This is a genomic window from Streptomyces sp. NPDC001717, from assembly GCF_042892775.1.
Lineage (GTDB): Bacteria > Actinomycetota > Actinomycetes > Streptomycetales > Streptomycetaceae > Streptomyces.
Window position 1 is genome coordinate 1 of sequence record NZ_JBIAUK010000039.1, and the last position, 57,671, is coordinate 57,671.

Genomic DNA, 57,671 nt, shown 5'->3' on the forward strand with positions numbered 1-57,671 from the left:
GGGGGGGGGGGGGGGGCCCCGCCCCCGCGGGGGGGCGGGCCGACCGCGGTGGGGCGCCGCCCCGCGGGGGGTGGGGGGGGCCCCCGGGGGGGGCGGGGGGGGCGGGGGGCCGCGGGGGGGGGCGGGCGCCCCCCGGCGGGTCAACGGTGCGGCGTCACTTCGCCAGGAAGGCGAGGAGGGCGCTGTTGACCTCCTCTGCGTGGGTCCACAGCAGACCGTGCGGGGCGCCCTCGATCTCGACGTAGTCGGCCGACGGGAGCGCCTTGTGGAAGGGGCGCGCGGTGCCCTCGGCCGGCAGGATGCGGTCGGCGGTGCCGTGCAGGATCAGGGCCGGCACGTCGACGGCGGGGATGTCGGCGCGGAAGTCGGTGTACCAGGTCGCCGGCGCGGCGGACGCGGCGAAGGAGCCGCCGCGGGCGGCGGTGTTCCAGCTGTTGCGGACGGCCTCCTCGCTGATGCGGGTGCCCAGGTTCTCGTCGAGGTTGTAGAAATCGTTGAAGAAGGCCGTGTAGTAGGCGTAGCGGTCGGCCTTGACCGCGGAGACGACGCCGTCGAAGAACTCCTTCGGGGCGACGCCGTCCGGGTTGTCGTCGCTCTTGAGCAGGCAGGGCTCCAGGGAGGCCAGGAAGGCGACCTTGGCGACGCGCGCGGAGCCGTACGTGGACACGTAGCGGGCGACCTCGCCGGTGCCCATGGAGAAGCCGACGAGGACGGCGTCGTTCAGGTCGAGGGCCTCCATCACCGTGTTCAGGTCGGCGGCGAAGGTGTCGTAGTCGTAGCCCGTGGTCGGCTGCGAGGACTTCCCGAAACCGCGGCGGTCGTACGTGATCACGCGGTAGCCGGCGTCGAGCAGCGCGGCGCTCTGGCGCTCCCAGGAGTGGCCGTCGAGCGGGAAGCCGTGGATGAGGACGACGGGCTGCCCGGCTCCCTGGTCCTCGAAGTACAGCTCGACGGGGTTGGTGTTCTCCTGGCCCACGGTGATGTACGGCATGGGGATGCGTCCTCGATTCGGGATGGTTGGTCCGCGCGTCGGAGCGGCGCGGCATGCCCGTCACGCTAGGAGCGGTCCCGCACCCGCTGTTGCCGTCCCGCGCACCACGCCTTGCACGGGGGCGCAGAGCTCGCTCAGTCGCCGGTGGCCGTTGCGGCGTCGTCCTCGGCGAGGACGAACCGGGCCAGGTGGACCCTCGATCGCACCGAGAGCTTGCGGAAGATCGACGACAGATGGGTGTTGACCGTGTGCGGGGAGACGACGAGGGCCTGCGCGGCCGACCGGTTGGTGTGGCCCGCGGCGATCAGCCGGGCCACCTTGCGTTCGGAGGCGGTGAGCGCGTCCCAGCCCTGGTCGGGGCGGGGCCCGAGTCCTCCCGTGCGTCGCCCCGGGCGGCTGGTGGCCCGTTCCAGATCGGCTCGGACCCGGTCGGCCTCGGCGTCGGCCCCCGCCTGGGAGTAGATGTCGTGCGCCCTGGTCAGGGCAGGTGTCGCGGCGCAGTCGCCCGCGGTGAGGAGGGCGCGCCCGAGGTCGGCGGACGCGGCGGCGAGTGGCAGCGGCCGGGGGCCGGTGGCGAGGATGCGGACCGATCGCTCCAGGAGTTCGCGGTCGCCGGTCACCAGGCCGGCCGCATGGGCGGCCGTCCCCCGGGCGGTCGGCACGGTGGGGTTGCGGGTGGCGTGTGCGGCAGCCTGGGCCGCGAGGTCCTCGGCCAGGTTCCGGTCCCCGCCGCGCAGGGCGATCCGGACGGCCTGGACGACATGGGGGCGCAGGAGTCGCCACCGGAGGAACGGGTGGTCCCGCTGGACGGACCGGACCAGTTCCGCCGCTTCCGCGTGGTCGCCGTCGGCGTCCGCGACGACTGCCTCGAAGTACCGGTGGGTGGCGTGGTTGCCGGTGTTCGGCCGGTCGGCCACGGCCGCCCTCACGATGTCCAGGTGTTCCCGCGCGGCTTCGCGGTCGCCGCGCAGCAGCGCGAGCAGACCGCGGTTGACGCGGATGTTGACCAGGTTGCCGGGCACGTGGAGGTCCGCTTCGAGCCGCTCGGCGGTGACGAAGTCGGCATCCGCGTCGTCGAGCCGGCCGAGCCCCGTGTTCAGGGTTCCCTGGGCCCAGATCAGCATCGCGGGGCGCAGGGGAGGGTCGCCCGCCGTTCGGAGCAGTCGCCGTACGGTGTCGAAGTCGTCCATGTGGATCCGGGCGACGGCCTCCTCCGGCCGAAAGGCCGTGTCGAACACGCTGAGCACCGTGTGGTGTTCGACGGCGGCGGCGCAGTCGCCCGCGTTGAGGGCGATCTCGCCGAGGCCCCACAGCGCGAGGACGCGGGCCTCCCGGTCGCCGGCCCGCTCCGCCTCGACGAGGGCCCTTTCGCCGGTATCGCGAGCGGCCGCGAGGTCGCTCCCGCGGGAGCGGGCCAGGGCCAGGCGGGCGGTCAGCCGGGCGCGGATCGCCGGGTCGGTGACGGCTGCCAGCGCCGCCGTCGAGCGGCGGATCAGCTCGGGGACGTCGTCGAGGTGCCACAGCGTGTCACCGAGTACGGATTGCAGACGGGCGAAGACGTCCAGGGGTGGCTGCCGGGCGAGCAGCGCGTCGCCGGCGTCCCGTGCCTGCGTGTAGCGACCCGCGCGGGTCAGCGCGACGATGGCCCGCTCTCCCACGTCGTACGCCATGGGGGCACGGGGCGGTACGAGTTCCAGGGCGCGCACGGCCAGGTCGGCGGCGAGATCGGGCATCACCGCGATCACGTCCGCGGCGGCCGTGCTTAGTAGTTCGACCGCCTCCATGTCGCCGGGTTCGGCGCTCTTCAGCAGGTGCGGGACCGCGTCGACGGAGCTCCGGCCCGCCGCGACGAGCCGGCTCGCGGCCTCCCGGTGCAGCGCCCGGCGTACGGAGGGGGCGAGGTCGGCGTACACCGCCTGGCGGAGCAGGTCGTGGCGGAACAGGAGGCGTTCGCCGTCGTCGTGGAGGAGGGCGGCGTCGATCGCCTCGTCCACTTCGGCGCCGAGTCCGGAGGCGGGCCGGCCGCACAGGGCGGCGGCGTCGGCGAGGGAGAACGCGCGGCCGAGGACCGAGCCGATCCGCAGGAAGCGGAGGGTGTCCGGCCTCAGGTCGGCCAGCCGGTCGCGTACGCCGAGGACCAGCCGCTCCGGTGGCCGCGTCCCGTCCGCGCCCGACGCCGCGATGCCCGCGAGCATCTCGGTCGCGAGGAAGGGGTTGCCGCCGGCCCCGTCGAGGAGTTCCGCGACCTGCTCCGGCACGTGCCCTCCGAGGGCGTCGCGTGCCAGCTCGGTCAGGGCCGTGTCGGGCAGCGGCCGCAGGGGGAGGGTCGTCGTACGCGGCCCCTGCCCGTACAGTTCCGGGTCCTCCCTGCCCGTGAGCAGCCAGAGGACCGGGGAGCTGAGCAGCCGTGCGGGCATGACGCTCAGGGCGAACCGGCTCAACGGGTCGGCCCATTGGACGTCGTCGACCGCGATCAGTACGGGCGTGCCCGCCGAGCGCTCCTCGATCAGCTGGGCCAGCCGTTCGACGAGCCAGATGCGCTGGTCGTGGTGGCCGGCGAGGTCCGCGAAGTCCGTGCCGGCCAGCAGCGGCGGGTCACCGTGCAGGAGGCCCGACGCCAGTGATGCGAGCGGTGCCAGCTCGTGCAGTTCCTCGGCGCGTCCATGGCTGACGACGAACCCGTGGGCCCGCGCGATCGAGATGGTCTCCTGCAGCAGTACGGTCTTGCCGATGCCGGGCTCGCCCAGGAGCAGTACGATCGCTCCTCCCTCGCCGTCGCGCACCGCCTCGACCAGGGCGCGCAGCCGCTCCAGCTCGGCTTCGCGGCCCCGCAGCCCGGGCCGGCTCGACCCGGTCGCCGCGCCTCGTTCCTCGGGTCGGTCGGGGTTCATCCCTTGACCGATCCGGCGAGCAGGCCCCGGGCGAAGTGCCGCCGGAGGGAGAGGAAGACGAGCAGCGGGACGAGCGCGGCCACGAAGGCTCCCGCGGTGAGCCGCTGCCACTCGTTGCCGTACGTCCCGGCCAGGCTCGCCAGTCTGACCGTCATCGGCGCGGTCTCGGCCGTCCCGCCCGCCAGGGTCAGGGCCACGAGGAGGTCGTTCCACACCCAGATGAACTGGATGACGGCGAAGGAGACCAGGGCCGGGCGGGACAGGGGCAGCACGATCCGGAGCAGCACCGTCCCGTGCGAAGCGCCGTCGACGCGGGCGGCCTCGATCAGGTCCCGGGGCAGCCCGGCCAGGAAGTTGTGCAGGAGGAACACCGCGAACGGCAGTGCGAAGACGGTGTGGGCGAACCAGAGCTCGCCGAACCGGGCGGGACCGGTGGGGTTCCACGCCGGCAGGAAGAGCAGGCCCTGGGAGAACAGCTTCAGGAGGGGCACGAGCGCCATCTGGAGCGGCACGATCTGGAGCGCGAAGATGCCGACGACGAGCGCGTCGCGGCCCCTGAAGTCGATCCATGCCAGGGCGTACGCGGCGAAGAACGCCAGGACGAGCGGGAACAGCACCGAGGGAAGGGTGATGACGACGGAGTTGACGAAGTGGTCGGCGAGCCGCCCCGGCCCGTTCCCACCGCCGGACAGCACCTCGCCGTAGTTGTCGAGCGTGAGGTGCGGCGTACCGAACACGGTCCACCAGCCCGTCGTCTTGATCTCCTCCTCGGGGCGGAACGAGGAGAGCAGCAGACCGAGGGTCGGTGTCGTCCAGAGGACCGCGATCACCACGGCGATCGACGTGAGGGCGCGGGAGGCCAGACGCTCCCGGACGCCGTTCACCCCGCCCTCCGCCGCGCCCGCACCTGGTGGGCGACGAAGGGGGTGACGAGGAGGAAGAGGAGTACGGCGAGCGCCGCGCCGCGGCCCGTCTCGCCGTAGCGGAAGGCCTGGTCGTACATCTCGTGGGCGATGACGCCGGTGTCGAACTGTCCGCCGGTCGTGGTCTTGACGATGTCGAAGGCCTTGACGGTGCCGATCGCCTGGGCGAGGACCACGACGAGCAGCGTGGGCCTGATCGAGGGCAGGGTGATCCGCCGGAAGATCTGTCCGGGGGACGCGCCGTCGAGTCGGGCCGCCTCGGCCAACTCACCGGGAACGGCTCTGAGCGCGCCGGCCAGCAGGAAGGCCGCGAAGCCCGCCTGTGTCCACACCATCACCGCGATGAGGAACAGGATGTTCCAGGGAGATTCCACGAGCCACTGCCGCGGTTCGCCGCCGAACGCGACCACGAGTCGGTTCAGCAGCCCGATCTGCCCGGCTTCCGCGGGACGGTAGGCGTAGACGAACTTCCAGACGACGCCCGCGCCGACGAAGGAGATCGTCATGGGCATCAGGAGGAGGGACAGCGCGAACGCTCTGAACCGCGACCGTACGACGGCCGTCGCGTAGAGCAGACCGACCGAGGTCGCCAGGAGTGGCACGAGCACCACCCACGTCAGGGTGTTGCGCAGCGCCACCAGCGCCCGGGGGTCGGTGAACATCCACACGTAGTTGTCGAACCCGGCCCACGCCTCTCCCCCGCCGTCGGTGAACGACAGGACCAGGGTGCGCAGACCGGGCAGGAGAAGACCGACCGTGAGCAGCAGCAGCGCGGGGGCCAGCAGGATCAGGGCCGCGGCCCTCCTCCGTACCGGCCCCCGGTGCAGCGCGAGCAGGACCAGGGCGACCACCGCGGCGAAGGCGGCGACGCCCTGGAGCAGGTACAGCAGCTTGGGCTGCTGGGCGACGGCGTCGAACGACATCAGCGGCTCGGCCAGGACCGTTCGACCGAGTCGGCGAACTGTCGGGTGCTCGCGCCGCCGATCCAGTCGACGGCTCCCTTCCAGAACGTCCCGGCGCCGACCGACGCCGGCATCAGGTCGGAACCGTCGAACCGGAACTGCGTCCCGGGGTCCTGGAGCAGTTGGATCGAGAGCCTGTCGACCGGGGTCGCGGCGTTCGCCGGATCCACGCCCCTGTTCGCCGAGACGAACGGGCCCTTCCTCATGCGCGCGTTCGCGAAGTCCGCGGTGGCGAGATACTCCTGGAACGCCCGCACTTCGGGACGGTCGGCGAACGCCGCGGCGAACACTCCACCGCCCAGTACGGGGCTGCCGGCCGGTTCCGCCCCCGGCAGGAGGAAGACCCAGACGTCCTTGTCCGGTCCGACCTCGGTGCCCTTCGGCCACATGTCGGCGTAGAACGAGGCCTGACGGTGCATCGCGCAGTCGCCGGAGAGAATCGGTCTGCCGGCCTCCTGGAAGGAGATCGACGCCATCGACCTGGCCGGACCGAAACCGCCGTTGGCGTAGCGGTCGTTCTTGAGGACGGACCCCACGGTGTCCATGGCCTCGATCACACGCGGGTCGTTGAACGGGATCTCGTGGGCGACCCACCGGTCGTAGACGTCCGTGCCCTGCCGGCGCAGCAGGACGTCCTCGATCCAGTCCGTCACGGGCCAGCCGGTCGCCTCGGCGGATTCGAGGCCCGCACACCAGGGCTTGACGCCCGAGGCCGCGACCTTCTCCGTCAGGGCCATCAGCTCGGACCACGTGCGGGGAACGCCCAGTCCCCTGTCGTCGAAGAACTTCGGGGAGTACCAGACGAACGACTTGACGTTCGCGACCAGCGGCGTTCCGTAGAGGGTGTCGTTGACGGTCGCGTAGCCGTTCCAGTCGGCCGACCAGCCCTGCTTCGCGAGGGCCACGACCCCGGCGCTCGCGGGCTTGAGCTTCCCGGCACGCGCGAAGCGTTCCAGGAGCCCGGGTTGGGGGAAGAACGCCACGTCGGGCGCGCTCCCGCCGTCGACCCGGAGCTGGATCCGGGCCTCGAACTCCCCGTCCCCCTCGTACTGGACGTCGATTCCCGTGCAGCTCTCGAAGTCCGCCCAGGTCTCTTCGAACAGGTCGGCCTCCCGGTCCCGGTTCTCCGCGTAGACGGTGACCTTGGTGCCGGGGTGCTTGCCGTAGGGGGCGTACCGTCCGCAGTCCGCAGGGGTGTGCGACCGCGATCCGCCGTCCTGCGGGGTGCCGCAGGCGGTGGCGGTGACGGCGAGGGTGATGACCGCGAGAGCGAGCCTCGCGCCGAACCTCATGGGTGTATCTCCTCCGATCGCCCGCCGAAGGGTTCTCGGGGGGCGACCAGAAGCTACCAGCGCTCGAACACGATCGACTAATCGTTCGATCTTGAACGATCAGTCGATCCCAACGGTCGTCAGGCCGGCGGATCGTGGTGGGTCAGAGGCCGGGTCGATCGGTCGTGGTGTGGTGGGACGGGTGGGTCCGTCAGAGCGTGCGGCGCACGCCCGCCTGGCGCTCCAGGTTGCGGAGCTGGACGGCGAGGTCGCCTTCCACCGCGAGGTGGGCGGGGCCGCTGCGGCCGATGGGGAGGACCTGCTCGCTGCGCATGTCCTCCAGCATCAGGGCGAACGCCGTGTACATCGCGACGAGCGCCACCACGAGGCCGAGCGCGCCGGACGTGCGGGTCAGCCATTCGGCGCCGGTGAGGCCGGAGAGGCCGGTGGTCGCCCAGCGGGGAAGGGAGACGGCGAGGACGAGCCACAGCGCGCGCTTGGGCCTGGTCACGGCGGTCATCAGGGCCCCGAAGCAGAGGAGCGCCAGGTTGAACACGCCGAGGACCCGAAGGCCGTCGGCCGCGCCGCTGAGCATGATGAGCGAGTAGGGCAGCCAGCTGCCGGCGAACACCGCCATCAGTGTCGCCGCGATCACGTCACGGGCGCCGAAGGCCAGGATGCTCACCAGGAGTTGGAGGACGAAGGCCGGCAGCACGGTGAAGGCGACGGCGGCGCGGGCCGCCTCGTCGAAGATCCCGAGTTGGAGGCAGCCCGTCATCACGGAGGCGATGGCTATCGTGAAGAAGCCGAGCGGCATGGGTGAGGCGATCGGGCGCAGGTTGATCCGTGTCATCGACCGGAGGTCCGGTTCGAAGCGTCGTCCCGGCGGGGCGGCCGGGTCTTCGTCGCCGCCGTCGGCGACGGGGGAGGCTGTACTCATCGTGCGGTCTCTTTCAGTGTTCGAAGCAGGGGTCGACGAAGGACGGCGTCGTGTCGGGGACGGATCCGCGGGCGACGCGCCACCGGCGGTGCTGCTCGGACTCGGCGACGGCCTCGGCCACGAGCGACGCCTGACGGGCGCCCCCCTGGCCCTCCCGGCTCCTTTGGTAGCCGCCGAAACGGGCCACCGGGCTCCACTGCGGGCTCACCGGCGGGACGGCCTCGTCGAGTCCCTCGTACTCGGCGGTCGCGTAGACGATGCGGCCGCCGACGACGGTGAGGACGGATTCGATGTCGGGAATGACGGCCTCGGGCACGGTGAGGTAGTCGTCGGACAGGATCGCGAGGTCGCCGTGGCAGCCCTCGCGCAGGAGTCCCTTGACGTCCTGCTCGCCGGTGAGGCGCGCTCCCCCGCGCGTGTAGAGGCCGAGGGCGGTCTCGCGGTCGATCAGGTTGCCGGCCGGGTAGAGGGTCGTGCCGCCGACGGTGCGGCCGGTCACCAGCCAGTGCAGGGCCACCCACGGGTTGTACGAGGAGACGCGGGTGGCGTCGGTTCCGGCGGCGACGGTCAGGCCCCGGTCGAGCATGGCCCGGACCGGCGGGGTGTGGGCGGTCGCCTCCGCGCCGTAGCGGCCCAGGAACGCGCTGCCCTGGAAGGACATGCGGTTCTGGACGGACACGGCGCCGCGGAGGGCCGCGATCCGGTCGAGGCTGCCGGCCGAGACCGTCTCCGCGTGGTCGAAGAGCCAGCGGTTGCCGCCGGGGAACAGTCCCTCGGCCGCGAGCTTCTCGAAGACGGCCAGGTCACGGCGGATCGTCTCGTCGTAGGTGGCGTGGAGCCGGAAGCCCCAGCCGTTCTCCAGCAGGAGCCGGACCGCCTTCTCGAACTCGGCCTCGTAGCCCGCGGCAAGTTCGGGCCGGGGCTCGGAGAAGTTCTCGAAGTCGGCGGCGGCCCAGGTCAGGTTCTCGCCCGCGCCGTTCAGCCGGAGCCACTCGTCCCCGTCACCGGGCTTCACCGTCTCGGTCCAGCGCTTGAGGTCGGCCAGTTCCTGACCGGCCGTCTGTGGGAAGAGGTGGTAGGCGATCCGCAGGGTCAGCTCACCCGACCTGGCGAGATCGACGACCGTGGCGTAGTTGTCGGGGAAGTTCTGGAACCCGCCGGCGGCGTCGACCGCCGAGGTGAGGCCGAAGCGGTTCAATTCGCGCAGGAAGTGCCGCGTCGACGTGCGCTTGTCGGCCTCGTCGAGCGCCGGCGCCTTGGCCAGCGTCGAGTAGAGGATGAGGGCGCTCGGCGCCGCGAGGAGCACGCCGTTGGGTTCGCCGTCGCGGCCCCGGACGATCTGTCCGCCGCGCGGGTCGGGGGTCTCCCGGGTGAAGCCGGCGGCCTTGACGGCGGCGCGGTTCATCAGGGCCGACTGGTACAGGTGCAGGACGAACACCGGGGTGTCGGGGGCCGCGGCGTTCAGCTCGGCGACGGTCGGCATCCGGCGCTCGGCGAACTGTTCGGCGGTCCAGCCGCCGACGACGCGGATCCACTGGCCCTTGGGGGTGCGGCCCGCCTGCTCGCGCAGCATGTCGAGGGCGTGGCGGAGGCTGCGCACCCCGTCCCAGCGGAGCTCCAGGACGTAGTTCAGGCCGCCCCGGATGACGTGCAGGTGCGAGTCGTTGAGACCGGGGATCACCCGGCGGCCGAGAGCGTCGACGACCTTGGTGCCCGGCCCGACGAGGTGGGCGAGGTCGTGGTCGTCGCCGAGGGCCGCGACCCGGCCGTCGCGGATCGCGACGGCGCGGGCCTCGGGCCGGTCGGGGTCACCGGTGAAGACCTCGGCGTTGCGGACGAGGAGGTCGGCGTGCTCGTGCTCCCGACGCGGGGCGGGGACCAGGCCCGCCACCGGCATGCTCGTCGACGGCCCGGTCATGCGAGGGCCTTGCGGAGGGTGTCGGTGGCGAGACCGATGGCGAGTTCCGCGGCCCGCGTCTCGCGCAGCGCGTTCAGCATGACGAAGTCGTGGATGACGCCGTGGACGCGCAGGGCGGTGACGGGGACACCGGCGGCGCGGAGCTTGGCCGCGTACGCCTCGCCCTCGTCGCGCAGGACGTCGGCCTCGGCGGTGATGACCAGGGCCGGCGGCAGCCCGGCGAGTTGCTCGGTGGAGGCGCGCAGCGGGGAGGCGGTGATCCGGGCGCGCTCGGCCTCATCGGTCGTGTACTGGTCCCAGAACCACTGCATGGCGTCACGACGCAGGAAGTAGCCCTCACCGAACTCGTGGTACGAGTCGGTGTCGAAGCTCGCGTCCGTGACCGGGTAGAAGAGGACCTGCTGGACGAGGGCCACGTCGCCGCGCCGCTTGGCCATGAGGGTGAGGGCGGCGCTCATGTTGCCGCCGACCGAGTCGCCCGCGACGGCGATCCGCGTGCCGTCGAGGTCCTTGTGGTGGCCCTCGCGGGCGACCCACTGGGCGACGCTGTAGTTCTGCTCGATGGCGACGGGGTAGCGGGCCTCGGGCGAGAGGTCGTACTCGGGGAACACGACGGCCGCTCCGGTGCCGACGGCGAGTTCGCGGACCAGCCGGTCATGGGTGTGGGCGTTGCCGAAGACCCAGCCGGCGCCGTGGATGTAGAGGACGACGGGCAGCCGACCGGTGGCGCCGCGGGGGCGGACGATCCGGGCCCGGACGTCACCGGTGGGGCCGCCGTGGACGGTGATCCACTCCTCGTCGACCTCGGGCAGCGGAACACCCTCGCCGCTCTGGACGCCGTCCACGGCCTTGCGGCCGTCCGCGACGGGGATCTGGTGGAGGAACGGCGGCTGCGCGGTGGCTTCCGCGAAGGCCTGCGCGGCGGGTTCGAGGATCGGACGGTTCTTCATGAGGGGTTCTCCTTCGGGGATGTACGGGAGGAGGCGGGTCGGGGGCTCAGCGGGTCGCCCGTGCGGCATCGAGGATCACCTGGGCGACCACGGCCGGGCGGGAGACCGCCACGGCGTGCGACGCGTCCACTTCGGTGATGCGCGAGCCGGCGCGCCGGGCCATCCACCGTTCCGCGGCCGGCGGGATGTTCCTGTCGGCGGTGGCGATCAGCGCCCAGGACGGGATCGTCTTCCAGGCCGCTTCCCCGGCTTTCTCCTCCAGCGCGGCGGTGGCGACCGGGCGCTGGGTCACGGCCATGACGGCCGCGTCGGCGGCGGGCACGTCGGCCGCGAACTGGCGGTGGAACTTGGCCCGTTCGATGACGAGTTCGGTGCCGGTGCCACCGCCGGGCAGCGGGTACGACCGCGGGTTCACGGTGTCGCCGAGGGTGGAGCCGGGGAACTTGGCGGCGAGCTCGGCCGCGCTCTCGCCCTTGTCCGGGGTGAACGCGGCGATGTAGACGAGGGCCTTCACCCGGCTGTCGCCCGCGGCGGCGCCACTGATCACGGCGCCGCCGTAGGAGTGGCCGACCAGGACGACCGGTCCGTCGACGGCGGCCAGGACGCTGCGCAGGTAGGCGGTGTCCGCGGCGAGACCGCGCAGCGGGTTGGCGGGGGCCAGTACGGGGTAGCCCGCGCGCTGCAGCCGCCCGATCGTGCCGCTCCAGCCGGAGGCGTCCGCGAACGCCCCGTGGACCAGGACGATCGTGGGCTTCGGGTCGTGCCGGTCGGCGCCGGCGGCGGCCGGGCCGCTCGCGGGTCGTACGGGCGCGGCGGGTGCGGCGCCGAGCAGGGAGGCCACCGTGGCCGGCAGGGCGAGGGCGAGGGCGAGGGTGCGCCTCTTGGGGTGCATGGGATTCCTTGTCGGGTGGTGGGGCGTTCGGGTGTGCTCGGCCGGGCGGGAGGATGGCCCGTCGGGCGGGCGAGGGCGCAGGTCGGGCGGGGCGCCGGTCGGGCGGGACCTCGCCTCAGAGGCCGTACGCCTCCAGGAGGCGCAGCCAGACCTCGCTCACCGTCGGGAAGGCGGGCACGGCGTGCCACAGGTGTTCCAGGGGGACCTCGCCCACGATGGCCACGGTGGCCGTGTGGATGAGCTCGCTCGCCATCGGGCCGGTGAGCGTGCAGCCGACGACGACCCCTCGGGTCTCGTCGACGACGAGCTTGGCGAGGCCGCGGTAGTCGTCCGCGTGGAGCGCGGCACCGGCGACGTCGTCGACCCGGTACTCCACCGTGCGTACCGCGAGACCCGCCGTACGCGCCGCGCGTTCCGTCAGACCGACGCTCGCGACCTCGGGACGGGTGAAGACGGCTTGCGGGACGGCGAATCGGTCGGCTTCCGCGCTCCACGGCTGCCGGCCGCCGGTGACGGCCGGACGCCCGGCGGCTCGCTCGGCGATCGCCGCGGCGCAGGCACGGGCCTGGTACTTGGCCATGTGGGTGAGGGGCGCACGGTGGTTCACATCACCGACGGCGTAGAGCCATTCGCCCTCGACCGCGGTGACCCGACAGGTGTCGTCGACCGGGAGCCGGTCGCCGACGGGCAGTCCCACGGTCTCCAGGCCGAGGTCGGCGGTGCGCGGGCGCCGGCCCACGGCGGCGAGGACCTCGTCGCAGACGAGGGCCGTGCCGTCGTCGGTCTCCACGGTCACGTCACGGGTGGTCGCGTCACGGGCGACCCGGACGGCCGACACCCCGACGCGGATGGTGACGCCCAGATCGCTCAGCCCCCGGGTGACCTCCTCTCCCGCGCACGGCTCCCAGCCGGTCAGCAGGGCCTGGTCGCGGACCAGCAGGGTGACGGAGGAACCGAGCGAACGCCACGCCGTGGCCAGCTCGCAGGCCACCACTCCCCCGCCGATCACGACGAGCCGCCCGGGCACCTCGTCGGCCGTGGTGGCCTCCCGGCTGGTCCACACGCCGATCCGGTCGAGCCCTTCGACCGACGGGAGCACGGGTTCCGTGCCGGTGCAGACCACGACCGCGCGCCTGGCACGCAGGGTACGGACCGAGCCGTCGGCCCCGGTCACCTCCACCCGGCGCTCACCGGCCAGCCGGCCGTGCCCCCGCACGAGCCCGATGCCCGCGCCGTCGAGCCAGTCGGCCTGGCCGGTGTCGTCTCCGCGCCCGGTGAAGCGGTCACGGCGGGCCAGGACCCGCGCCGGGTCCAGTGCCGCCGTGACCGACTGCCGGGCCCCCTCGACCGAGCGTGCCTCCGCCCGGGCGGCGCCGGGTCGCAGCAGGGCCTTGCTCGGCACGCAGGCCCGGTAGGAGCACTCGCCGCCGACCGCCTCGGCCTCGACGACGACGGCGGTCAGCCCCGACCGGACGGCCCGGCCGGCGACGACCTCGCCGGCCGGGCCGCCGCCGACCACGACGACGTCGTACGCATCCATCAGCCGTGCACCAGAGGGGTGTCGACGAGGTGCTCGGCCAGGAACCACACCTGCGCCTCGCCGGTACGGACGACGTCGGAGACGAGCAGGTCGGCGCTGCCCTCGTCGCCCTCCCCGGAGAGACGGGCGGCGGCGTCCCGGGCGTCGATCAGGATCCGCTCGTGCGCGTCGAGCAGCCGCGACAGCATGACCGGCACCGGCTCGACGCCGTCCGGCGGACGGGGGATCGACGTCAGCTCCGCGACGTGGCGCGGGTCCCCGACGGCGACGCCGCCGAGGCTCTGGACCCGCTCGGCCAGCGCGTCCACGATGGCCAGCTGGGCCTCCGCGTGCTTGTCCAGCATCAGGTGGAGGGAGTAGAAGGTCGCCCCGCGCATGAGCCAGTGGTGCTTCTTGTAGAGGGAGTGGAGGATCTGCGTGTCGGCGAGAACCCGGTTCAGCCGCTGGCACGCGTACATGCGGGTGTCGTGGCCGAGGCCGATCGGCAACTGCTTGAGCGTGCCGAACGCCTGGGTCTCGGCGCCCGTCTGGTGCAGCAGCGGCTGGCCGCCGCCGTGCGGGGTCGTGAGGATGTCCATCGGGTGCTCCTGTTCGGGAGAGGGGTGGGAAGGGCCCGGCCGCCCGGTCGGGGGTGGGCGGGCGACCGGACCCGGTCTGTGCGGCCCGCGCTCGGCGGTCGGCGCTCAGCGGGCGGCGCTCAGCGGTCGGCGATCGCCGCGGCGGGGGTCCGGCGCAGGACGAGCCGGGTGAGGAGTCCGCTGCCGAGACCGGCCACGAGCGCGAGGGCGGCCCACCACGGCGGGTACGGCGCGAGGCCGAGGGCCGCGTCGAGGGACCAGGCGCCGGGGCCGGTGGCGGCCAGCGCGGCGGCGGTCCCGATGAGGACGAGCGGGTACTCGTATCCGTCGTTCTGCACCCAGAGCCCGTGGCGCCACTTCACGGTGAGCGCGACGGTCATGACCCCGATGGTGCCGGTCGCGGCGAGCGGGGTCAGGAGGCCGGCGGCGAGCAGCAGTCCCGATCCGATCTGCCCACCGCCCGCCGCCAGGGCCGTGAGGGCACCGCCGCGGAAGCCGTCGGCGCGGAACTCCTCGGTACCGCCCTCGAGTCCCTTGCCGCCCAGGTGCGAACTGACCTTCTGCACACCGTGGCCGGCGACGAGCAGTCCCACCAGCAGACGCAGGATCAGAATGCCGGTGTCCACGGGGGTCAGCCGGCCGCGTGCGCGCCGATGACGCTCTGCGCGTACACGACACCCAGACCGTACGCGCCCGCGTGGGCCTTGACGATCTCCATGACCGCGCCGTACGTCTCCTGGCGCGCCCAGTCGCGCTGCAGCTCCAGGAGGACCTGGACCCAGGTCACCGGGACGGCGCCGGCGGCGATCATCCGCTGGAGCGCGTGCTCGTGGGCGGCCGGGCTGACGCCGCCGGAGGCGTCGGTGACCACGTACACCTCGTAGCCCTGCTCCAGCGCCGAGAGCGCGGGCAGCACCAGGCAGACCTCGGTCCACAGACCGGACAGGACGATCTTCTTGCGCCCGGTCGCCTTGACCGCCGCGACGAGTGCCTCGTCCTCCCAGGCGTTCATGGTGGTGCGGTCGACGATCTCGTTCTTCGGGAACACCTCGGCGAGCTGCGGCAGCAGCGGGCCGGAGAACGACTCGGCGGCGACCGTGGTCAGGACGGCCGGCACGTCGAACGCCCTGGCCGCCTTGGCGAGCCCCACCGTGCTGTTGATGATCGCGGCACGGTCGCCGCTGCCGGTGCCGAAGAACATCTGCGGCTGGTGGTCCACGAAGAGCATGACCGAGTTGTCGGGCGTGAGCAGGTCCTTGCTCGGGGCGGCCTGCACCTTGTCGATGTCGAACATGAGGGGTCCTCTCGAAGCATTCGGGAACGTGCCCGCCGCCTCGCGGCTCGGCACGCCTTCACGCTAGGAGCGCCCCGACCACCCGCGTTGACCTCCTGCGCCCAGGGGTTGGCACGACAGCGCACTGGTCCGTGGGGAGCGGCTCACCCTTCCGTGATCCGTTCGAGGAGTTTCGTGTAGAGGGAGCGCTTGTCGGGGCGGACGCGGCCCACCGCACGTCTGAGGGCGGGGACGGCCGACGGTCCCAGGGCGATGAGCGCGTCGCCGGCGGCCTCGCGGACGACCGTATGGGGATGCTCCAACAGTCCGGTGAGGGACGGGACGGCGGGGGTCCAGCCCGCGTGGCCGAGGGCGCGGATCGCCATGCGCACCAGGTCCGGCTGGGGGTCGTCCAGCAGGGTGGCCGTGTGCCGGAGGTACGTCGGGCGGTCCAGCATCGCCCGCGCGGTTCGGTGGGCGTGCAGGCGGACCTTGGGCCTGGGGTGGTGCAGGAGTTCGCCGAGCAGGGTCCGCAGGGCGGGGTCCTGGTCGGGGGCGGGGCCGACGTGTTGCTCGGTGAGTCGGTTGAGGGCGTGGCGTATCCGTACGGGGTCGCCGCTGCGGGCCAGCTCCAACAGGGCTTCACGGGAGGGGGGTTGGAGGGCGCCTGCCGGTGTGGCCGCGGTGCGGTCGCGGAGGGAGGCCAGGGCCGCGGCGTCCCGTTGGACGGCCTTCGGGTGGCGGAGCGGGCCGTCCACGAGGAGCAGCCGGTCCGCCAGGTCGTCGCGGCCTTCCGAGCGCAGGCGCAGAACGGTCCGCGTCAGCGCGGGGGTGCGGAGCAGGGGACGGCCGTGGAGCAGGTCGAGGAATCCCCAGGCCCCGGCGGCGAGTCTCCCTTCCAGGTGCTTCGCCAGTACGTCCGCGGGGGCGGTGCGCAGCGCCCGGGCCGCTGCGGAGCCGGCCGCCGGCGGGTCCTGCTCCCACCATTCCAGGAGGAGGGGGACCAGTGGCTGCAGGTCTCGCGGGTCGAGTCGGCTCGCCACGAGGGCCGCCCTGTCGTGCAGGGTGCCGTCCGTGCGGAATTCCCTTTCGAGTTCCGTCGTGCCGATGGGCGCGTCCACGGGCACGTCGACGTGGCCCCGAAGGAACGCGCGGAGCACCTGCAGCCTCGCCTCGGGCTCGGGCCATTCCAGGAGGGCTTGGGCAGCGGTGTGCCGATCTTCCCGGGCGGGCGCCCGGAGCATGGCCGACAGACGCTCCCGCCGGGCGGTCGAGCGGGGCTGGTCGAGGTCGTCGGCGTGTACGGGCCTCGGTCGCGGCGGCGGCGCGTGGGTGGTCTCGGCGATCGTCCAGGGCGGTGCGTCCAGCGGCTGTACGTCCGTCATCCAGTCGACGAGGGCGGCGCGGACCTCGGTGCCGGCGTGGGCGTAGACGTCGATCAGCGCGGACAGGCGGTCGCGGGAGTTCAGGGCTCCGTCGTGCTCGCCGTGCCGCTCGCGGAACTCCCGCAGGGCGGTCGGGGTGCGCACCGCCCGGGTCAGCGCGGCTCGCCAGGCCGCGGTGTGGTCCTGTCCCTGTCCCGTGGCCGCCGGGGGCCGGGGAGCCGCGAACGCGTCCCGCAGCACGGCCGCCTCCGCCTCCCAGGGGTCGGCACCCAGGCGCGCCGTGGCGAGCGCCCGGTCCAGGTCGGCGCGAACCAGTACGGCGTCGAGGCCGCGGAGCAGGGGCAGGACGGACCGGCTTACCCCGGGGGTGGGCGGCAGGGCTCGTACCGCGTCGGCGACGGCCGATTTCCGGGCCGCCGAGAGGGTCGGCGCAACCGCTTCGAGCAGGGCGACGAGGTCCTCACGGTGTTCGGCCGGAGCCGTGGCGAGCGGGGCGAGGAGGGAACCGGTGGAACGGGCGAAGGCCGTCAGTTCCTCCGTCGTCCACGGCGCCGGGCAGAGGCGGAGGGTGAGGCGCAGCACGCGGTCCCGGACGGCGGGTTCGGAGTCGGCGGCCAGACGGAGCCAGTCCGCCAACAGGGGGCGCAGCGCCCGGAGCCGAGCGGGGTCCGGCAGGTCGTGCGGGCCGTCGACGAGGCGCCGGGCGACGGACGGGTTCCAGCCGTCCGACACCAGAGATCGGATGTCGCGGTCCACTCCCGCGTCGACCGCCGGGTCGGCCCCCGGGTCCGCCGCCGTGGAAGGCGGCCCGGCGGGCGGTGTGATGCCGTGCTTGACCATGGCCGTCGACAGGTCCTCGATCGTGCCCGAGGCGAGGCTGAGCCCGCGGGTCGCGAGGAGGGCGAGCAGGAGCGGTGCCACCCGTGCCGACTGGGCTTCCAGGGCGAGGACCGCGCGGGCCGACAGCGTGCCGTAGAGGCCTGCCTGCAGCAGTTGTCGGGCTCGGCCGTCCTCGACGCGTTCGGCGGCGGCGAGGACCGTGGCCGGGTACGCGTCACCGAGGATGGCCCGCAGGGCCTCGACGAGGGAGCGGCGCAGACCCGGATTGTCGTGTCGACCGAGCCAGTGGAGCAGCGCCGGTACGGCCACGGGCGTGCCCGTGCGGACCAGGACACCGGCTGCGGTCTTCTTGACGTTCATGTTCGGGTGGTCGAGGCACGCGGCGATCGCGCCGGCGGCCCAGCGGGCCCCCGCGTGGCCGAGGGCGAGCAGGGCCTGTCGGACGGTCTGGACGTCCCGGGCGGCGGTCAGCGCGATCAGGCTCGCCGACAAGGCCTGTGCGTCGTCCCCCGCGGCGTCGCGGGCGAGCAGCGCGATCACGTGCTTGCGCACGTGTCGGTCGCGGTGGCGCAGCAGGCGGTGCACCCGCGCGCGGGTGCCCGCGTAGGGGGTGCGGAGCAGGAGTTCGAGCAGGATCGCCTGTTCGCCGGCCGACAGCCCGGGCCGGTCCAGCAGGTCCAGTGCCGTGGTGGCGACGAGTGCGTCCCCCGCCTCCTGCGCGGTCGCCGCGTCGAGCAGGCAGGACGGCCTGATCCGTCCCCGTTCGTGGAGGCGACGGCCGAGGCCGTGGATGGCGTCCGCGACCTCCTGCGGTACGACGGGCTCCGCCCCGGCGGCGGCTGCGCCCGGCTGCCCGGCCGCCGCGAGTTCGGCGGTGATGCGCAGCAGCAGGTCCGCGATCACCGGCAGGGTGCCGGCGCCGCCGTGGGTGGCCAGTCGGCACAGCGCGGCCACGGGCTCGTCCGGGTCCAGGTGGGAACCGAGGAGGGCCAGTTCCCGCTCGTCCGGCCCGCCGAGGTCCGATGCGATGCGGGCCGGCAGGTCGGTGGGATCGAGGCGTACGAGGAGGGCGTGCCGGCGTGCCGGATCGTCGGTCAGGTGCCACAGCACTTCGAGGGCGCGGCCGCGGACCGCGCGCAGGTGCGGTGCGATGGTGCCGGGGGTCTCCTGGGCGGCGAGGCCGAGTCCTTCCCTCAGGGCGGCCGCCGTCCGGTGGCCGCCGATGGCCTCCAGGGCGTCCAGGGCGGCTGCGGGAGCCGACGGCAGGAGGGCGATCACGGCGTCTTCGGCGTCCGTGTGGCGCAGTGCGCGGATCGCGTCGAGGAGCGGCCCGGGCTCGGTGGCCGTGGGGAGGAGCCGGGCGATCGCGTCCCCGATCGGGAGCTCCGCCGCCCCTTGTCGGGCCAGGGCCACGAGCAGCGCGAGCCGTCGCGGCCGGTTCGGATCGTCGGCGGCCTCGTCCACCAGTACGCGGAACGTCTCCTGTCTGCAGGTGAACAGGACCGTCGCGACCTCGTGGGGCGGGATCGAGTGGTCGGCCAGTGCCGGCCCGATGACGGACGGGACGTGCGGATCGTCCGGGAAGTGCCCGCGCCGGTGGAGGCCCCGCAGGCAGGTCAGCGCCGGCCCGCCCAGCAGCAGCGGGTCCTGGGCGGCGAGGGCCGTCAGTGCGCCGATGTCGTCGCGGTCCGCCAGGTCACCGAGCAGTTCCATGGCGCGCCGGCGGAGGGCCGGGGGAAGTGCCGGATCGTCCACGACCTGCCACAGCAGGCCGCCGTGCCCGTGGTGGGCCGCGGCCGTGAGTGCGGCGGCGGCCGGCTCGGGGCGCGCCGGCGCCGAGTCGGCGGTCAGGAAGGGCGACAGGCGGGCCGCCGGCAGCGGCTCCAATGCCGCCCATGGCTGGGCGAGTTCGCCGAGGGCGGCGACGACCACGTCCGTGCTCGCGGCACCGAGCAGGTCGATCAGGTGTGCGCGGACCGGAGCGGGGGCCAGCAGACCGGCGTGCAGCCCCTGTCGGGCCAGTCGCAGCGCCGCGGACTGCAACACCGGGTCCCCAGAGGCCCCGAGCTCCTTCACGAGCTGCTCGGGCCGGTGCGCGTCGGCCGCGGTCGTCTCCCGCACGGCCTGGTACAGCAGTTCGCCCGGCGGCTCCGTGCGGACGACCGTCGGCTCGGTCAGCAGCTCGGCTCGCAGCCACGCGATCCGTACGCGTGCGGGCAGTTCGGCCGTGCGCCACGACGGCCGGGGCAGCCGCCGCGACGCGTACGGACCGAGCCGTTCGTGGAGCCGCGCCAGGACGAGTGCCGTCTCCGGCGGCCCTTCCACCGTTGGCGGCAGCAGCGCCGCCAGTGCCGTCAGCTCGGGCTCGTCGTACGGGCGGACCGTGGAGACCCGCTCGGCGAGGAGGAGCAGCCCCTGGTGCCGCACGCGGGGGTCCGGGTGGCGGATGAGACGTACGAGGTCGGCGCGGCGCACCGCGTCCTGGAAGGGTTCGTCCGCCGGCGTGGTCATCGTCGGATGTTAACGGGGCCGTTCCCGGCCCCACCAGCGAGAATCGACCCCCGCGCCTCACGCCCGGTCCCGCCACGAGCGGTCTCCGGCCGGCTCGCGAGGTACGCGCGGATCCGGTCCGGCACGGCCTGCCGTTCCCCTTCCGGCATGACGAGGATCCCCGCGCGTAGTCCGGGTGGCCGGACCTCCAGGGGTACCCCGTCTCAGAGCGCGGCCGGTTCTTCCGGTCGCGGGAAGAGGACCGCTCCCTTGGTGACCTTCGCACCGGCCCGGAGTCCGCCCCATGCGCCGGCCCGCCGGACGTTCTGGTCCGCCAGGGCGCCCAGCGACGCCTCGGCGCCCAGGGAGTCCCACAGCTTCCGCGAGGTCTCCGGCATGACGGGGTTCAGCAGGACGGCGACCGCGCGCAGCGACTCGGCGGCCGTGTAGAGGATCGTGGCGAGGCGGGCTTGGCCCTCGTCCGATTCGTCCTTGGCCACCTTCCACGGCTCCTGTTCCGTGATGTAGCCGTTGACCTGCTTGACGAACTCGAACACGGCCAGGATGCCGCCCTGGAAGTCGAGTTCGTCGCCGATGCGACGGTCCGCTTCCGCCACCGCCTTCGCGAGGCCGTCCCGGACGGCCCGCTCCGCCTCGCCGTCGGCGGTGGCCTCCGGGAGGATGCCGCCGAAGTACTTGCCGACCATGGCCGCGACCCGGGAGGCGAGGTTGCCGTAGTCGTTGGCCAGTTCGCTGGTGTAGCGGGCGGAGAGGTCCTCCCAGGAGAAGGAGCCGTCCTGGCCGAAGGAGATCGCGCGCAGGAAGTACCAGCGGTAGGCGTCCACGCCGAAGTGCGAGGTCAGGTCCTGGGGCTTGATGCCGGTCAGGTTCGACTTCGACATCTTCTCGCCGCCGACCATCAGCCAGCCGTTCGCGGCGACCTTCCGGGGCAGCGGCAGGCCCTGGGCCATCAGCATCGCCGGCCAGATGACCGCGTGGAACCGGAGGATGTCCTTGCCGACGAGGTGGACGTCGGCCGGGAACGTCGCCTCGAACCTCTCCGGGTTCTCGTTGTAGCCGACCGCGGTGGCGTAGTTCAGCAGCGCGTCGACCCACACGTAGATCACGTGCTGGGAGTCCCACGGGATCGGGATGCCCCAGTCGAAGGTCGACCGGGAGATCGACAGGTCCTGCAACCCCTGGCGTACGAAGTTCACGACCTCGTTGCGCGCGGACTCGGGCTGGATGAAGCCCGGCTCGGCCTCGTAGTGGGCGAGCAGCCTGTCGCCGTACTCGCTCAACCTGAAGAAGTAGTTCTCCTCGCTGAGCGTCTCCACCGGCCGCTTGTGCACCGGGCACAGCTTCTGGCCCGCGTACTCGCCCTCGCCGTCCAGGAGTTCGCCGGGCAGCCGGTACTCCTCGCAGCCCACGCAGTAGGGGCCTTCGTATCCGCCCTTGTAGATCTCGCCCTTGTCGTACAGGTCCTGCACGAACTCCTGGACCCGGTCCGTGTGCCTCTTCTGCGTCGTGCGGATGAAGTCGTCGTTCGACACGTCGAGGTGTTCCCAGAGCGGTTCCCACGCCTCGCCCACGAGCCTGTCGCACCACTCCTGCGGGGTCACGCCGTTCGCCTCGGCCGTGCGCATGATCTTCTGGCCGTGCTCGTCGGTCCCGGTGAGGAAGTGGACGCGCTCGCCCCGCTGTCGGTGCCAGCGGGCGAGCACGTCCGCCGCGACCGTGGTGTAGGCATGGCCCAAGTGAGGTGCGTCGTTGACGTAGTAGATGGGGGTGGTGACGTAGAAGGCCTTCGCCCCGGCAGACTCGGGTCCATTGGGATTCATGACTGGCGAGTCTAGTCGACCGCTTCGGACGGCGATCTTCGGAACACGCTTGCCGCACAAGCCAGTTGACGGCCTTCAGTGCTTCTGAGGACCGGTTCGGGCCGGGCCGCGTTCACCCGAACCGACGAAGTGGAAAGCGGGACGCGGGTGCATCAGGAAGTCGTGGTGCGAGATGTTCCAGGCGTACGCGCCCGCCAGGCCGAAGGCCACGCGGTCACCCGCCCGCAGACCCGGGGCGGGCACGTCGCGGGACAGCAGGTCCTTCGGGGTGCAGAGCTGCCCGGTGAGGGTGACCCGCTGCCCGGCCGCGGCGGGGCGGGGCCAGGGGTGGGGCCACTCGGGCACGGGGATCACGGTGCAGGGCTGGTCGTGTCCCTTGGTCGCGGGGGTGCGCATGTGGTGGGTGCCGCCGCGGACCACCGCGAACTCCTCGCCGTGGCTGTGCTTCACGTCCAGCACCTCGGTGGCGTACCAGCCGCAGTACGCGGTGAGCGCCCGGCCCGGCTCGATCCGCAGGGTGAGGCCGGGGTGGGCGTCCGCGAGGCGGGCGAGGCCGGCGCCGTACGAGGTCCAGTCGAAGCGGGTGTCGGGAGCGGCGTAGTCGACGCTCATGCCGCCGCCGATGTTCACCTCGGCCGGACGGATGCCGTGGCGGGCGGCGAGGTCCGTGGCCCAGGTGACGACCGATCCGGCGACCGCCAGTTGCGCGGGGGCGTCCAGCCCGCTCGCCAGGTGGGCGTGCACGCCGAGCAGCCGCAGCTGCGGGCAGGTGCCGTCGGTGAGCAGCCGGACGGCCCCGTCGGCCTCGGCCGGGTCGAGACCGAAGGGGGTCGGGCGGCCTCCCATGGCCAGCGAGCTGCCTTCGAGGGAGGAGGCGGCCAGGGGGAGGTTGAAGCGGAGCAGCACTCCGGGGACGGTCGCTCCGCCATGGGCGGTGGTGCGCGCGGCGAGGGCGGCCAGCACGCGCAGTTCGTGCGGGCTCTCGACGTGGAAGCGTTCCACGCCCAGTTCGAGTGCGGCCGCGAGCTCGGCGGGGGTCTTGCCGGGTCCGCTGAAGGCGAGGGCGCGGCCGGGCACCGCCTTGGCCACGTGGGCGAGCTCGCCGCCGGAGGAGACCTCGTAGCCGTCGACGTACGGGCCGAGGGCGGCCAGGATCTCCGGCTCGGGGTTGGCCTTGGCCGCGTAGTACAGCTCGACCCGCTCCGGAAGGGCGGCCCGGACGGCCGCGGCGTGCTCGGCCAGCGCGGTCAGGTCGTAGAGGTAGGCGGGCAGTTCGGTGCCGTCGAGCGTGGCGAGGCGGCTGCGCACCGCGGGGGTGGGGGCGGTCATCGGGCGCTCCGGGTGTCACGTTCGTGGGCGTGGGCGTGGGCGTGGGCGTCGGTGTGGTCGCGGGCGCCGGCATCGGCGTGGAGTTGCAGGCCCTGGGACAGCACGTCCTCGGCGAGCGGGGAGGCGAGCCGGACGTAGCCGGCGTCGCGGTCGGCCTTGCGCTCCCAGCGGGTGAGCAGGTTGGCCTTCGCGGGCAGCGGCACCCCGGCGAGCAGGGCCGCGAGGCGCGGGGGGCAGCCGTGCCGGTCGGCGTACGCCTGGAGGGTGGCGCGGACCTCGGCCCACAGGGCTGCCTCGGTGTGCGGGTGCAGGTCGGCGAGGGCGGCGAGCACCTCGGCGACGTGGTTGACGAGCAGGCAGTACACGACCCGGTCCCAGCCGCGCCGGGCGTCGTACGTCATCGGGCCCGCGACGTCGGCCGGGAGCGCGGCGAGGAGGTCGGCGTGCTGCTCGGGGACCAGCTTGGTGCCCTCCAGGTCGCGGAAGAGCACCTGGGCGGGCATACCCTCCTCGTCGACGCAGACGACGACGTTCTGCAGGTGCGGTTCGAGGACGAGGCCGTGGTCGAAGTACGCGGCCAGGACGGGCGGGACGAGCAGTTCGAGGTACGCCGTCCACCAGTCGAGGGCGGTCCGCGCGGAGGCGTGGCCGAGCAACCGGGAGACGTGTGCGGGGCCGGTGGGGTACTCGTCGGCGACGGCCGCGGCGAGCAGCGGGGTGGTGCCGGGCATCAGCCGGACGAGCAGGCCCTCGCGGACGATCACGCCGAAGCCTTCGAGGAGGGAACGGTCCGGGGTGCCGTCGGGACCGGGCAGGGCGATGCTGCGGTAGGCGGGCTCGCGGAGCAGGGCGGTGCCGGGGAAGCGGGTCTCCAGGTCGGCGAGGACCGGTGCCAGCAGGCGGGTCAGGGCGACCGCGCCGGACAGTTCGTAACTCGCGTTCTTCCGAAGGCAGTTGGTGATGCGGATGTTGAGGCTGAACTTCAGGAAGGCGGCTCCGTCGTACAGGGTGCGCACGGAGGCGGTGGCGGCGAACGGTCGACCGGCTTCACCCAGGTCCAGGATGTCGCCGCCGTCGAACGCGGCTCGCAGCCGCGGGTGGTCGCGCAGCATCTCGTACTGCCACGGGTGGGCGGGGAGCAGCCGGTAGCCCTCGGGCACGTCGGCGCGCAGCCGGTCGAGGGGCGCCGCGGCTCCTTCGCCGGCGGCCTCCTCGACGATCAGGTGCTCGCGGACGGCCAGGTGGCGCAGCCGGAAGGAGGCGCCGGTCTCCGGGGCGTACGCGAGCCAGGAGGCGGTGTCGCCGGTGCGGGCCTTGGGGGTGGGGTGGAAGCGGTGGCCGAAGACGAGTGACTGCTCGGACTCCAGATAGGCGGCGAGCCCGTCGCCGCCCCCGACCCCGGCCCCGTCCCTGCCCCCGCGCTGATCACCGGCCGGCCGCCGGGCCCGTACGGCGAGCGCGGCCGAGACGGCCTGGTGGCTGGAGGCGATCTGCTCCAGGAACTCCTCGTTGCGCACGTCGGTGCGCAGGGCGAGCTCGTCGTGCGCGTATTCGGCAATACGCCGCCAGCCGATCTCCGCCCAGCCGCCGTCGCGCTGCTCCCGTACGGGTCCGGTGAAGCGGTGGGCGCCCAGCAGGGACGTACGGCGCAGGGCGGCGCGCAGCAGTACTCCGCGGCGGGGCAGCCACAGCAGGAGGTGGCCGTCCGCGACGGCGGTCTGGTGCTCGGGGCCGGACAGCTCGCGCAGGAGGCAGTTCAGCAGGGTGTGGACGACGGCCTCGTCCGCCGTGGGCAGCCCGGTGGGGACGGCGGAGGGGAGGGCGGTGGCGGTGCCGATCTCATCGGTCAGGGACATCAACGGCTCCAGCGGGTGCGGAGAGAGCGGAGGTTCGGGGCCGGGAGGGCCCGGAGGGCCGGGAGGGCGGTGGCGCAGACGGTGACCAGCGCCACGGCGGTGCCGGTCAGTACCGGTGCGGTGGGCCCGTACAGGCCGTTGCCCGCGGCGGCGGCCAGTCCGGCGACGACCGCGCCGACCTTGGAGAAGAACTCGATCGAGCCGAACAGGCCGCCGGGGGCGCGGCCCTTGGCGCAGTCGGAGGCCATGACGGCGAGGCAGACGAGACCGAGGGTGAGGCCGGCGCCGAGCAGCAGACGGACGGCGACCAGGGTGGCGAGCGAGTGGGCGGGCCCGTGCCCGGCGAGCCCGAGGGCTATGCACGCGAAGCCGACCGCGAGGCCGAGGCGGGGTCGACGGTGGACCACCGAGTGCACCCACATCGCCGTGGCGAGGTAGCAGAGGTGGGGCAGGGCGAAGAGGACTCCGGAGACCGCCGGGGAGGTGCCGGGGATCCGCTCCTCGACGAGGGAGATCAGGTACGGGAAGGAGATCACCGTGGAGAAGACGAAGGCGAACTCCAGGGCGTACAGCCCGCGCAGGGAGGTCGCCCGCCGGGCCCCTCCGGCGGGGGCCGTCGAGGCCTGGGCGGCGGGGGCCGGGGACGCGGGGGACGCGGGGGCGGGAGCTGCCTGCGCCGCCGCGGGCGGGTGGGCGGGGGGCAGGGCGTCCGGGGCGGGCCGCGGGGTGCGGGATTCCGGCAGGGCGGTGATCAGCAGCGCCGCCGTCAGGGGGAGCACGGCCAGCAGGGCGTACTGGCGGTGCGGGGACAGCCACGGCGAGAGGCCTCCCACCGCGATCGGGGCCAGGACCAGGGCCGCTCGGGCGGCGCCCTGCATCAGGGTGAGCGCCCTGGAGAGCTCCGCGCCCTCCAGCGCGGCTCCCAGGTAGCAGTTGGACGCCGCGAAGGTGCCGCCGAGGACGCCCTGGAGCACCAGCGCCACCGTGAAGGCGGGGATGGACTCGGCCCAGCCGGCCAGCAGGAAGGACAGGGCCAGGCCCAACTGGGCGCGCAGCAGGAGCCGTTTGCGGCCGAACCGGTCGGCGAGCCGTCCCCACAGCGGGGCGCCGAGGGCCGCGAAGACGGTGGGGACGACGTAGAGCACGCCGGCCCAGCTCGCGTCGCGGTCGCCGAGCTCCGGGAGGATCTCGGTGAGGAAGGGCGGGAGGCCGAGCGCCGCGAAGGAGGCCACGAAGTAGCAGCCGGCGACGGCGCGGACCTGCCTGCGGTCGAGGGTCGGGCGGGGTTCGGGCGGGCCCGCGGCCGACGCGTCGCGCAGCTCCGGGGGCGCCGCCGCGCTCATCTCCCGCTCCCGCGGTGCAGGAGGTAGTTGGGGCCGGTGGTGTAGTGCTTGTTGATGTCGGCCGCGCCCGAGCGTTCCTTGCCGAACAGGGTTCCGGCGCTGACCATCGCCTTGACGGGGAGTTCCGGCGCGTCCAGGACCCGGGCGCGCAGCACGGCTCCCGGCTCCCCCGCTCCCGTTCCGAGCCGCTCGACGGCCTCGGCGAGCCGGTCGCGTACGAGGTCCAGCAGGGCGCCGGCGCCGGCGCGGCCGTGCCGGGCGAGCCCGAAGGCGTAGGAGCCGGCGCACAGGTGCAGGGTGATCGTGGTGAACATGTCGGTCAGCGGCCGGTCGTCCTCGCAGAGGATGCGGGCGTCGTCGAAGCCGAGGGGCGCGTCGGCGCCGAGGCTCGCGCGGACGCGGGCCGCGTGGACGCGCGGGCTGTCGTCGTCCTTGAGCAGCAGCCGCATGCGGGTGTCCCCGGCCGGGCCGTGGTCGAGCACGAGGGAGATGTTCTGCTGGTGCGACTCCAGGGCGATGCCGTGGCCGAACAGGGTCGTCTGCCAGTCGAAGAGCAGCCGCAGGTGGGCGTCGAACAGGGCGATCGGGTCGCCGCCGTGGAACCGGTCGGCGAGGTGGTCGATCAGCAGCCGCCCGCCGGGGGCTTCGGCGAGCAGGGCGGCGAGCGGGGTGACGACGGCGCCTTCGAGGCCGGCCGGGAGGCGGCGGCAGAGCGCGGCGAGGAGTTCGTGTCCGGCGTGGGCGTGAACGGTCTCGTCGGCGTGCAGGACCACGCCCTGGAAGCGCGGTTCGCGGGCGATGACGGTTTCCAGCAGCCGCTGGCCCACGACCCCGTCGGCGAGGAAGCCGGGCCGGATGATCCGGCGGTTGCGCAGCCCCAGGGTGGCGGTGGCCATGGGGACCTTGACGTGCAGGGTGGGGTCGGCGGTGACCGCGACCGTGCGCATGGACAGCGTGGGGACGACGTCGAGGTACGGGCGCTCCGCGAGCACGGCCCGGTCGGCCAGGCCCGCGGCGCCCAGGGCCTCGCGCAGCGGCGCGCCCACGGTGAGGGGGTGGACGGGGAGGGCGAGGTGGCTGCCGTCGAGCCCGGGCAGGCCGAGCGCGGCCGGGCTGGGCCAGGCGTCGGGCAGCGCGTCGGGGCCGCCCGCAACGGTGAGGTCCCGTGCGGGCAGGACGATCCAGCGCAGCCCGAAGCGTGGATGGAACTCGGGTGCGTGGGCGCGCAGTTGGTCCTCGTCGAGGCCGGAGCGGCCGCGTGCGGTGGGGTACACCGGGTGGTCGAGGCGCGCGGCGAGGGTGTCGTGGGCGATCCCGGCGGCGAGCCCGGTCCAGTCGCCGGGGTCCTCCCCGTGCGCGGCGGTGAGGGCGGTGGCGACCTCGTGGCGGGTGCGGTCGTGCAGGCGCATGGTCGCGAGGGTCTGGCGGCACTCCTCGGCGAAGGCGTCGAAGCCGGCGCGGTCGGCGGGGTCGGCGAGGACGCGGAGGGCTCCCAGGACCTCGTCGTGGGTGGTCAGTTCGCGGCCGTCCGACTCCCTGGCGAGCAGGGGCAGCCGGGCGCCGTACTCGCCCTGGTAGCCGTCCGGGGCGACCGGCAGGAGCAGGGCGTCGCCGTCACCGGCGGGCAGCCGCAGCCAGCGGCCGTCGGCACGGTCGACGGTGGTGGTGCGGGTGCGCAGGCCGACGACGTCCTCGCGCAGGAGCGCGCCGAGGACGCGGAGCATCAGCTCGGCCTCGGCCTCGATGGCGTCGGCGGGGGCTGCCGGAGCGGTCGTGGTGGCCGCGGTGGTCACGGGGCGAACTCCCAGCGCTGGGAGGCGAGGTGGTCGGCGACGACGCGGTCGACCGTCCGCTGGTCCGCGCCGCGGCCGATCGCGCGCAGTGCTCCGACGTAGTCGCGGTTGGTTCCGTACACCTCGTGCCGCTCCCCCACCGCGCGCAGCGGCCGGTAGGTCAGTTCGACGCCGTCGACGGTGAGGTCGGCTGCCCCGGGTGCGGCCGTGAGGGTGCCGGCGGTCCGGGCGCAGGGGTAGTCGACGAGGGCGGCGCCGTCCGTGCGGGCGCCGAGGTCGGCGGGGAGCGGCTCGCCCAGGTGCGTACGCAGGACGTGCTCGAAGAGCGGGATGTCCAGCAGGCGGGCGAGCATCAGGTCGATCTGGTCGCCGATGGCCCGGTAGTTGACCTCGATGACGCGGGCGCGGCCCCCGTGCACGACGAACTCGGTGTGGCAGATGCCGAATCCGACGCCGAGGGCGTCGAGTTGGGCGAGGACCTGGCGGGTGACGGGTTCGGGATGGGCGCCGACGAAGGTGCAGCGCTCCTCGATGAAGTACGGGGGCGGGGACAGCCGGGTGTGGAAGCCGCCGAGCACGTGGCGGACGGTGCCGTCGCCGAGCGTCTCGACGCTGCGCAGCTCTCCTGCCAGGTACTCCTCGACGACGAGGGCCGCCGACGGCCGGCGTTCCTGGATCTCCTTGCAGCGCAGGACCAGCTCCTCGGGCCCCTCGACCAGCACCACGTCCTCGCTGGCCACGCCTTCCCGCGGCTTGACCACGCACGGGTAGGGCACGTCCAGGGCGGTGAGCTCGACCGGGTCCCGGCCTGCGGCGAGTTCCGTGGACCACACCGCGTCCAGTCCGCTCGCGGCGAGGTGGCGCCGCATCTGGGCCTTGTCCTTGACGCGCAGCGCGGCCCGCCAGTCCTTGCCGGGGAGGCCGAAGTAGTGGGCGGCCAGGGCGGCTTGCGTCTGGAGGTGGTCGCTGTTGGTGAAGACCGCGTCGGGTGCGCGGTGGGTCGCGATCCGGGTGACGACCGCGTGGAAGTCGCGTACGTCGCACTCCAGGACCTCGACGTCCGGCCACTGCGACACCGAGCGGCGGTGCGCGGCGGGCCGGTCGGTGAGGAGGGTGACCCGGAGCCCGAGTCGGGCCGCGGCGGGGAGGAATCCCTCGGTCACCGAGTCGGTGGGGTTGAGTGCGAGCAGGTACAACCGCATGGGTTGGGCCCCTTCCGGGTGCTGGGCTGTGGGGGGTGAGCGGGTGACTGCTTTCCGGCACGCCTCGGTGCCGACGGATTTCCACATCGAAAGTCCGCACCCGCCGGCAAAGGCAGCTTAGGTTAGCCAACCCTTACTCTCAACTACCCTTCAAGACGCGCGGGGTGGCGCCGAGGGTGCAGACGCGAAGCGGCGGGTTAAGGTAAGCCTTACCTACTCCCCCGTTTGGAGTCTTTCGTGTCGCACATGATCGGGAATCGATGACCGCGGCCCCGCGCGTCGCCTCTCCCTCGCGCCCCGTCCCGGACTGCGCCACCGCACTGAGCCGGGCCTACGGGCGCCTCACGGCGGCCTGCGAGGCACTGGACGTCCGGGTGGTGACCGTCGGTGCGGCCTCGCCCTCCCGACCCTTCGCGCAATCGTCCGAACACCCCCGGCGGTGGGTCGGCGGCGCGGAGCTGGCGGCTCGGACCGAACCGGTCCGCGGCCGCCAGGCGGAACCGGTCCACGCCCCGGGGAATCCGGTCCACGCCCCGGGGGCCCTCGACGCCTTCGTCGCCGCCGAGGCCCACCGCATCCGGGCGGGCCACGGACACGATCCGCGCCCCGACGTCGCCGCCTCGCGCGCGCTCCACGACTACCTCTGGACCGTCGGCCTGCTGATGAGCGGGGTCTGGTACCTGGAGCGGCGCGTGCCGCGCGTCCGCCCGCGCGAGGTGCGCGTCGACCTGTCCACGGGCACGTTCGAGATCGCCCCGGGGGCCGGGTTCGCCTGCCTGCCCGGCGATCCGGCGGCGCACCTGGCGGGGGCCCGGGTGGTCGCGGACGAGGAGGCGCTGCGCGCCGAGTTGCGCGCGGCCGTCGCCGATCACTTCCGGCCACTTCTGGCCGCCGTCGGGCCGCGGGTGCGCCGCCGGGACCGGGCCCTGTGGGGCATGGTCACCGACGACCTCGTCTCCGGGATCTGGTACCTGGGCCGCGCCCTGGGTCAGGAGGAGCGGGCGGTGCGCGAGGCGACCGAGTTGCTCCCGACGGCCATAGCCCCCTTCCCCGGCGGCGCCGACTTCCGCCGGCTCGCGGACCGCGCCGGGCGGCTGCACCCGACCCGCACCCGGCTCGGCTGCTGCATGTACTACACCCTGGACGCGTCCCGGGCCTGCGCCACCTGCCCCCGGACCTGCGACGCCGAGCGGCTGCGCCGGATCGAGGAGCAGGCCTGAGCGCGTACGCCGAAGGGCCGGCCCCGTCCCGTACTCCTGGAGTACGGGACGGGGCCGGCCCCTTGCCCCGGTGAGCGGCCGCCTACTTGGCGGGGTCCACCTGGAAGGCCTTGGCGAGGTCGTCGAGGACCACCTCGGCGCCCTGGAGCGAGACCGAGGTCATCCAGGTGGCGTCGTCGACCTCGTGGACCTGGTTCTTCCGGACCGCGTTCAGCCGCTGCCACAGCGGGTTGGCGAGGAACTTCTTCTTGCGCTCCTCACCGCCCGAGAAGCTGGTCGTGAAGATGTGGTCGGCGTCGGCCTGCTGGATCTGCTCCTCGCTGATCTCGATGTTGAACTTCGCCTCGTCGCGCTGGTTCTCGGGGCGCGTCAGACCCATGTCGGCGAGGATGATGCCGCTGAAGGTCTTGGGCAGGTAGATGCGCGTCGGACCGTCGACGAAGCGGACGACCGAGAAGGTGGGCTTGCCGTCGGCCGCCGAGCCGCCGCCCTTGGCGTTGATGGCGTCGCCGATCTTCTTGGCCCGGGTCTGGTACGCCGTCAGCTTGGCCGCGGCCTTCTCCTCCTGACCCAGCGCCTGGCCGAGGAAGGTGATGTTCTCCTTCCAGATCGGACCGGTGGTCTTCACGAAGACGGTCGGCGCGATCTGGCTCAGCCGGTCGTAGAAGTCGGCGTGACGGACCGTCGCCGAGACGATGAGGTCGGGCTTGAGGGCCGCGATCGCCTCCAGGTTGGGGCTGTCGAGGGGACCGACGTCCTTGGTGTCCTTGACCGCGGCACCGAGGTAGGGCGGGAAGCCCTTCTGGTCACGGTACGACCCGATCCCGCCGACCAGCGGCGCGTCGAGCGCGACGACCGCCTCGACCAGGCTGTTGTCCAGGGCCACCACGCGCTTGGGCTTGGCCTTGATCTCCGTCTTGCCCTTGTCGTGGGTGAGCGTGCGCGGGAAACCGGCCGACTCGGCGGTGGTCGACTTCGACGACTCGGCGCCCGACTTCATGTCGTCACCGCTGCCGCCGCAGGCGGCCAGCGAAAGGGCGAGGGCCGCCGCGAGAGCGGCCGCGGCGATCCGGCCCGGCCGGCGGCGCTGAGTGGAGGTGTTCATCGGTTCTGGTTCTCCAAAGGGAACATTCATTCTTAGGTAAGGCTTGCCTGAGTGAACGCACCGTGAAGACTAGCTGCTCTTCGTGGTCGAAATCCAGACGGGACCATGGAACACATTTGGTTAGGCATCCCTTACCTTGTGGGAGTGTCCCTGAAGCCCGTCACCGCGTCCCCCGGCGCCGCCGGCGCCCCAACCGTCCCACCACCAAGCAGAGTTGTGTCCCGCTCCCTGGTCCTCGCGGCGCTGGTCGTCATCGTGGCGGCCATGGGCTGTGCCTCCCTGGCGATCGGCACCAAGGCCGTGCCGCTCTCCGACGTGCTGGCCGCGATATCGGGCAGCGAAGCCGGTGACGCGGTCGTGGTCCGCGAACTCCGCATGCCCCGCACCTTCCTGGGCCTGCTGGTCGGGCTCTCGCTGGGCGCCGCCGGCGCGGTCGCCCAGGACATCACCCGCAATCCGCTCGGTGACCCCGGACTGATCGGCATCAGCGCGGGCGGCTCGTTCGCGGTCGCCGCGAGCATCGGCGTGCTGGGACTGACGAGTTCGTACCAGTACATCTGGTTCGCGTTCCTCGGCGGGGCACTCGCCGGGCTCATCGCCTACGCCGTCGGCGGCACCGGCCACGGCGGCGCCACCCCGGCCAAACTCGCCCTGGCCGGCGCGGCCGTGACCGTACTGCTCGACGCGGGCACCAACACCCTGGTGCTGCTCGACGTGCGCACCCTGGACCAGTACCGCTTCTGGGCCGTGGGCTCCCTGGCCGGCCGCGATCCCGAACTGGGCGTGCAGCTGCTCCCGTTCGTGGTCGTCGGGCTCGTCCTCGCCATCGGGCTCGGCGGCCGGCTCAACGCGCTGGCCCTCGGCGACGACCTCGCGAGCTCGCTCGGCACCCCGGTCAAGTCCACCCGCGCCCTGGGCGCCCTCGCCGTGATCCTGCTGACCGGCGCGGCCGTCGCCGCCGCGGGTCCCGTGACCTTCATCGGCCTGGTCGTCCCGCACGTCGTACGGGCCTTCACCGGGCCGGACGCCCGCTGGCTGGTGCCGTGTTCGGCACTGGGCGGGGCCTCCCTGATGCTCGCGGCCGACGTGGTGGGCCGGATGGTGGCCCGGCCGGGCGAACTGGAGGCGGGCGTGGTGACCGCCCTGCTGGGCGCGCCGTTCCTCGCACTGCTGGTCAAGCGCGGCAAGCTCAAGGAGCACACCCGATGAGCACGACGAGTGCGACGGCGCCGCGCGCCGCGACCGCGACGGCCCGTCGGAAGGGGCTCCGGCGCGTGCGGGTCGAGTGCGGACCCGTCGGCTTCGCCGTACGACCCCGGGTCGCCTTCGCCGTGCTCGGGCTCGTCGTGACCGGGTTCGCGGCCCTGATCGCCTCCGTGTCGCTGGGCACCTTCGCGATCCCCGTCGGCGACGTACTGGGCGCGGTCCTCGGCACCGGTTCCGGCGCGGCCGATCTGATCGTCCACCAGCTGCGGCTGCCCCGCGCCCTGACCGCACTGCTGGTGGGCGCCGCGTTCGGGCTGGCCGGCGCCGTGTTCCAGGCCGTCACCCGCAACCCGCTCGCCAGCCCGGACCTGATCGGCATCGCGGCCGGCGCCGGTGCCGGTGCGGTGTGCGCGATCCTCATCGGCGGAGTCACCGCGGCCGGCGCCGGCACCTTCGGGGCCGTGCCCTTCGGGGCCCTCGCCGGCGCCCTGCTGACCTCGCTCGCCATCTACCTGCTGGCCTACCGGGACGGCACCATCACCGGGTACCGCTTCGTCCTCGTCGGCCTCGCCGCGAACGGCGCGCTGATCGCGCTGACCCGCTGGCTGCTGGCCCGCGCCGACATCGACCAGGCCTCCCGCGCCATGGTGTGGTTGACCGGCAGCCTCAACGGGCGCGGCTACGAGCACGTCCGGTGGGCCGGGCTCGCGCTGGCGGTGCTCGTACCGCTGACGCTGGCACTCGCCCGCCCGTACCAACTCCTCCAGTACGACGACGACACCGCGCGCAGCCTCGGCATCCCGCTGCGGCACGCCCGGATCGCCCTCCTGGTCCTCGCCACGTGCCTCACCGCGCTGGCCACGTCCGCGGCCGGACCGATCGCCTTCATCGCGCTGGGCGCCCCGCAGATCGCGCGGCGGATCACCGGCAGCGCCGGCATCCCCCTGGTCACCAGCGCGCTGACCGGGTCGGTCCTGCTGATCCTCGCCGACCTGGCCGCACGCCTCGTCCTCGCCCCGACCGAACTGCCCGTCGGCGTCCTCACCGGAGCCGTGGGCGCCCCGTACCTGCTGCTGCTCCTCGCCCGTACCAACCGGGCCGGAAAGGGAGGCTGACATGACCGCCCCGCTGACCGAGACCCCGTCCACGGGCACCGCGCCCACCGACACCGTGCCCACCGACGCCCCGCCCACCGCGCTGCACACCTCCGCGCTGCGCCTGGGCTACGGCGACCGCATCGTCTCCGAGGAGCTCGACCTCGACATCCCGTCCGGGCGGGTGACGGCGCTGGTCGGCCCGAACGCGTGCGGGAAGTCCACCGCGCTGCGGGCGCTGGCCCGGCTCCTCAAGCCCGCCGGCGGAGCCGTCCACCTGGACGGCGAGGACATCGCGGGCCTGTCCGCCCGGGAGTTCGCGCTGCGCCTGGCCCTGCTGCCGCAGACCCCCAGCGCACCGGACGGCATCTCCGTGCGCGACCTGGTGGCCCGCGGCCGCACCCCGCACCAGCGGTGGTGGCGCCAGTGGTCCTCCTCCGACGAGGCCGCGGTGGACGCGGCCCTGGCGGCGACGGGTTGCGCGGAGCTGGCGACCCGCGCCATCGACGAGCTGTCGGGCGGACAGCGCCAGCGCGTGTGGATCGCGATGGCCCTGGCCCAGCACACGCCGGTGCTGCTGCTGGACGAGCCGACGACCTACCTCGACCTCGCCCACCAGGTCGACGTCCTCGAACTGGTCGCCGACCTCAACCGCACGGAGGGCCGCACGGTGGTGATGGTCCTGCACGAGCTCAACCTCGCCTGCCGCTACGCCGGACACCTCGTCGCGATGCGCGACGGCCGGATCGTCGCCGCCGGCCCGCCGTCGGAGATCGTCACCCCCGAACTGGTCCACGAGGTCTTCGGCCTGCGGGCCGCGGTCATCGAATGCCCGGTCGCCGGCACCCCCCTCGTCATCCCGATGGGCGGCCCCCGAACGGAAATCGTCTGACGAGCCGTAAGGGGCTCCCGGTACGTAAGCGACGGGTGTGAAACCCGATCGGCTGTAACGCGTTAGAGGCATGGGGCAGAGGGCCGACCGATCGCCCGCCCGACCGCCCCACCGCCCGCCTGCGACGCAGTCGAACGTACGAGGAGCCCGATGACCAGCGCGACGACGACGAACCCGAAGCCGAAGCCGGCCGGACGCGGCCGGATGAAGCTCGCGGCCCGCTGCCGGCTCGTCACCGAAGCCCCCTCCTTCGGGATCGTCGTCTTCTGCGCGATCCTCTTCAACGCGGCGCTGATGGGCCTGGAGACGTACAGCGGTCTCGCCGGGCAGTACCGGCTGCTGCTGGGCGGCGCGGAGAACTTCTGCCTGGCCCTGTTCACGCTGGAGATCCTGCTGCGGATCGGGGCGCAGGCCGACCAGCCGAAAGCATTCTTCCGCGACCCGTGGAACCTCTTCGACCTCGCGGTCGTGGCCTCCGCCTTCCTGCCGTTCGTCCGCGAGAACACCACCATCCTGCGGCTGCTGCGCCTGGCCCGCGTCCTGCGCACGGCGCGCTTCCTGCCGCACCTGCGGATCCTGCTGATCGCCGTGGGCCGCAGCCTGCCGGGCACCGCCAGCTTCCTGTTCGTGGGGGCGCTGGTGGTGTACGTGTACGCCATGATCGGCTGGGTCTGCTTCGCGGAGGCCGACCCCGAGCACTACGGCTCGGTGGGCCGGGCCGGGCTCACCCTGTTCCTGCTGACCACGCTCGACGGCCTGACGGACGCGGTGCGGGCGGGACTGCAGATCTCCCGGCTCAGCATCGTCTTCTACGCGTCGTACGCGCTGCTCGCCTCCTTCGTGCTGGTGAACGTGCTGATCGGTGTCGTCCTCAACTCCCTGGACGAGGCTCGGGAGATCGAGGAGGAGAACAACCGCGTCCCGGCGCAGGCCGGCCCGGAGGGGACGGACCTCAAGGAACGGATCGCCACGGCGCGGCGGGCGCTGGACGAACTCGAGGCGAGCCTGCCGGTGGCGGGCGCCGCACCGGTCGAGGCCCGGCCGGAGCGGGAGCCGGTGGGCTCACGCTCCGGAGGCTGAGTCCGCCTCCCCGGCGTCGCGCAGGCTGATGTCCCAGGCGCCGTCCTGGAGTCGCTCGACGATCCAGCGGTGCGGCTCGCGCGAGGAGGGGAGTTCGGCGTCCGGGTCGGGTCCGAAGTTCGCGCGCACGAAACGGACCCGGCCCTGGAAGTCGGCGGCTTCGAAGGTCACCGGAGCCCCGAACGCGGCCATGGTCGACAGCAGGCCGCCTTCCCATGCCGTGTGTCGGAAGGACACCGGCCCGGCGAAGGCGACGTCGTGCAGCCCGACCATCTCGCGGAAGACAGCCCGCTCGAAGTCGGCCCTGCCGCCGACCCAGGCCGAGTTCATGTCGGACGGGCCGTCCGACACGGCCCGGGCGAAGGAGACGTCTTCACTGAAATCGCATTCCGAGAACCCCGCACCGTCGCCGAAGCGTGCACGTCGGAACGTGGCCGCGGCGCGGAATCGGGCGCGCTCGAAGGCGGCCGCGTGCCGGAACGAGGATCCGTCGAAGGACGCCCTCCCCACGAAGGTGGATCCGGTGAAGACCGCCCGCCGTTCGAACCTGGCACGGCGGAAGGAGGCACTGCCGGTGAACTCCGCCTCCACGGTGGACCAGTCGTCCACGAAGCGTGCGCGGTCGAAGTCCGCCCTGCCCAGCCTGACGCGCCCCGTCCCCGGCTCCGTCACCGCTTGCAGGAGTTGCCCGAGCAGGCCGGGGGCGAAGGTGGTGCCCCTGAAGTCCACTGCCGCACCCGGCCCGAGGGTCGTGAGGTAGGCGGCCCGCTCGGCGCTCTCCACGTGCGCCAGGCAGCGGCCGTACCCCGGCAGCGTGATGCCCCTGCACCCCTCCGCGTGTTCGGGGGCGTGGTCGCAGTGTTGCCAGTCGATCGCCTCGCGCCGGAGCTCATCCACCTCGATCAGGGCCTGCCCGAGTTCGGCCGGGTCGTGAACGAGAACCCAGCCCGTCGACCCGGCGCCGTCCGGCGATACGGTCCGCGGCCCGACCGTCCCGAGGCACTCGCCGAGCTCTTGGAACAGGGAACGGGACAGGACGGTCCGGACGGCGGCGGACGTCGGCGGAAAGGGCAGTTCGCGCGCCTGATCGACGGCGGACGCGAAGGCGTCCTCCCGATGGCTCACCACCACCGCGACGGCCTCCAGCTGCCATGGATGCCGGCCGAGCAACTCGTCCGCCGCCCGGTCCAATGCGGACAGGATCCGGCCGACCACTCCGGCCGAACCCGGTTCGTCCACCGTGACGAGCCGAACCGTCTCGGAGCCGTCAGGCACCCGCACCACCGCCCCGGTGTCCCGCACGAGGTCCCTCAGGGCCTCGTCCAGCAACTCTCCCGCCGTGCGCGGCCACACGGCCTCTTCCATCTCCTCCGGTGGACGTCGGACACAGACCGCCAGGCCGACCTGAGATCGCCGGTCGGTCTCGCCGCGCTCCACCCTGCGCGCGGCGAGGAAGCCGCGGAAGCCCGGCTGGTCCCGCAGGACCCGGCCCGCCAGGAACACCATCCGGTCCGGCCAGACCCCGTGGACGATGCCGATCAGCGCCCCGTCGCGGGAGACCGGGCCGCCCCGGTACTGCGTCCAGCTCTCCGGTTCGGCCGTGAGCCGTACCAGTTCGCCGTTGCGGGCTCCGTTGTACGGGAGCACCTCGCCCGTCAGGGCGATGCGCTCGCCCTGGTCGGTGAAGCCGTCCACCCGACCCGGGCCCGCCTCCTCGTCCGACCAGCGCAGGGGCTCCGCGAACACGGCCGGGTCCGCCAGGTCCTCGTCGGCCCGCAGCAGGACCACCCTGGGCAGGGCCTCGTCCCACCACACGGAACGGCAGCCGATCTCCCGGCCCCCGGCCCTGACCCAGGCGGTCACGCTGCCGGCCGGCACGTCGCCGACGGTGAGCACCAGGCGCGGCGTCAGCAGGGTGCCCACCTCCTGCGGCTCGGGCATGGTGTCGTAGCGGACGCGGACCACGCGGTCGGCCAGGCCCGGCTCCGGGTGGGAGGGGCGCGGCCTCGCCGCGAACGGGACGGCCTCCGGAGAAACGAGCCGTCGGCCCTCGCGGCCGTTCGTGACGCGGGTCGCGGAGAAGTCCGGTCCGGGGCCCCGGTTGCGGGTCATGTACTCCCAGACGCGGCGGCGTACGAGTTCCCGTACGGCGGCCACCTCGCCGCGCAGCTGTGCGCCGAGCAGTGCCTCCCGTACACCCGGCAGGAACTCGAACTCGACGTCGTCCGCGGCCTGTTTCGGACCCCAGGGCGCGAAGAGCCCGCCGAGGGCGACCTCCGCCAGGTGCCCGTGCTCCGAGTCCCGCAGCAGCGAGCGCCGTACGAGGGTCATCACCGGCAGGGTCAGCGGTACGGCGGCCAGGTGGGCGGCGAGCTGCTGGGCGGTCGGGGAGGCGTTGGCGCGGAAGCGTTCCACGACCTCCAGCGCACTCATGGCCCCCGGAGGGGCGGGGGTGTCCGGGGGTGCCGTGAAGCCCGGTCGCGCGTCCAGGCGCAGGCAGGCCAGGCGGTGCCGGCGGCCGTCGCCGGAGACCACGCGCAGCAGCCGGGCCAGGCCGGCCGGGGCGAGTCCGACGACGGGGACGACGGCGGGGGCGGAGGCGGAGGAGTACGAGGAGGACGAGGAGGAGGCAGTGCCGGGGCGCCGGCGGCGGGTGGCGCCCCGGCCGCCCGGGAACCGCTGCCAGGTGCGGGTGGCGACGGCCGGGCGGTCCGCGCGCAGGGAGAAGGGGACGGGCCGGACCGCGCCGCGCGTCCACAGCCGTTCGGGCAGCACGTTCAGCACGGCCACGGCGTTGTGCGCGCACCAGTGCCGCAGCACGCCTTGGAGCGGCGCTTCGCGCCAGCCGCCGGCCACCGTGTCGGAGAGCACGAGGAGCAGCCGGCGGCCCGCCGGGTCGGCCAGTTCGAGGGGGTTGCGGGGCGGCCCGCCCCGGCGGTGGGTGACCATCGGGTCGGCTCCGGAGGCGGTGCCGGTCAGCTGCCAGGTCCGCACGTCGCGGAAGATCCCGCTGCGGGTGAGGACCTTGCGGAACTCGTCCACGAGGTCGGCCCAGAGCAGCATCGAGTGGTGGGTGTCGACGACCAGCGCCAGGTCCAGCCAGCGGCTCTCGGCGGGCCGCAGGACCGGGGTGGGCACCATCCGCTCGATGCTGCGTTCCACGGTGAGCTGCTCGTCCAACTCCTCCCCGGGCCCGCCGATGGAGCGCCGGCCGACGGGGCGCAGGGCCCGCATCAGACCGAGCGGATCGTCGAGGGAACCGGCGCGCGGCAGCCGCAGGGGCGTGCCGCGGCGGACGGTGGCCGCAGCGGCCGCGTCGGCCGCTTTGTCGGCGGGTGCGGCTGCCGGGTTCCCCTCCGGGTCGCGGACGGGCACGGCCGTCGGGTAGAGCCGTACGGCCGGCTCCGCGCCGTCCCGACCGCCGCCGCCGTGGCCGGGGACCGGCTCGGGGTCCGCGGGCGCGGCGGCCCGCGGCTGCTCGCCCCCGGGCCCCGGCTGCGGCGTCCCGGGCGGGCGGGCGGCCGCCGGGTCCACCCGGGCCGCCAGCCACAGGATGTCGGCGATCTCCTCGACGCCGACGCCGGGGCGCGGGCCGCCCTCCCCGGCGCCGTCGGGGAATGCGGCGAAGGCGGCGAGCAGCTCCTCGATCACGCCGTCGGCCCGGTCAGGTGCTGCATGACGGTGTCGAGGAAGCGGTCGCGGTCGTCGGGGGCCGACCAGGCGCCGGCGAGCCGGAGCTGGATGGCGTTGAGGAGTTGGTCGGTGGCCAGGTCGCCGTCCTCCGCGCGGTCGAGGAAGGCCCGTACGAGGTCCCGGTACTCCTCCTCGGTCTCGATGTCCACGCCGAGGCGGCGGCGCACGATGCGGGCGAGCTTGCCGAGTCCGGGGGCGTCCAGGTGGAGGCGGACGCAGCGGCGCAGGAAGGCGGGCGGGAAGTCGCGTTCGCCGTTGCTGGTGAGGACGACCACGGGGAAGTACCGGCACTGGACGCGGCCTTCCTCGATGCGCACGGCGGCGTCGAGGCCGTCGGCCGTGCCGATGGGCACGGTGCGACTCTGCTTGGCGAGGCGGGCGAGTTCGGGGATGACGAAGCCGCCGTCCTCGAAGACGGTGAGGAGGTCGCCGGGCAGGTCGATGTCGCTCTTGTCGATCTCGTCGACGAGGAGCACGCGGGGGCGGTCCTGCGGCAGGAGGGCGGTCCCGAGCGGGCCCAGGCTCAGGTAGCGGGAGATGGAGGGGGCGGTGACGGGTTCGGGCGCGGCTGCGGGCGCGGGCACCGCGGCGGCGGGCACTGCGGCGGGCGCGGCCGGTGCGGTGCCGGGCGGGCGCAGCTGTTCCAGGCCGGCCTCCTGGAGGCGTCCGACGGCGTCGTAGAGGTACAGCCCGTCGCGCAGGACCGTGCGGCTGGTGATCGGCCAGTGCAGTACGGGCCCGAGGCCCAGGTCCGTCGCGATGCTGTAGGCGAGCGAGGACTTGCCGACCCCCGGCTTTCCGGTGATGAGGAGCGGCCTGCGCAGGAGCAGCGCCGTGTTGACGACGTCCTTCTCCGGCTCGTCGGGTACATAGCCCTCCCCGCGCTCCACGGTCTGCCGCCAGGCCTTCCCCTCGCAGCCCGGTGGCGCGTACTCCGGGTCCGGGACGCCGTTGAACCTGCGCCAGGGCGGCGGCGGGCCGGCCTCCAGGCGGGCACGCCGGTCCGCGCCCTCACCGGTCCCGTGGTACAGCCACCAGTCCTTCGCCACTGCCTGTGCCTCCATCGTCGGTGTCGCCGTCGGTCCGTGGTCGGGGAGAAGGGATCAGGGATCAGGGATCAGGGGTCAGGGGTCAGGGGTCAGGGGTCAGAAGTCAGCGGGTCAGAGGTCAGGGGTCAGGCGGGCAGGCCAGGGGGCGGAGGCCCGGAACGTCGTCGGGATCGTCCCACAACAGAACCAACTGGTCTGCCCCCGGCGGCGGTTGGAGGGGGCGCGCATGTGCGCCCGGGGGCACTCCGGCCGCCGCCCGGCGCACTTCCCGTACGCGCGCGGGCAGGTCGAGTACGTCGAGCGCCCCGGGGTCGGGGCGGCCGTCGGGTCCGGCGGGGGCGAGCAGGTCCAGCAGCGCGGGCTCCGGGGTGCCGCCGCCGCGCCGCCACACCGCCACCGGCACTCCCCCTTCGAGCACGGCCTCCAGCAGCCCCTCGTGCGGGGCGGTGGTGGTGTGCGCGACGACGCAGGCGGGGGCGGGGCCCGCCGCCAGTTCCATCCCGAGGGTGTCCGTGGTCTCGGCGTCCCACACGACCCGGACGGCTTCGGGGTGCCGGCCGCCCCGGATGCACAGCCACCGCCATTTGGTGTGCCACTCGGCCCGGGTGTCGGCCCGTTCCTCCGGGCAGCGCACCACGACCTGGTAGAGCAGGCCGAGGGCGCGGCGGCGCCCCGCCGGGCCGCGCGGCACCGGCCACTGGTCGAAGTCGGTGTCCAGCAGCTCGTACGGGACGTGGAACTCGATCCGGTCCACGGCGGCGTACGGCACCCCGGGTGCGGGGCCGCCGGCCCGTGCCCCGCCGATCAGCGCGAGCTGCCGCAGCAGTTCGCCGCGTACGGCGTCCAGCGTGAGCGGCGCGCCCTGCGACTCCCACACCTGCCGCGTCCCGTCGCCGCGCAGCCACATCCGCACCAGGAAGCCGTCCTCGCCGCCCGGCGGCACGTCCAGTCGCACGTCCAGGGCGGTCCGGGGCGCCGGGCTCGGGGGCGGCGGCAGCACGGGCAGGGCCAGCCGCGCGCGGGTTTCCCGTACCCATTCCAGCAGCCGGGCCGCCCACGCCGGGTCGGTCGGGGCGGCCCGGTCGGCGAGGAACCGTACGAAGGGCACCGCGAGCGGCATGCCGGTGCCCCCGGTGCTGCCGCCCTGGCGCTCGTCCAGGTCCTGGACCACGTCGAGCAGGCTGTCGCCGGGCAGGCCGGCGGCCATCGGGGTCGTACAGCCGGCCGCCTTGAAGGCCCAGGCGTAGGCCTCGTGGGCGTGGCGCGGCAGGGTCCGGCCCTCGAAGAGCACGCCGAGCCCGTCCCAGGCTGCCTGGTCGAGCCGGGCGGCCCGGGGCGGGGCGTGCCGGGGCCGGTCGGCGCCGGGCAGGTCCTCGTCGAGGAAGGAGCAGGCGTCCCAGTCCCGGTCGACGAGGAACTGCGGCAACTGCCAGCCCTCGCCGCGGTCGCGCTGCTCCCGGAAGGCGCGGTGGATGGTGCGGGCGGAGGCGGCGAGTCCGGTGACGCCTTCCCGCACCGACCGCTGTCCGAGTTCCGTGAGCAGGGCTTCGGTGAAGCGGCCCGCGCCGCGTTCGGCGTCGTTCTGCGCGGCTTCGCCCTCGCGGGAGGCGTAGAGCCGGAACTGGCGCCGACCGGGGACCGAACCGCCGCCGCCGTAGTCGTTGTTGCCGAAGTTCCAGCGGGTGTCGCGGGGTGCGTCGACGCGACAGGCGTCGACGAGGGCGGCCTGGAGCGGGAACCTGCGACGCCCCACGAGGTCGGTGCGCCACCAGCGCAGCGCGGAGTCGAGGTTGAGGTGGCGGATCTGGCCGGGGTGGGCGTCCTCGCAGGGCAGCATCAGTTCGTCGCGGGGGCCGAGGTAGCCGTGGCCGGCCCAGAAGATCCAGAGCAGGTCGCCGTCGCACTGCGGGAGTTCGTCGAGCAGCGCCGATTTCACGTTGCCCTCGGTGGCCGGCCGGTGCGTGGCGCGCAGGGCGGCCATGGCCGGGGAGTCCGACCAGTCGAGGGTGTCCGGCTCGTCGATCGGGGACAGCAGCAGCCGTACGTTGCCGGGCGGCACCTGGGCGGGCCCGGTCAGCCAGTGTGCGAAGCGCAGGGCGTCGCGGGCCGCGCCACGCAGGTTCCAGCGGGGGCTGACGGCGTACCGCTCGACCCCGGCGACCAGCGCGAAGGTCCGGCCGGGGCCGAGGGCCTCCGGCAGGAAGCCCGGGTCCGGGTCCGGGCCGGGGCCCGGTCCCGCCACGCCGGCGGTCACCCGATCCCCGCCTCGGTCACCGCCTGCCCGATCCGCTCGTAGAGGGTGTTCTGCTTCCAGTACGCGCTGTGGCAGGCGGGGAAGGGCTGGCGACTGCCCACCTCGTGGTCGCTGATCCGCGGGTCGCCGGGGAAGACGGGGGCCGCGAGGTAGGCGAGCACGTCCTGGCGGTCGTACACGTTGAGCCAGCGCGGGAAGCCGTACGGGAGCTTCTCGCCGGGCTCCAGCGCGGTGAGCGCGCCGAGTTCGTACAGGAAGGGGGCCTGGGATCCGACCGTGACGAGGAGTTCGACGCCGGGTACGGGCTCCCCGCGGGCGGCGGCGAGGGCGAGGAGGTCGACGAGGGCGATGCCGCCGAGGCTGTGGCCGATGAGTACGGTCGGCCCCGGCCGGGAGGTGATCTCGGCGTGCAGGAACGCGCGCAGGGCGTGACCACGGGCCTGGTAGCGCAGGATGTCGCCGAGCGCGGGGGTGGCGCCGACGGTGAGGGAGCCGCGCCGGGCGTTGAGCAGGGGCTGTGTGGTGACGCGCAGCGCGAGCCGGCCCAGGACGGCGGCCGCGCGGCCGCCCGGCACCCGGGCGTCGCCGCCGAGGCGGGTGGTGAGCAGCTCGACGAGGCGGTCGCGTTCGGCGCCGGTGCAGTCGGCTTCGGCCCCGACGGAGGCGAGGGCTGCGGCGGTCACGGCACGCGCGAGGACGGTGGCGAGCTCCGCCGCCTGCGCGGCGTCGGCGGCCCGCTCCCCGGCCCGCGCGACCTCGGCGGAGCGGGCGACGAGTTCCACCGCCCCGGGCAGATGCGCCCCGAGCCCGGTCCCACGCAACAGCGCACCGAGCTCACCACCACCCGCGTCGACCCCACGGCCCGCGGGCCCCGCATCCGCCCCCTGTGCCGCACGGCCCGCAGGGGTCCCGGCGGCGGCCGGGGGGAACTCGTCCCGCACCGCCGAAAGCAGGCCCAGCACCCTGGCGCCCTCCGATCGGACGCCCGGCATCGCGAAGCCGTCGTCGTCCTCGCCGCCCTCCCAGCCGGCCTCCGCCAGCACCCGCACCTCGCACAGCGGGTCGGCGATCAGCAGTGCCCAGGCGGCCGTCTCCGCGTCGGCGGCCTCCGCTTCCGGTCCCGGCCGCAGGCCCGGCACGGACCGGCCGCCCGCGCCGAGGTTCGCCCCGAAGCGGTCACCCCAGTAGCAGGAGTCGACGTCCGCCCCGGGAAAACGCCCGGCCAGCCGCTCCCGCACCAGTGCGAACAGCGAATCGTGCCGCTCCCGCCGCACCCCCGTACCGTGGACAAAGAGAAACCGCATCCCACCCGCCCCCTCGCACAGTCACTCGCCCCCGCCCGGCACGATAGCGCCGAGCCGCCAACCGGCGTCAGGGATGTGCGAGTTCGGAATGCGCACCGCACTGCGCCCTTGGCCCCGACTGTGAGCACGAACACGTCCCGGACCCGGAACCCACCGCGCCTCCCGTCCCATCTGACGAGAGGTCGTTAATGTCTGTGGGGTGGGAGCACCGGATGGTCGGCAGGGTTGAGGCAAGGGTCGTACGGGGCTCATTGCTCCTCGTCGTCCTGTGCGCGCTGGTCCTCGCGGGCGGCTGGTACGTATGGGAGCTGCGGGCCATCGCCGACCACATCGCGGACGGGGATCCGCAACGGGGCGTGTACCAGCAGGACCCGGAGCGGGCGGACCGCACGGCCTCCGAGGTCCTCGACGGGATCGTCCGGGAGGTCGCCGAGCCGCCGACGGACGGCAAGGCCTTCGGGGGCGGCGGGACGGTGAGTTGGCGGTCCGCCGGGTGGAAGCCCTCGGAGCCGCTGGAGGCCCGTCCGACCGAGGCCGAGCCCGCGATCGGCGCACTGTTCTCCCCCGGCCGGGACGCCGACCCCGACCACCACTGCTCGGCCGCGGCCGTCCGCTCCCCCGGCGGCGACCTGATCGTCACCGCCGCCCACTGCGTGTACACCCGCGGCTTCCGCACCAACCTGGCCTTCGCCCCCGGCTACCGCGACGGCGTGGCCCCGTACGGCATCTGGGTTCCGACGCGCATCGACGTGGACCCCCGTTGGATCGACGACCAGGACCCGGACCACGACGTCGCCTTCATCCGGCTGCGCCGCCCCGGCTATCCGGGGCAGCGGCTGGAGGACGTCACCGGGGCGGAGACGATCGCCTTCCGTACCGAACTCCCCGTCCCCGCACGGGTCGTGGGCTATCCGAACGACACCGAGGAGCCGCTGGACTGCCGCAACACGGCGGTGGCGGCCGGCCCGACGCAGCTGCGGCTCGACTGCGCGGACGTCCCCAACGGCACGAGCGGCGGGCCGATCCTGACCGACGGCAGCACCCTGATCGGGGTGGTCGGCGGACGTGACGGCGGTGGTGACGAGGAGACCTCGTACAGCATCCGGTTCGGCGACGGGGTCCGGTCCCTGTACGAGCGCGCCACCAAGCCCTAGGGACTGTCTGTCGGCGGGGCGTGGTGCGGCGGGCAGGCACCGGCCGTCGGGGAGGTCGGCAGGCGCCACTTGGACAGGACGCGGACCACCGTGCCCCGGGCTGAGCAGGGTGGTCGGCGGGGTCGTCAGGGAGAGCACTCCGAAGAAGCGGCCGGCGATGGCCCGGTCGGAGTTGGCACCGACCATCACCCGCGCCATGTAGCCCTGGAGGACCTTGGTGGCCCGGTCCGGCGGCGGGCCTTCCGTGCCGGGGTAGCGCATGTCCTCGCTGGTGGCGATCTGCCAATTCCACGCCGGTCACCGAGCGCCCGTCCGGCCCGCCGACGAGCCCGGTGGCCTGGCTGCCGGCGCGCAGCCGGATCCGTTCGTGCCACAGCGCCTCGCGGCGTAACGTCCAGTCGAGCAATTCGCGGCTCGCCAGGAGGATTTCGGAGCCGTCGACCCCGTCGAACCAGTCGGCGGGGCTCAGCCAGAGGAAGTCCCTGGGGCTGTTCAGCAGGGCGGTCAACGCGGGCGCGCAGCTTCTCCGTGGCCCCGGGCAGCAGGTCCTCGATCAGCCGGACGCCCCGGGACCACGGCACGTGCACGTGCCGGGACTGCGGGATGCCCGGCCGGAAGGACGGGGCGGCCTCGGCCGGTTCGTCCTTCTCGACCAGGGTCACCCGCGCGAACCGGTCCGCGAGGACCCGCGCCGCCGGCAGTCCGGCGATGCCCGCCCCGAGGACCACCGCGTGGTCGTGGGTTCTGGGTGGTTGTCCGTGTCGTCGTCGCTCATGTCGCCGAGTCTCCCGGGGAGCGGGGCGGGCAGGTCAGGGGCGGTTCGGGGCGCCCGGATGCGCCCCGGGGGCGGACGGGCTCACGGCGGGGCGCCCGCGTGCGCGGATCGGCCCACCGCGTCGACGACCCGGGGTGTCCCCTGGGGGCCTGCGGAGGATCAGCGCGGCAGGGACGCGTACGAGACCCCCGTGAGCTTCTCGGAGGCGGTCCAGAGCGCTTCGCCGGACTTGTCGTCGAGGGTCCACTTGGCCCGCCAGGAGCGGACGGGCGCGCCGCGCCAGCCGAAGCGCGGCCCGATGAAGTCGTCGGAGCGCACCCCGGGCGCGGTGGCCGCGTAGAGGGTGGGGAGCGCCCCGGTCTCGGTGGGCTGCGCGATGACGGCGTTGCCGACGGCCGACATCCGTGAGACGAGGCTGGGGCCTTCGAGTTTCGCGGCGCCGGAGTGCAGGTTGGTGGAGGCGTAGCCGGGGTGGGAGGCGGCGGCGGTGATCGTGGAGCCCGCGGCGGTGAAGCGCCTCGCCAGTTCGTGGGTGAAGAGCAGGTTGGCGGTCTTGGAGCGGCCGTAGGCGACCCAGCGGCGGTAGCCGTGTTCGTCGCCCAGGTCGTCGAGGTCGACGTCGGAGAGGGCGTGGAAGCCGCTGGAGACGTTGACGATGCGGGCGCCGGGCGGCGCGGCCCGCAGCTTCGGCAGCAGCAGTCCGGTGAGGGCGAAGTGACCGAGGTGGTTGACGCCGAACTGCGTCTCGAAGCCGTCGGTGGTGCGCCCGAACGGCAGGGCCATCACCCCGGCGTTGTTCACCAGCAGGTCGAGCGCCCCGTGGCGCTTCCCGAAGGCCCGGGCGAACTCCCGGACGGACGCCAGCTCTGCCAGGTCGAGCTCGGCGAACTCCACCTCGGCCGCGGGGACCTCCGTGCGCAGCTTGACCACGGCGGCCCGGCCGCGCGCCGCGCTGCGGCAGGCCAGCACCACGGTGGCGCCGCGGCGGGCGAGCTCGCGGGCGGTGACGTAGCCGATCCCGCTGTTGGCGCCCGTGACGACCGCGGTGCGGCCGCGTTGGTCGGGGATGTTCGTGGCGTTCCAGCCCGGCATGGCGACTCCCTCACGTCCCTCACGAAAGATGGGTTACCGAGGGTAGCCCGCAGGGGCCGCGGTCCGGGAGCCAGGGCAGGTTCCTCGCCGGAATCCGCAGGCCAGTAGGCTGCGGTTCCGCAGTCATGCGGACCCGCCGTCCGTCCTCCCGTTCCTCCGCCCGTGCGTCACCGCGTTCGCCCCGTCGTTCGCCCCGTCGTTCGCACTCCCGTCCGCCCGTCCACTCCCCGCCCCCGAGGTACCGCGCAGTGAGCTCCGCACCGCCCCCCATACCCGTGACGGTAGTCGGCCTCGGTGCCGACGGCTGGGCCGGGCTCACCGCCCCCGCGCGGTCCGCGCTGTCCCGTGCCGAGGTGCTGATCGGGGGACCGCGCCAGCTCGACCTGTTGCCGGCCGACGAGTGCGCCGGGCGGCGGGTGACCTGGCCGAGCCCGCTGCGGCCGGCCGTGCCGAAGCTGATCGCCGAGCACGCCGGGCGCCGGATCGCGGTGCTGGCCAGCGGAGACCCGATGTTCTACGGGATCGGCCGCGCGCTGTCCGAGGAGCTCGGTCCGCGGGGCCTCCTCGTCCACCCGCACCCCTCCTCCGTCTCCTACGCCTGCGCCCGCCTGGGCTGGCCGGTGGAGGACACCGAGGTCGTCACCGTGGTGGGCCGCCCGGTGGCCCGGCTCGCGGCCGCCCTGTACGAGGGGCGCCGGGTGCTGGTGCTCAGCGCCGGAGCGGCGACCCCGAACGAGATCGCCGCTCTGCTTCGGGAGCGGGGCTTCGGCCCGAGCCGGATGCGGGTCCTGGAACAGCTCGGCTCCGAGCGCGAGGACGCGTACGAGGGCCGAGCGGACGGCTGGGACCACGCGCCCGGCGACCCCCTGAACGTGGTCGCCGTCGACTGCCTCCGCGACCCGGCCCACCCCGCCCCGCGCCTCGGCGCGACCCCCGGCCTGCCGGACGCCGCCTACGAGCACGACGGCCAGCTGACCAAGCGCCACGTCCGCGCGGCGACCCTGTGCGCGCTGGCCCCGGCCCCCGGCGAGCTGCTGTGGGACATCGGCGGCGGCTCCGGCTCCATCGGCATCGAGTGGATGCGGACGCACCCCTCCTGCCGGGCCGTGGCGGTGGAGCGCGTCCCGGAGCGGGCCGCGCGGATCACCCGCAACGCGGCGGCGATGGGCGTACCCGGCCTGCGCGTGGTCGTCGGCGCCGCCCCGGAGGCGCTCTCGGGCCTCCCCGCCCCCGACGCGGTGTTCATCGGCGGCGGGCTGACCGCGCCCGGCCTCCTCGACGCGACCTGGGCGGCGCTGGCCCCCGGCGGCCGGCTCGTCGTCAACACCGTCACCCTGGAGTCGGAGGCGGTGCTCACCGAGCGCTACCGCCGGCACGGCGGCGAACTCGTGAAGCTCGCCGTCGCGCACGCCGTGCCGGTGGGCGGTTTCACCGGCTGGCGGCAGGCCATGCCCGTGACCCAGTGGTCAGTCACCAAGGAAAAGGATCAGGACCAGACATGACCGTGTACTTCATCGGTGCCGGCCCCGGCGCCGCCGACCTGATCACGGTGCGCGGTGCCCGGACGCTGGCCGCCGCCCCGGTCTGCCTGTACGCCGGCAGCCTCGTCCCGCGCGAACTGCTCGCCGAGTGCCCGCCGGACGCCCGTCTGGTCGACACCTCGCAGCTGAACCTGGACGAGATCATCGCCGAGTGCGTACGGGCCCACGAGGCGGGCGAGGACGTCGCTCGGCTGCACTCCGGCGACCCGTCCATCTTCAGCGCGGTGGCGGAGCAGATGCGGCGGCTCGACGCGGCCGGCATCCCCTACGAGGTCGTCCCGGGCGTGCCCGCCTTCGCGGCGGCCGCGGCGGCGCTGAAGCGGGAGCTGACCGTTCCCACCGTCGGCCAGACCGTGATCCTGACCCGGATCGCCCAGCAGGCCACCCCGATGCCGCCCGGCGAGGACCTGGCCACGCTGGGCCGCAGCGGCGCCCTGCTGGTCCTGCACCTCGCAACCCGCTACGTGGACCGGGTCGTCGACGAGCTGCTGCCGCACTACGGGGCACAGTGCCCGGTGGCGGTGGTGGCGATGGCCAGCCGCCCCGACGAGCTGATCCTGCGGGGCACCCTGGCCGACATCGCCGACCGGGTGAAGGAGCACGGGCTGGTCCGCACCGCCGTCATCGTGGTGGGCCGCACGCTGGGCGCGGAGCAGTTCCGCGACAGCCACCTGTACTCCCCCGAGCGCGACCGGCATGTCTGCTGAGACGGCCCGCGGACGCCACGTCCTGATCCTGGGCGGCACGACGGAGGCCCGCCGGCTCGCCGCCGCGCTCGTGGACGCGGGCGCGGGACGGGTGACCACCTCGCTCGCGGGCCGGGTGGGCTCCCCCGTGCTCCCGCCGGGCGAAACCCGCATCGGCGGCTTCGGCGGCCCTGCCGGGCTCGCCGAGTGGATCGCCGCCCACCGGGTCACCCACCTCGTGGACGCCACCCACCCGTTCGCGGAGCGGATGAGCTTCAACGCGGCAAAGGCGGCCGCCCTTTCGGGGATCCCGCTGCTGGCGCTGCGCCGCCCCGGCTGGACCCCGGAGCCCGGCGACGCGTGGACCTTCACGGACTCGCTCGCCGAGGCGGCGGCCCTGCTGCCCTCGCTCGGCAGCCGCGCCTTCCTCACCACGGGCCGGATGGGGCTGCACACCTTCGCGCACCTCACCGAAACGTGGTTCCTGGTGCGTTCGGTGGATCCGCCGGACGCACCCGCCCCGCCCCGGCTGGAAGTCGTACTGGCCCGGGGCCCGTTCACCCTGGACGACGAGCGGGAGCTGCTGGCCCGCCACCGGATCGACGTCCTGGTGACGAAGGACAGCGGAGGCTCGGCCACCGCCCCCAAGCTCACCGCGGCCCGCGAGGCGGGGATCCCCGTACTGATGGTGGCCCGCCCTCCGGTGCCGGAAGGTGTCGCGGTGGCGGAGTCCGTGGAGGCCGTGCTGAAGTGGCCGGCATGAGCACTACCACTTTGATGATCAACGACGGCTCCGCCGCGCCCGATGCCCCGGTCACCCGCATCGGCGGCCTTCCGCTGGCGCCTCCCGGCACGAAATGGCCCACCTGCACGACCTGTTCCGGCCCGCTCCAGTTCATCGCCCAGATAGTCCTCGACGACGAGCGCGGGGTGCTCGCCGTCTTCATGTGCGCGAACTCCCCGGGCATGTGCGAGGAATGGAGCCCCACGGCCGGCGGCAACCGGGCGTACCTCTTCCCGTCCGCCGGGCTGGTGCCGGTGCCCCTGCCCGCGCTCCCCGCCGCCGAGGAGCCGGACGATGACGAGGACGACGATGACGAGGACGAGGACGAGGACGAGGAGCAGGACGACGTCCGCCAACTCGGGGCGGTGCGTGTCGTCGAGCGGGTGACGGTGGCCGGGGCGGAGTACCGTCCGGCCTGCGAAGCCTGGTCGGCGCGGAGCGGGCGTCCGAGGGGCGAAGTGCTCGGGCAGCTCGGCGGCACCCCGGACTGGCTCCAGTACGACCAGACGCCCGACTGCCCGGACTGCGGCGGCCCGATGGGCTTCGTGGCCCAGCTGGGGGAGGGCCCGGACCACCTCACCGCCCCCAACTTCGGCTCCGGCAGGGCCTATGCGCACGCCTGCGAGCCGTGCGGCCGGGCGGCGTTCCTCTGGCAGTGCTGAGCACGGCACCGAGGGTGGCGCCGGGGCGGGACGTCCCGCCCCGGCGCGCGGGTCAGGCCTCCGGGTACCGGCGCGGGGTCCACGTGATCCGCGAGCCGTCGGCCCGTTCGGTGATCTGCGTCTGCGAGGAGCCGATCAGCAGGATCGTCCTCATGTCCACCTCGGACGGCTCCAGTTCGGCGAGCGTGACGATCCGCACCGACTGCTCCGACCCGCCGACGTCCCGCGCGACGACCACCGGGGTCTGCGGGGCGCGCAGCTCCAGCAGCAGCTCGCGGGCCTGCGCCACCTGCCAGGTCCGGCTGCGCGAGCCGGGGTTGTACAGGGCGAGCACCAGGTCGGCGGAGGCCGCGGCGCGCAGCCGCTCCGCGATGACCTCCCACGGCTTGAGGCGGTCCGACAGCGACACGGTCGCGTAGTCGTGGCCGAGGGGCGCTCCGGCCGCGGCGGCGGCGGCGTTGGCGGCCGTCACGCCCGGCAGGACCCGTACGGGCACGTCCTTGTAGCCGTCCTGCCCGGCGACCTCCAGGACCGCCGTGGCCATGGCGAAGACCCCCGGGTCGCCGCCGGAGACCACGGCCACCCGCTTGCCGCGCCGGGCGAGGTCGAGCGCGAACTCGGCGCGCTCCGACTCCACCTTGTTGTCCGAACCGTGCCTGATCTGGCCCGGCTTGACGGGCACCCGGTCCAGGTACGTCGTGTACCCGACGAGCACCTCGGCGTCGGCGAGCGCCCGCCGGGTCTGCGGGGTCAGCCACAGCGGCCCGGCCGGGCCGGTGCCGACGACCACGACCTCGCCGGGCCCGGAGGGCACGCTGCCCGGGTTGCCGATGCGGCTCGGCACCACGGCGACGGCGAAGTACGGCACGCTCTCCGCGTCCGTCTCGGCCAGCAGCCCGGTGCGCTCGCCCGCCATGGTGGCGCGCTCCACGTAGCGCGCCTCGGCGAGCCGGCCGCTGTTCTCCATCGCGCCGCGCACGGCGGGGAAGGTCCGGCCGAGCTTCATCACGACGGCCGAGTCGGTGGCGGCGAGGCGGGCGGTGAGCTCCTCCTCGGACAGGGTGCCGGGGAGGATCGTGAGCACCTCCTCGCCCTCCACGAGCGGGGTGCCGAGCCGGGCGGCGGCGGCGCTCACCGAGGTGACGCCGGGGATCACCTCGGTCTCGTAGCGGTCCGCGAGCCGCTTGTGCATGTGCATGTACGAGCTGTAGAAGAGCGGGTCGCCCTCGGCGAGGACGGCTACGGTCCGGCCGGCGTCCAGGTGTGCGGCCAGCCGGGCGGCGGCGGCCTCGTAGAACTCCTCCATCGCTCCCTGGTAGCCGCCGGGGTGGTCGGTGGTCTCGGTCGTCACCGGGTAGACCAGCGGTTCCTCGATGTGGCTCTCGCGCAGGTGCTTCGCGGCGATCGACCGGGCGATGGACCGCCCGTGGCGCGCGCTGTGGTAGGCGACGACGTCCGCCTCGCCGATCACCTCGACGGCCCGCAGGGTCATCAGGTTCGGGTCGCCGGGCCCGAGCCCGACGCCGTACAGCCGTCCCTTGTCCACCGGCTCGCTCATTCGGCCACGCTCGCAATGGCGTTGAGGGCCGCGGCGGCGATGGCGCTGCCGCCGCGCCGCCCGCGCACGATCAGGTGGTCGAGCCCGGAGGGGTGCGCGGCGAGGGCGTCCTTGGACTCGGCGGCGCCGATGAAACCGACGGGCACGCCGATGACGGCGGCCGGACGCGGGGCGCCCTCCTCCACCATCTCCAGCAGCCGGAACAGCGCGGTGGGCGCGTTGCCGACGGCGATCACGGAGCCCTCCAACAGGCCCCGGTCGCGCCAGACTTCGAGTGCGGCGGCGCTGCGCGTGGTGCCCATCTTCGCGGCGAGCTCCGGCACGGCCGGGTCGGAGAGGGTGCAGATCACGTCGTTGTCGGCGGGCAGCCGCTTGCGGGTGACGCCACTGGCGACCATCTGCACGTCGCACAGGATCGGCGCGCCGGCCTCCAGGGCGGCGCGGGCCCGCAGCACCACCTCGGGCGTGTACCCCAGGTCGCGGGGCAGGTCGGTCATCCCGCAGGCGTGAATCATGCGCACCGCGACCTGGGCGACCGAGGCGGGCAGCCCGGAGAGGTCCGCCTCGGCGCGGATCGTGGCAAAGGACTGGCGGTAGATCGCGGCGCCGTCCTTCTCGTACTCAAACACGGTGTACTCGCTCATTTCTTCACTGCGGCTTCGGACTCTGAGGGATCTCTGAGGGGTTCGCGTTGCGCGCGGCCGTTAGCCCGACCGCCAAGTCTGTTGGTGCGGGGGACAGTTCCCGCCCGTTCACGGACAGGCGGTATCCGTCCCCCGTGGCGAGGGCGTCCACCCACCGCGTCCCCCGCGGATGCCCGCACCTGCGCTCGCAGCCGGACCAGTGCACGGGCAGCTCGCCCGTCGCCACGTGGACGAGCGCACGGGCATCGGCGCGCACGTCCGCGAGGGACTTCGCGCAACCGGGCTTCCCCGTACAGGCAGTGACGGATCGCCAGGCGCTGTCGGAATCGGTGACGAGCCCGGGGTCGACGGCCGGGGCATCGCCGTGGACGACGATGCTGCGCCAGGGCGTGACCCGCAACTCTCCGGGCAGCGTCCGCCATTGGGCGGTGGTGAGCCGGCCGAGCGGGACCAGCACGCAGAGCGCGTCCGCGTGGACCCCGGGCTCGGGCGGCGGCGCGTACGGCCTCGGTGCTTGCGCCACGTACCGGGCGGGAATCCCGAGACCGTCCAACAGCCGCCCGAACTCGGCTACATCCAGGGCGTGTTCACCCGTCAGCTCCGCCACGCGCCAGGCCCGGGTCCCGGCGCCGTCCACCGCGTCGAGGAAGTGGTGGGCGGCCAGCAGGGCGGCCCGGGGCGCGTCCTCGGCCGCGACCTCGACTGCGTCGCGGGCCGCGCCGAGGCGCAGCAGCGTACGGCCGTCCGGGTCGGGTCCGAGGAGGGTGATGTCGGGGTCGAGCGCGGCGACGTCCCCGCGGCCGTCGTCGACGGCGAACAGGAACCGCCCGGACAGGGCGGCGACGCGGGCGTCGGCGCAGAGCAGCGCGTCGAGCGCCCTCGCCGGGGCGGGGTCGGCGAGCGGGGTGGCGACGATGTTGCGCACCCGCTCGTGGGCCGGGGCCGGGAGCAGCCCGGCCGCGTCGAGCAACTCGGCGAGCCCGCCACCGCACCCGTCGGCGAGGCCGCGCAGTTGTACGTTCCCGCGCGAGGTGAGCTCCAGGTGCCCGTCCCCGAACCGGTCGGCGGCGAGCGCCAGCGCGGCGGCCTGCGGCGCGGTCAGCAGCCCGCCGGGGATCCGCACGCGCGCCAGGAACCCGTCGTCCGCGGCGTGCAGCCGCAGCGCGCCGGGGCAGGCGTCACCGCGGTCCCGTATGACGGGTTCGTCCCGCGATGCGGCGACAGGGGGCTGGGGCATGGCGGCGAGCATACCCACGTTTCCGCTCCCCCGACCTGTGTCCGTCGCCACCCTGAGCACCCGGAACCCGCCACACCGTCACCTCCCACCCCGGTCCAGCCCCGCCCGACTTTCCCGTCCCCACCCGGCCGACCCGGCCCCGCACTGCCACCCCGTCCCCCCGTCCCACCCCGTCCCCACCCGGCCACCCCGTCCGCACCCGGCCAACCCGGCCCCGGTCGGCCAATCCGGCCCCGCCGGCGTTTGAGGCGCGGGGTCCGGGGCAGAGCCCCGGCAGCGGACCCGCACCCGACCCCGCACCCGCCCGCGCAGCACCGGCACCCCACCTCGCCCGGCCAGGGCAAAGGACCCCTAGGATGATCCCGGCGGCGCCACACGGTCCGCCATCGCCGAGGACGGCGACATGGGAGGAAGCCCGGTGCGATTCCGGCGCGGTCCCGCCACTGTGAACCCCGCGGAGCGACCCGCGGGGTGAGTCAGGAACTCCCGCTGTCCTCACTGCCCGGGGCGCGGAAACCCCGAGGAAGGCCTGCCGCCGCATGATCCTGCTGCTGTCGACGTCCGACACCGATCTGCTCAGCGCCCGCGCCGCGAACACCGCCGCCGCCACGGACGACTACCGCTTCGCGAACCCCTCCCGGCTCCCCCTCGACGACCTCCCCGCGCTCCTCGACGGGGTCGACCTGGTCGTCGTACGCCTCCTCGGCGGAATCCGCGCATGGCAGGACGGTCTCGACGTCCTCCTCGCCCCCGACCAGACCCGCCCCGTCGTCGTCCTGACCGGCGAACAGGCCCCCGACGCCCAGCTGATGGAGGCCTCCACGGTCCCCATCGGCATCGCGGCCGAGGCGCACGCCTACCTCGCGCACGGCGGCCCGGCCAACCTCGGCCAGCTGGCACGCTTCCTCTCGGACACGGTCCTCCTCACCGGCCACGGCTTCGAGCCCCCGGCCGCCGCCCCCACCTGGGGCCCCCTGGAGCGCGCCTCCGAGCAGACCACCGGCCCGGCCATCGCGGTGCTCTACTACCGGGCCCACCAGATGTCCGGCAACACCGCCTTCGTGCACGCCCTCTGCGACGCGATCGAGGCCCAGGGCGCCCGGCCCCTCCCCCTCTTCGTCTCCTCCCTGCGCACCCCGGAGCCGGAGCTCCTCCAGGCCCTGGAGTCCGCGGACGCGATCGTCACCACCGTCCTCGCCGCCGGCGGCACCAAGCCCGCCACCGCCTCCGCGGGCGGTGACGACGAGTCCTGGGACGCCGGCGCCCTCGCCGCCCTCGGCGTGCCGATCCTCCAGGCCCTGTGCCTGACCGGCTCCCGCTCCGCCTGGGAGGAGAACGACGAGGGCCTGTCGCCCCTCGACGCCGCCACCCAGGTCGCCGTGCCCGAGTTCGACGGCCGTCTGATCACGGTCCCGTTCTCCTTCAAGGAGCTCGACGAGGACGGCCTGCCCGCCTACGTGGCAGACCCCGAGCGCGCCGCCCGCGTCGCCGGCATCGCCGTGCGCCACGCCCGCCTGCGCCACACCGACCGCCGTGACAAGCGGATCGCGCTGGTCCTCTCCGCGTACCCCACCAAGCACTCCCGCATCGGCAACGCGGTCGGTCTCGACACCCCGGCCAGCGCCGTCGAGTTGCTGCGCACCCTCATCTCCCACGGCTACGACTTCGGCCCGGCCGCCGAGATCCCCGGCCTGGTCTCCGGCGACGGCGACGAGCTGATCCGCGCGCTCATCGAGGCCGGCGGCCACGACCAGGACTGGCTGACCGAGGAGCAGCTGGCCCGCAACCCGGTCCGGATCCCGGCGGCGGACTACAAGCGCTGGTACTCCGAGCTGCCCGCCGACCTCCGCGAGAGCGTCGAGGAGCACTGGGGCGAGGCGCCCGGCAACATGTTCGTCGACCGCTCCGCCAACCCGGAGGGCGACATCGTCCTGGCCGCCCTGCGCCGCGGCAACCTGCTGATCCTCATCCAGCCGCCGCGCGGCTTCGGCGAGAACCCGATCGCGATCTACCACGACCCGGACCTGCCGCCGTCGCACCACTACCTGGCGGCGTACCGCTGGATCCAGGCGGCGGCCGCCGACGGCGGCTTCGGCGCCGACGCGATGATCCACCTGGGCAAGCACGGCAACCTGGAGTGGCTGCCGGGCAAGAACGCCGGCCTGTCCGCCTCCTGCGCCCCCGACGCGGCCCTCGGCGACCTGCCCCTGATCTACCCGTTCCTGGTCAACGACCCGGGTGAGGGCACCCAGGCCAAGCGCCGCGTCCACGCCACGCTCATCGACCACCTCGTCCCGCCGATGGCGCGCGCCGAGTCGTACGGCGACATCGCCCGCCTCGAACAGCACCTGGACGAGTACGCGCAGATCAGCGCGATGGACCCGGCCAAGCTGCCGGCCATCCGCGCGCAGATCTGGACCCTGATCCAGGCCGCGAAGCTCGACCACGACCTGGGTCTGGCCGAACGCCCCGACGACGACGGCTTCGACGACTTCCTGCTGCACGTCGACGGCTGGCTGTGCGAGGTCAAGGACGCCCAGATCCGCGACGGTCTGCACGTCCTCGGCGGAGCCCCGACCGGCGAGTCCCGCGTCAACCTGGTCCTCGCGATCCTGCGCGCCCGCCAGATCTGGGGCGGTACGACGGCCCTCCCGGGCCTGCGCGAGGCCCTCGGTCTGGACGAGTCGGCGGCCACCCGTACCTCGGCGGACGCCATCGAGGAGCAGGCCCGCGCCCTGGTCCAGGCGATGGAGGAGGCGGACTGGTCCCAGGACGCGGTGGCCGCCGTCGCCGCCGGCCACCCGCAGCCGGTCGCCGACGTCCTCTCCTTCGCCGCCCGCGAGGTGGTCCCGCGTCTGGCCGGCACCACGGACGAGATCGCCCACGTGGTCTCGGCCCTGGACGGCAGGTTCGTCCCGGCGGGCCCCTCCGGTTCGCCGCTGCGCGGCCTGGTCAACGTGCTGCCCACCGGCCGCAACTTCTACTCGGTCGACCCGAAGGCCGTCCCCTCCCGCCTCGCGTGGGAGACGGGCCAGGCCCTCGCCGACTCCCTCCTCGCCCGCTACCGCGCGGACCACGACGACGAGTGGCCCGCCTCCGTCGGCCTGTCCCTCTGGGGTACGAGTGCGATGCGCACGGCGGGCGACGACGTGGCCGAGGCCCTCGCCCTCCTCGGCATCCGCCCGGTCTGGGACGAGGCCTCGCGCCGCGTGACGGGCCTGGAACCCATCCCGCTCGCGGAGCTCGGCCGCCCGCGCATCGACGTGACCCTGCGCATCTCGGGCTTCTTCCGCGACGCGTTCCCGCACGTCATCGGCCTCCTGGACGACGCGGTCCGACTCGCGGCCTCGCTGGACGAGCCGGCCGCGGACAACTTCGTCCGGGCCCACGCCCAGGCGGACCTGGCCGCCCACGGCGACGAGCGCCGCGCGAC

Annotated in this window: 41 protein-coding genes and 1 riboswitch (1 of these 42 running past the window's edge); of the genes, 11 read left to right on the forward strand and 30 right to left on the reverse strand. The window is 74.1% G+C overall.

Going from position 1 to position 57,671, the window contains the following annotated elements; genetic code table 11:
- Window positions 1-154: 154 nt before the first annotated feature.
- The 20 genes from ACFYZL_RS36060 to ACFYZL_RS36155 form a co-directional block, all read right to left on the reverse strand.
- Entirely contained in the window at window positions 155-991 is an 837-nt protein-coding gene (locus ACFYZL_RS36060) for an alpha/beta fold hydrolase (RefSeq protein ID WP_388684927.1), read from the reverse strand.
- 134 nt (window positions 992-1,125) lie between these two features.
- Entirely contained in the window at window positions 1,126-3,882 is a 2,757-nt protein-coding gene (locus ACFYZL_RS36065) for an AAA family ATPase (RefSeq protein ID WP_388684930.1), read from the reverse strand.
- Window positions 3,879-4,766, reverse strand: coding sequence for a carbohydrate ABC transporter permease (locus ACFYZL_RS36070; protein WP_384753234.1), 888 nt, complete (start codon window positions 4,764-4,766; stop codon window positions 3,879-3,881). Before ACFYZL_RS36070 ends, ACFYZL_RS36065 begins: the two co-directional genes overlap by 4 nt.
- Window positions 4,763-5,728, reverse strand: coding sequence for a carbohydrate ABC transporter permease (locus ACFYZL_RS36075; RefSeq protein WP_388684934.1), 966 nt, complete (start codon window positions 5,726-5,728; stop codon window positions 4,763-4,765). The genes ACFYZL_RS36070 and ACFYZL_RS36075 overlap by 4 nt, the downstream gene beginning before the upstream one ends.
- Window positions 5,728-7,059, reverse strand: coding sequence for an ABC transporter substrate-binding protein (locus ACFYZL_RS36080; protein ID WP_388684937.1), 1,332 nt, complete (start codon window positions 7,057-7,059; stop codon window positions 5,728-5,730). Before ACFYZL_RS36080 ends, ACFYZL_RS36075 begins: the two co-directional genes overlap by 1 nt.
- Window positions 7,060-7,249: 190 nt before the next feature.
- Window positions 7,250-7,978: a GPR1/FUN34/YaaH family transporter gene (locus ACFYZL_RS36085; protein ID WP_388684940.1), complete on the reverse strand. Its 729-nt coding sequence runs from the start codon at window positions 7,976-7,978 to the stop codon at window positions 7,250-7,252.
- A gap of 13 nt (window positions 7,979-7,991) precedes the next feature.
- Window positions 7,992-9,896: an amidohydrolase gene (locus ACFYZL_RS36090; protein ID WP_388684942.1), complete on the reverse strand. Its 1,905-nt coding sequence runs from the start codon at window positions 9,894-9,896 to the stop codon at window positions 7,992-7,994.
- Window positions 9,893-10,846, reverse strand: a complete 954-nt coding sequence (locus ACFYZL_RS36095; protein ID WP_384753249.1) for an alpha/beta hydrolase — start codon at window positions 10,844-10,846, stop codon at window positions 9,893-9,895. The genes ACFYZL_RS36090 and ACFYZL_RS36095 overlap by 4 nt, the downstream gene beginning before the upstream one ends.
- A 46-nt stretch (window positions 10,847-10,892) precedes the next feature.
- Window positions 10,893-11,738, reverse strand: coding sequence for an alpha/beta fold hydrolase (locus tag ACFYZL_RS36100; protein WP_384753252.1), 846 nt, complete (start codon window positions 11,736-11,738; stop codon window positions 10,893-10,895).
- A 115-nt stretch (window positions 11,739-11,853) separates the two neighbouring features.
- On the reverse strand, window positions 11,854-13,278 hold the full coding sequence (locus tag ACFYZL_RS36105) for a dihydrolipoyl dehydrogenase family protein (protein WP_388684946.1): 1,425 nt from the start codon (window positions 13,276-13,278) through the stop codon (window positions 11,854-11,856).
- The gene (locus ACFYZL_RS36110; RefSeq protein WP_384754078.1) at window positions 13,278-13,856 is read right to left on the reverse strand and encodes a Dps family protein; all 579 of its coding nucleotides are present in this window, start codon (window positions 13,854-13,856) and stop codon (window positions 13,278-13,280) included. The genes ACFYZL_RS36105 and ACFYZL_RS36110 overlap by 1 nt, the downstream gene beginning before the upstream one ends.
- A gap of 119 nt (window positions 13,857-13,975) precedes the next feature.
- Window positions 13,976-14,482: a DoxX family membrane protein gene (locus ACFYZL_RS36115; protein ID WP_388684948.1), complete on the reverse strand. Its 507-nt coding sequence runs from the start codon at window positions 14,480-14,482 to the stop codon at window positions 13,976-13,978.
- 5 nt (window positions 14,483-14,487) lie between these two features.
- Window positions 14,488-15,150, reverse strand: a complete 663-nt coding sequence (locus ACFYZL_RS36120; RefSeq protein ID WP_384754073.1) for a hydrolase — start codon at window positions 15,148-15,150, stop codon at window positions 14,488-14,490.
- A 143-nt stretch (window positions 15,151-15,293) separates the two neighbouring features.
- The gene (locus ACFYZL_RS36125) at window positions 15,294-19,865 is read right to left on the reverse strand and encodes a HEAT repeat domain-containing protein (protein WP_388684950.1); all 4,572 of its coding nucleotides are present in this window, start codon (window positions 19,863-19,865) and stop codon (window positions 15,294-15,296) included.
- 203 nt (window positions 19,866-20,068) lie between these two features.
- Entirely contained in the window at window positions 20,069-21,685 is a 1,617-nt protein-coding gene (gene metG / locus ACFYZL_RS36130; protein WP_388684953.1) for a methionine--tRNA ligase, read from the reverse strand.
- A gap of 75 nt (window positions 21,686-21,760) precedes the next feature.
- Window positions 21,761-23,014 carry a type III PLP-dependent enzyme gene (locus ACFYZL_RS36135; RefSeq protein ID WP_384754065.1) on the reverse strand — a complete coding sequence of 418 codons (1,254 nt, stop codon included), beginning with the start codon at window positions 23,012-23,014 and terminating at the stop codon, window positions 21,761-21,763.
- On the reverse strand, window positions 23,011-24,870 hold the full coding sequence (locus tag ACFYZL_RS36140) for an IucA/IucC family protein (protein ID WP_388684955.1): 1,860 nt from the start codon (window positions 24,868-24,870) through the stop codon (window positions 23,011-23,013). The genes ACFYZL_RS36135 and ACFYZL_RS36140 overlap by 4 nt, the downstream gene beginning before the upstream one ends.
- The gene (locus ACFYZL_RS36145) at window positions 24,870-26,213 is read right to left on the reverse strand and encodes an MFS transporter (RefSeq protein WP_384754059.1); all 1,344 of its coding nucleotides are present in this window, start codon (window positions 26,211-26,213) and stop codon (window positions 24,870-24,872) included. Before ACFYZL_RS36145 ends, ACFYZL_RS36140 begins: the two co-directional genes overlap by 1 nt.
- A complete protein-coding gene (locus ACFYZL_RS36150) occupies window positions 26,210-27,937 on the reverse strand; it encodes an IucA/IucC family protein (protein ID WP_388685007.1) in 1,728 nt (575 codons plus the stop codon). The genes ACFYZL_RS36145 and ACFYZL_RS36150 overlap by 4 nt, the downstream gene beginning before the upstream one ends.
- A gap of 65 nt (window positions 27,938-28,002) precedes the next feature.
- Window positions 28,003-29,208 carry an acetyl-CoA carboxylase biotin carboxylase subunit family protein gene (locus tag ACFYZL_RS36155; RefSeq protein ID WP_384754056.1) on the reverse strand — a complete coding sequence of 402 codons (1,206 nt, stop codon included), beginning with the start codon at window positions 29,206-29,208 and terminating at the stop codon, window positions 28,003-28,005.
- A 260-nt stretch (window positions 29,209-29,468) separates the two neighbouring features.
- Between ACFYZL_RS36155 and ACFYZL_RS36160 the strand changes: the two genes are divergently transcribed.
- Complete coding sequence (locus ACFYZL_RS36160; RefSeq protein ID WP_388684958.1) at window positions 29,469-30,428, forward strand: (2Fe-2S)-binding protein; 960 nt, start codon at window positions 29,469-29,471, stop codon at window positions 30,426-30,428.
- 82 nt (window positions 30,429-30,510) lie between these two features.
- Here the strand turns inward: ACFYZL_RS36160 and ACFYZL_RS36165 are convergent, their stop codons facing one another.
- Complete coding sequence (locus tag ACFYZL_RS36165) at window positions 30,511-31,533, reverse strand: ABC transporter substrate-binding protein (RefSeq protein WP_388684960.1); 1,023 nt, start codon at window positions 31,531-31,533, stop codon at window positions 30,511-30,513.
- A 216-nt stretch (window positions 31,534-31,749) separates the two neighbouring features.
- On the opposite strand from ACFYZL_RS36165, the gene ACFYZL_RS36170 reads away from it, so the two are divergent.
- The 4 genes from ACFYZL_RS36170 to ACFYZL_RS36185 all read left to right on the forward strand — a co-directional run bounded on the left by ACFYZL_RS36170 (window position 31,750) and on the right by ACFYZL_RS36185 (window position 35,805).
- Window positions 31,750-32,742 carry a FecCD family ABC transporter permease gene (locus ACFYZL_RS36170; protein ID WP_388684962.1) on the forward strand — a complete coding sequence of 331 codons (993 nt, stop codon included), beginning with the start codon at window positions 31,750-31,752 and terminating at the stop codon, window positions 32,740-32,742.
- The gene (locus tag ACFYZL_RS36175; protein ID WP_388684965.1) at window positions 32,739-33,854 is read left to right on the forward strand and encodes a FecCD family ABC transporter permease; all 1,116 of its coding nucleotides are present in this window, start codon (window positions 32,739-32,741) and stop codon (window positions 33,852-33,854) included. The genes ACFYZL_RS36170 and ACFYZL_RS36175 overlap by 4 nt, the downstream gene beginning before the upstream one ends.
- 1 nt (window position 33,855) lies before the next feature.
- Window positions 33,856-34,725, forward strand: a complete 870-nt coding sequence (locus ACFYZL_RS36180) for an ABC transporter ATP-binding protein (protein ID WP_388684967.1) — start codon at window positions 33,856-33,858, stop codon at window positions 34,723-34,725.
- A gap of 150 nt (window positions 34,726-34,875) precedes the next feature.
- The gene (locus tag ACFYZL_RS36185) at window positions 34,876-35,805 is read left to right on the forward strand and encodes an ion transporter (RefSeq protein WP_384757675.1); all 930 of its coding nucleotides are present in this window, start codon (window positions 34,876-34,878) and stop codon (window positions 35,803-35,805) included.
- Here the strand turns inward: ACFYZL_RS36185 and ACFYZL_RS36190 are convergent.
- The 4 genes from ACFYZL_RS36190 to ACFYZL_RS36205 all read right to left on the reverse strand — a co-directional run bounded on the left by ACFYZL_RS36190 (window position 35,788) and on the right by ACFYZL_RS36205 (window position 44,105).
- A complete protein-coding gene (locus ACFYZL_RS36190) occupies window positions 35,788-39,456 on the reverse strand; it encodes an SAV_2336 N-terminal domain-related protein (RefSeq protein WP_388684970.1) in 3,669 nt (1,222 codons plus the stop codon). The two genes, ACFYZL_RS36185 and ACFYZL_RS36190, sit on opposite strands and share 18 nt — an antisense overlap.
- Window positions 39,453-40,562, reverse strand: a complete 1,110-nt coding sequence (locus tag ACFYZL_RS36195; RefSeq protein ID WP_388684972.1) for an AAA family ATPase — start codon at window positions 40,560-40,562, stop codon at window positions 39,453-39,455. The genes ACFYZL_RS36190 and ACFYZL_RS36195 overlap by 4 nt, the downstream gene beginning before the upstream one ends.
- A gap of 103 nt (window positions 40,563-40,665) precedes the next feature.
- Window positions 40,666-42,801, reverse strand: a complete 2,136-nt coding sequence (locus ACFYZL_RS36200) for a hypothetical protein (protein WP_388684974.1) — start codon at window positions 42,799-42,801, stop codon at window positions 40,666-40,668.
- Complete coding sequence (locus ACFYZL_RS36205) at window positions 42,798-44,105, reverse strand: hypothetical protein (protein WP_384756943.1); 1,308 nt, start codon at window positions 44,103-44,105, stop codon at window positions 42,798-42,800. Before ACFYZL_RS36205 ends, ACFYZL_RS36200 begins: the two co-directional genes overlap by 4 nt.
- Before the next feature lie 212 nt (window positions 44,106-44,317).
- Here ACFYZL_RS36205 and ACFYZL_RS36210 point away from each other — a divergent pair, with 212 nt between their 5' ends.
- A complete protein-coding gene (locus ACFYZL_RS36210; protein ID WP_388684978.1) occupies window positions 44,318-45,259 on the forward strand; it encodes a trypsin-like serine peptidase in 942 nt (313 codons plus the stop codon).
- Window positions 45,260-45,444: 185 nt separating this feature from the next.
- On the opposite strand, the gene ACFYZL_RS36215 is transcribed toward ACFYZL_RS36210, so the two are convergent.
- Together ACFYZL_RS36215 and ACFYZL_RS36220 are read right to left on the reverse strand one after the other, a co-directional pair.
- Entirely contained in the window at window positions 45,445-45,987 is a 543-nt protein-coding gene (locus ACFYZL_RS36215) for an FAD-dependent oxidoreductase (protein ID WP_388684981.1), read from the reverse strand.
- A 206-nt stretch (window positions 45,988-46,193) separates the two neighbouring features.
- Window positions 46,194-47,126, reverse strand: coding sequence for an oxidoreductase (locus ACFYZL_RS36220; protein WP_384756937.1), 933 nt, complete (start codon window positions 47,124-47,126; stop codon window positions 46,194-46,196).
- Between the two features lie 275 nt (window positions 47,127-47,401).
- On the opposite strand from ACFYZL_RS36220, the gene cbiE reads away from it, so the two are divergent.
- Genes cbiE through ACFYZL_RS36240 form a run of 4 tightly spaced genes read left to right on the forward strand, consistent with a single transcriptional unit; the run spans window position 47,402 to window position 50,799 of the window.
- Entirely contained in the window at window positions 47,402-48,628 is a 1,227-nt protein-coding gene (gene cbiE / locus ACFYZL_RS36225) for a precorrin-6y C5,15-methyltransferase (decarboxylating) subunit CbiE (RefSeq protein WP_388684983.1), read from the forward strand.
- Window positions 48,625-49,374, forward strand: coding sequence for a precorrin-4 C(11)-methyltransferase (gene cobM, locus ACFYZL_RS36230; RefSeq protein ID WP_384756931.1), 750 nt, complete (start codon window positions 48,625-48,627; stop codon window positions 49,372-49,374). Before cbiE ends, cobM begins: the two co-directional genes overlap by 4 nt.
- Window positions 49,364-50,116 carry a cobalt-precorrin-6A reductase gene (locus ACFYZL_RS36235; RefSeq protein WP_384756928.1) on the forward strand — a complete coding sequence of 251 codons (753 nt, stop codon included), beginning with the start codon at window positions 49,364-49,366 and terminating at the stop codon, window positions 50,114-50,116. The genes cobM and ACFYZL_RS36235 overlap by 11 nt, the downstream gene beginning before the upstream one ends.
- Window positions 50,113-50,799, forward strand: coding sequence for a hypothetical protein (locus ACFYZL_RS36240; protein ID WP_388684986.1), 687 nt, complete (start codon window positions 50,113-50,115; stop codon window positions 50,797-50,799). The genes ACFYZL_RS36235 and ACFYZL_RS36240 overlap by 4 nt, the downstream gene beginning before the upstream one ends.
- Window positions 50,800-50,851: 52 nt before the next feature.
- Here the strand turns inward: ACFYZL_RS36240 and ACFYZL_RS36245 are convergent, their stop codons facing one another.
- The 3 genes from ACFYZL_RS36245 to ACFYZL_RS36255 are packed head-to-tail and all read right to left on the reverse strand — an operon-like array spanning window position 50,852 to window position 54,250.
- Window positions 50,852-52,357, reverse strand: a complete 1,506-nt coding sequence (locus tag ACFYZL_RS36245) for a precorrin-2 C(20)-methyltransferase (RefSeq protein WP_384752821.1) — start codon at window positions 52,355-52,357, stop codon at window positions 50,852-50,854.
- Entirely contained in the window at window positions 52,354-53,001 is a 648-nt protein-coding gene (locus tag ACFYZL_RS36250; RefSeq protein ID WP_388684989.1) for a precorrin-8X methylmutase, read from the reverse strand. The genes ACFYZL_RS36245 and ACFYZL_RS36250 overlap by 4 nt, the downstream gene beginning before the upstream one ends.
- 4 nt (window positions 53,002-53,005) lie before the next feature.
- On the reverse strand, window positions 53,006-54,250 hold the full coding sequence (locus ACFYZL_RS36255; protein ID WP_388685009.1) for a cobalamin biosynthesis protein CobG: 1,245 nt from the start codon (window positions 54,248-54,250) through the stop codon (window positions 53,006-53,008).
- 395 nt (window positions 54,251-54,645) lie between these two features.
- Window positions 54,646-54,724: riboswitch (cobalamin riboswitch) on the forward strand.
- A 53-nt stretch (window positions 54,725-54,777) separates the two neighbouring features.
- Here ACFYZL_RS36255 and cobN point away from each other — a divergent pair.
- Window positions 54,778-57,671 carry the 5' portion of a cobaltochelatase subunit CobN gene (gene cobN, locus ACFYZL_RS36260; RefSeq protein WP_388684992.1) on the forward strand. It continues 727 nt past the right edge of the window, so 2,894 of the gene's 3,621 nt are visible here — the first part of the coding sequence; the start codon lies at window positions 54,778-54,780; its stop codon lies off the right edge, out of view.

What these genes read in the sequence shown, in the direction of transcription:
- ACFYZL_RS36060 (WP_388684927.1), bottom strand. Translation starts at nt 991, where the DNA reads ATGCCGTACATCACCGTGGGCCAGGAGAACACCAACCCCGTCGAGCTG.
- ACFYZL_RS36065 (WP_388684930.1), bottom strand. Translation starts at nt 3,882, where the DNA reads ATGAACCCCGACCGACCCGAGGAACGAGGCGCGGCGACCGGGTCGAGC.
- ACFYZL_RS36075 (WP_388684934.1), bottom strand. Translation starts at nt 5,728, where the DNA reads ATGTCGTTCGACGCCGTCGCCCAGCAGCCCAAGCTGCTGTACCTGCTC.
- ACFYZL_RS36080 (WP_388684937.1), bottom strand. Translation starts at nt 7,059, where the DNA reads ATGAGGTTCGGCGCGAGGCTCGCTCTCGCGGTCATCACCCTCGCCGTC.
- ACFYZL_RS36085 (WP_388684940.1), bottom strand. Translation starts at nt 7,978, where the DNA reads ATGAGTACAGCCTCCCCCGTCGCCGACGGCGGCGACGAAGACCCGGCC.
- ACFYZL_RS36090 (WP_388684942.1), bottom strand. Translation starts at nt 9,896, where the DNA reads ATGACCGGGCCGTCGACGAGCATGCCGGTGGCGGGCCTGGTCCCCGCC.
- ACFYZL_RS36095 (WP_384753249.1), bottom strand. Translation starts at nt 10,846, where the DNA reads ATGAAGAACCGTCCGATCCTCGAACCCGCCGCGCAGGCCTTCGCGGAA.
- ACFYZL_RS36100 (WP_384753252.1), bottom strand. Translation starts at nt 11,738, where the DNA reads ATGCACCCCAAGAGGCGCACCCTCGCCCTCGCCCTCGCCCTGCCGGCC.
- ACFYZL_RS36105 (WP_388684946.1), bottom strand. Translation starts at nt 13,278, where the DNA reads ATGGATGCGTACGACGTCGTCGTGGTCGGCGGCGGCCCGGCCGGCGAG.
- ACFYZL_RS36110 (WP_384754078.1), bottom strand. Translation starts at nt 13,856, where the DNA reads ATGGACATCCTCACGACCCCGCACGGCGGCGGCCAGCCGCTGCTGCAC.
- ACFYZL_RS36120 (WP_384754073.1), bottom strand. Translation starts at nt 15,150, where the DNA reads ATGTTCGACATCGACAAGGTGCAGGCCGCCCCGAGCAAGGACCTGCTC.
- ACFYZL_RS36125 (WP_388684950.1), bottom strand. Translation starts at nt 19,865, where the DNA reads ATGACCACGCCGGCGGACGAACCCTTCCAGGACGCGGTGCGCCGCGCC.
- metG (WP_388684953.1), bottom strand. Translation starts at nt 21,685, where the DNA reads ATGAATCCCAATGGACCCGAGTCTGCCGGGGCGAAGGCCTTCTACGTC.
- ACFYZL_RS36135 (WP_384754065.1), bottom strand. Translation starts at nt 23,014, where the DNA reads ATGACCGCCCCCACCCCCGCGGTGCGCAGCCGCCTCGCCACGCTCGAC.
- ACFYZL_RS36140 (WP_388684955.1), bottom strand. Translation starts at nt 24,870, where the DNA reads ATGTCCCTGACCGATGAGATCGGCACCGCCACCGCCCTCCCCTCCGCC.
- ACFYZL_RS36145 (WP_384754059.1), bottom strand. Translation starts at nt 26,213, where the DNA reads ATGAGCGCGGCGGCGCCCCCGGAGCTGCGCGACGCGTCGGCCGCGGGC.
- ACFYZL_RS36150 (WP_388685007.1), bottom strand. Translation starts at nt 27,937, where the DNA reads ATGCTCCGCGTCCTCGGCGCGCTCCTGCGCGAGGACGTCGTCGGCCTG.
- ACFYZL_RS36155 (WP_384754056.1), bottom strand. Translation starts at nt 29,208, where the DNA reads ATGCGGTTGTACCTGCTCGCACTCAACCCCACCGACTCGGTGACCGAG.
- ACFYZL_RS36160 (WP_388684958.1), top strand. Translation starts at nt 29,469, where the DNA reads ATGACCGCGGCCCCGCGCGTCGCCTCTCCCTCGCGCCCCGTCCCGGAC.
- ACFYZL_RS36165 (WP_388684960.1), bottom strand. Translation starts at nt 31,533, where the DNA reads ATGAACACCTCCACTCAGCGCCGCCGGCCGGGCCGGATCGCCGCGGCC.
- ACFYZL_RS36175 (WP_388684965.1), top strand. Translation starts at nt 32,739, where the DNA reads ATGAGCACGACGAGTGCGACGGCGCCGCGCGCCGCGACCGCGACGGCC.
- ACFYZL_RS36180 (WP_388684967.1), top strand. Translation starts at nt 33,856, where the DNA reads ATGACCGCCCCGCTGACCGAGACCCCGTCCACGGGCACCGCGCCCACC.
- ACFYZL_RS36185 (WP_384757675.1), top strand. Translation starts at nt 34,876, where the DNA reads ATGACCAGCGCGACGACGACGAACCCGAAGCCGAAGCCGGCCGGACGC.
- ACFYZL_RS36195 (WP_388684972.1), bottom strand. Translation starts at nt 40,562, where the DNA reads ATGGAGGCACAGGCAGTGGCGAAGGACTGGTGGCTGTACCACGGGACC.
- ACFYZL_RS36205 (WP_384756943.1), bottom strand. Translation starts at nt 44,105, where the DNA reads ATGCGGTTTCTCTTTGTCCACGGTACGGGGGTGCGGCGGGAGCGGCAC.
- ACFYZL_RS36210 (WP_388684978.1), top strand. Translation starts at nt 44,318, where the DNA reads ATGGTCGGCAGGGTTGAGGCAAGGGTCGTACGGGGCTCATTGCTCCTC.
- ACFYZL_RS36220 (WP_384756937.1), bottom strand. Translation starts at nt 47,126, where the DNA reads ATGCCGGGCTGGAACGCCACGAACATCCCCGACCAACGCGGCCGCACC.
- cobM (WP_384756931.1), top strand. Translation starts at nt 48,625, where the DNA reads ATGACCGTGTACTTCATCGGTGCCGGCCCCGGCGCCGCCGACCTGATC.
- ACFYZL_RS36235 (WP_384756928.1), top strand. Translation starts at nt 49,364, where the DNA reads ATGTCTGCTGAGACGGCCCGCGGACGCCACGTCCTGATCCTGGGCGGC.
- ACFYZL_RS36240 (WP_388684986.1), top strand. Translation starts at nt 50,113, where the DNA reads ATGAGCACTACCACTTTGATGATCAACGACGGCTCCGCCGCGCCCGAT.
- ACFYZL_RS36245 (WP_384752821.1), bottom strand. Translation starts at nt 52,357, where the DNA reads ATGAGCGAGCCGGTGGACAAGGGACGGCTGTACGGCGTCGGGCTCGGG.
- ACFYZL_RS36250 (WP_388684989.1), bottom strand. Translation starts at nt 53,001, where the DNA reads ATGAGCGAGTACACCGTGTTTGAGTACGAGAAGGACGGCGCCGCGATC.
- ACFYZL_RS36255 (WP_388685009.1), bottom strand. Translation starts at nt 54,250, where the DNA reads ATGCTCGCCGCCATGCCCCAGCCCCCTGTCGCCGCATCGCGGGACGAA.